Source organism: Rothia kristinae NBRC 15354 (assembly GCF_001570865.1).
In the GTDB taxonomy this organism is placed as follows: Bacteria; Actinomycetota; Actinomycetes; order Actinomycetales; family Micrococcaceae; genus Rothia; species Rothia kristinae.
In genome coordinates this window covers 54235-110874 of sequence record NZ_BCSM01000002.1, presented here as the reverse complement: position 1 = coordinate 110874, position 56640 = coordinate 54235, and the positions used below count along the sequence as shown (strand labels likewise).

Below are 56640 nucleotides of genomic sequence, written 5' to 3'. Positions count from 1 at the left end.
CGGAGATCCGCACCGACCGCGGGATCATCGCTTCCAGGGTCTGCTGCGGGAAGTGGTCTCGCACCTCCTGGGCCACCTGAGAGGACAGATTGGTGCGGCCGTCGTACATGGTCAGCAGGATCGTGCTGACCTCGAGTCCGGGGTTGAGGTGCTTCTTCACCATGTCGATGTTCTTGAGCAGCTGGCTCAGCCCCTCCAAGGCGTAGTACTCGCACTGGATGGGGATCAGGACCTCACGCGCGGCCACGAAGGCGTTGATGGTCAGCAGCCCGAGGGACGGCGGGCAATCGATGAACACGTAATCCAACCGCTGGAGGTCGTTGACGGCAAGATACTTGGCGTAATCGCCGAGAGCCCGGCTCAGCCGCTGCTCCCGAGCCACCAGAGAGACCAGTTCGATCTCGGCCCCGGCCAGGTCGATGTTCGAGGGCAAGCAGTACAGATTCTCCACATCCGGGCAGGGGCGCACGGCCTCCTGCATCGGGGTGTCCTCGATGAGCACATCGTAGGTGGAGACGATGTCCGTCCCGTGCTCGATATTCAGCGCTGTGGAGGCATTGCCCTGCGGATCGATGTCGATCACCAGCGTCTGCAGGCCGCGCTCGGCCAGGGCGGCCGCGAGGTTCACGGCCGTGCTGGTCTTCCCGACCCCGCCCTTCTGGTTGCTGATCGTGAAGATCCGCGTCTCCGCAGGGGGCTGCACCTGCTGTTGGTTGAGCTTCTTCCAGCGCTTCTTCTCGTTCATGAGCTCTCTCGCTACAGGCGACTGTACGGCCTCCGCCATCGCGGCGGACTCCACGGACGATGTTTCACGTGAAACACGACGGCCGACGTCGGGGTGGATCGGGGTCGGGAGGTCCCGGGGTTGCGGCGGCAGTGCATCCCCGAAGACACCCTTCAGACGGTGGGAAGGTGGGGGAGAGGTCATGGCGTCCGCAGACCTCCTCCTCGTCCAGAGTCGCACCGCGGCCGTTCCGGGTGATCACGTCTCGTCCCAGCGTACCCGGCTGATGGATGCCCCGGCGGCGGAGTCCACAGGCATACGCAGTCTCCGGCACCGCCGCCCCTGGCGACCCCGCTCCACACGGACAACACCCACGCGGAGTACCCACGCCGACTGAACCCACACACAGCCTCCACCACCGCCTGCGGACACCGCAGACACTGGCAGACGCTGCGTCGGGGAAGACCGAAAACAACCTGTCGCGGATGTGCGAGACGGCGTGAGGCGAGGCGCAGACGCCCGCACCGCGCAGCCTCACAGAGCCACAGCCTCACAGCCTCGCGAACCCACAAGCCTCAGCGACTCAGCACAGCACAATGCCAGAGGCGCATCACAGCGCCCCAGCCTCACCACCCCGGAGACCCACAGCCCGGGAGACACGGAGCCTCAGAGGCTGACGCGCACCACCGTCGTCGGCTCGCTGAGCAGCCGATCCCCGACGGTGAGGATCTCGGTCTCGCGGGCGCCGTACTTGGAGAGCTTCTTGCGCGCCTTGCGCACCTCTTCCTCGGCGGAGCGGCCCTTCAGGGCCAGCAGCTGCCCCGTGCCCCGCAGGATCGGCAGGGTGATGTCCAGGAGACCACCCAAGGCCGAGACGGCGCGCGCGGTGACGATGTCCGCCTCGACCTCGCCGACGATCTGCTCGCCCCGGCCGCGCAGGATGCGCACCGAATCCCCCAGCTCCAGGTCCCGCACCACCTCGTCCAACCAGATCACGCGCCGCTCCAGCGGCTCCACGAGAGTCAGGGACAGATCCGGTCGGGCCAGAGCCAGGCACAGCCCCGGGAGGCCCGCTCCGGAGCCCACATCCACCACGGAGGCGCCCTGGGGGATCAGCTCCTGGACCACCGCGCAGTTCAGAACGTGACGGACCCACAGCCGCGGAACCTCCCGGGGGCCGATCAGGCCTCGCTCGATCCCGCTGTCCGACAGATGACCCACGTAGCGGCGGGCGAGATCCAGGCGTTCACCGAAGACCTCCTCGGCCGCCCGCAGCTCCTCGCCCACAGGCTCCGGAGCCTGCGCCGGCGACGCGGCGGTCCCGGCACCCCGAGAGCCGGCGTCGGCGTGGGAACCCCGCGTCCCAGCGCCGCCACCCTGAGGCGCGACGTCAGCGCCCCGGGAATCCGAGGCAGCATCACGCGCGGCGGATCCGGTGTGCGGGCGGCTCATGCCGGCTCCTCACCCGGTGCCGTGAAGTCCACGGTCACCTCCGCCGGATCCGGGTGCTGGGGCACAGCCCCCGGCGCACCAGGCACACCGCCAGTCGCACCGCCAGCGGCGTCGGCGGCATCAGCACCGGCGACCGACGCCGCATCCTCGGCGGCCTCCCGGGGGTCGGTCACCACGATGTGGCGCTTCGGCCCCTCGCCCTCCGAGGCAGAGAGGAAGCCCAGCTCGGCGACGAAGTCGTGCACCAGTTTGCGCTCATAGGGGCTCAGGGGCTGCAGGTGGCGGTCCTTCCCGGACTCGCGCACCGAAGCCACGGCCTCCTCGGCGAGGCGGCGCAGCTCGCCCTTGCGCCGCTCCCGATGCCCCGCGATGTCCAGGATCAGCCGAGACCGGTTGCCGGTGGCCGCCAGCACCGACAGCCGCACCAGCTCCTGCAGGGAGTCCAGCACCTCGCCGTGCTTGCCCACCAGCATCTTCAGGTCCTCGGCCTGCTCGCCCTCGGCCACCACCGAGAGGAAAGTGCGGTTCTGGTGCACCTCGATCTCGATGTCGCCGTCCAGGTCCGCGATGTCCAGCAGCTCCTCGAGGTAGTCGGCGGCGATCTCGCTCTCCTCCTCGCGCAGCGCCGCCTCCTCAGTGCTGGATTCTGAGGCCGCGGCCTCCGCGGCGCTGGCGTGTGCGGTTTCCGCGGCGTCGTCGTCGCGGCGCTGGTCGGTGGGCTGCTGTGCTGACATCAGATGCTCCTTGCTCCATCCGTGCGGTCGGTGCGCTCGAGGGCCGCGGGAGGGCGCTCCGAACCCGTGGTCGCGCCCATCCCGCCGCGGATCACTTCCGCTTCTTCTTCTGGCGCTGCTTGCTCACGGGCTGACGGCGCTGCCCGGCCTGGGCCTTCGCCCGCTGGGCCTCCAGCTCGGCTTCGTGCTCCTCCTTGGTCTTGCCCACGGGGGGAAGGCCCTTGGCGGCCCGGCGCTCGTTGAGCTCGCGCTCGGCCTGAGAGCCCGGCGTCGGGTTGTTGCGGATGACCCACCACTGCTGGCCCATGGACCAGAAGTTGGAGACGGTCCAGTACACGAGCACACCGAGAGGGAAGTTGATGCCGCCGACGGCGAAGATGATCGGGAACAGGTACAGCATCATCTGCTGCTGCCGATACATGGGCGATTCCTTGGCCTGGTCGCTCATGTTCCGGGAGGTCAGCTGACGCTGGGTGAAGAACTGGGTCGCGCTCATCAGCACGATCATGAGGATCGCGAGCACGACGGTGGCCGTGTGGTTGCCATGGCCGGGCTGCATGAGCGTGGAGAACAGCGGCGCCCCGAGGATCGTGGCGTCGTTGAACTGGTGCACCATATCCGCGGGCAGCACCAGCAGATTGGATCCCGACGACGCCGCCGCCGGCACCCCGCGCAGCACCTGCAGGAGGCCGAAGAAGATCGGCATCTGCACGAGGATCGGCAGACAGGAGGACAGCGGGTTGGAGCCGGTCTTCTTGTACAGCGCCATCTGCTCCTGCGCCATCGCCTGGCGGGAGAGCTGATCCTTCTTGCCCTTGTACTTGGCCTGGATCTTGGCCATCTCCGGCTGCAGCTCCTGCATGCCGCGCATGGACTTGATCTGCTTGACGAACAGCGGGATGGTCAGGGTCCGCATCACCAGGGTCATGAAGACGATGGCGAGCACCCACGTCCACCCGGAGGCGGCGTCCATGCCGATCGCGGTGAAAACCGTGTGGAAGAACCACAGGATCGCGGAGACGATCCACTTGAAGGGCCACAGGATGAGGTCGAAGAGGTTCATCGGGGATTGACTCCTAGCCCCGCGGTTCCACGGGGGTGTCATGTGCGTGCGCGCAGCGCGGATGGTTCAGCAGCAGGATCTGGGGGGCGCGTCCCGGCGCGAAGGTCCGGGGGCCGACGGGCACCGGGTCCAGGCCGCCGGAGGCCCAGGGATGGCACCGCAGCAATCGTCTCACGGTCAGGCCCAGTCCCCGCACCGCGCCGTGCACAGTGAAGGCCTCCAGCGCGTACGCCGAGCACGTCGGGAAGTACCGGCACACCTCCCCGTACAGGGGCGAGATGATCCTGCGGTACAGGCGCAGCAGGCCGATGGCGAGGTTCTGCGGCAGCGTCCACAGCGCCTGCCCGACGCCGCGGACGCGCACGTACTCCGTCGGCGCCCGCTCCAGCAGCTGCTGGGGCTCCATCGCGGCCTCGAGGGTTCTTCCGGCGTCCTGGTCGGGGCTCATGCGGCGAGCTTCCGCCGGGCGGCGATCAGGGCCGCCCGGTAGTCCGCGCCGAGGCGGCTCCAATCCGCCTCGGCCGAGGCCGGCAGGGCGCGGACCACCAGGTGCAGTCCGCGAGGGGTCTCGGCGATCGACTCGGCGGCGAGCTCGCGCAGCCGCCGCTTGACCCGGTTGCGCACGACGGCGTTGCCCACCGCCTTGGACACGATGAAGCCGACGAGGGTCGGCTCCTGCGGTGCGCAGGGGTGGGCGTAGACGACGACGTTCCGGCGCCCGCTACGGGCGCCGGAACGCGTGGCTGCTGAGAATTGGACCGACGTCCGCATCCGGTGCTGCTGGGCCAGCACTGAGCGGCTCCTTCGAAGACGTGCCGGGGTGCGGGTGCCTCCGCGCGGGATCATCTCCCGGGCGCGGCGGGACAGCGCCTCAGTCCCCGACGACGGGGGTGCGGCTCAGGCGGAGAGGTTCGCGCGGCCCTTGGACCGGCGGTGGGCCAGGATGGCGCGGCCGGCGCGGGTGCGCATCCGCAGACGGAAGCCGTGCTTCTTGGCACGACGGCGGTTATTCGGCTGAAAAGTCCGCTTGCTCACGGTGGGTACTCCATTGACGTCGATTCGGGCGCTGCCCGCGCTGGTGGATCCGACGGGGATCCGCAGGGGCGACGCGTGGGGCGATGCGATCCGCGCGGCGTGCAGGGCCGCGCACCGGGTCTCCTCGAACCGCCGATGGGCTGCGGGGCAGCCCGGGTTGGAGGGTCGGTGGGCACACTGACGGCACACGGACGACTGATCGAGTCTAAGAGGGAGGCGGTGGGGCGGTCAAGCCCTGCGCGGCGCACCGATATCGTCAGACGAGGTGCATCCCGCTTCCCCAGGGTGTGCATCCACCGACCATCCCAGTCTGTGGATAAACCCCAGAGAAGTTCCCACCATCCCCAGCCCCGAGAAGACGCGGAACTACAGTCCTGTGATTACCGGAAGCGGCCGACTGCGGCGGATTCCCGCGGTCGGGATGCTCTAGGCTGGCAGGAGCCGCCTCTCGTTATCCACAGAGCAGGCGGGTGTGTACAACCTTGTGGACAGACCGGGGAGAACCGGTGGAGGACCGCGCCCGACCCGCCGGCGCGAACGCCTCCAGCGCCCTCGATCCGTCCCGTCGCCGACTTCGAGGAGCACCGTGAGCGTTCAGGGCAACGAGCAGATCCAGACGCGCTGGGAGGCGTGCATCGCGGACCTGCAGAACAACCCCGACCTGACCCGCCGGGTCAAGGGCTCCCTGGACAAGGCGCAGCCGCAGGGGCTGTTCGGCACCACCCTGATCATCGCGGTGCCCAACGAGTACACCCGCGACGTCTTCCAGCGGGAGCTGAACATCGCCTTCAAGGAGGCGCTGAACCGCGCCTTCCCCGAGGACATGGGCATCACCGAGGCCTTCGTCATCGACCCGGAGCTGGAGACGCCGGTGCCCGGCCGGGCCCAGGCCACCGCCTCGCCCCAGCAGCTGCGCAGCCCCCGCGCCGACGCCGCCCCGACGCGGACGTCCGGAGAGTCCGGGCACTCCACCGCCGAGGGAGGGCTTCCCACCGATCACCCGCGGGCGGATCAGGCCCGGCACGCGAGCTCGGAGCAGGGGCCCGGCCTGCCGCCCATCAGCGAGCTGGAAGCCGAGCGCGGCCACGTGGGCACCGTCCCCTCTCCGCTGCACGTGCCCGGGGCCGGACAGGAGCCGGCCTCCCTCACCGGTTCCCGCCCGACGTCGGCCCCGGCCGGCTCCCCGGAGTCCGAGGCCCCGCGCCCCGAGGTGGTCACCCCCGGCCAGGACATTCCCCAGATGGCATCCAACACCGCGCCGAACGACGCGGAGTGGGAGTCCAGCGCCCGGCTGAACAGCAAGTACGTCTTCGACACCTTCGTCATCGGGCAGTCCAACCGCTTCGCCCACGCCGCGGCCCTGGCCGTCTCCGAGATGCCGGCTAAGTCATATAACCCGCTGTTCATCTACGGGGATTCCGGGCTGGGCAAGACCCACCTGCTGCACGCCATCGGGCACTACACCAAGCGGATGTTCCCGCACATGCGGGTGCGGTATGTGAACTCGGAGGAGTTCACCAACGACTTCATCAACTCCATCCGCGACGACGAGGGCTCCAGCTTCAAGCAGATCTACCGCAACGTGGACCTGCTGCTGATCGACGACATCCAGTTCCTCGCGGGCAAGGAGCACACGCAGGAGGAGTTCTTCCACACCTTCAACGCCCTGCACAACCACCAGAAGCAGGTGGTCATCACCTCGGATCTGCCGCCCAAGCAGCTGACCGGCTTCGCCGAGCGGATGCGCTCCCGGTTCGAGTGGGGCCTGATCACGGATGTGCAGCCGCCGGAGCTGGAGACGCGGATCGCGATCCTGCGCAAGAAGTCTCAGAGCGAGAACCTGGACGCCCCGGACGAGGTCATGGAGTACATCGCCTCCAACATCACCACCAACATCCGGGAGCTGGAGGGCGCGCTGATCCGGGTGACGGCCTACGCCTCCCTGAACAAACAGGCCGTGGACCTGCCGCTGGCGGAGCTGGTGCTCAAGGACCTCATCACGGATGAAGGCGTCTCCGAGATCACCGCCTCCACGATCCTCGGGCAGACCGCGGCGTACTTCGAGGTGTCGCTGGAGGAGCTGCGCAGCAAGTCCCGCAACCGCACACTGGTCACCGCGCGGCAGATCGCCATGTACCTGCTGCGCGAGCTCACGGACATGTCCCTGCCCAAGATCGGCCAGGAGCTGGGGGGCCGGGACCACACCACCGTGATGCATGCGGAGCGGAAGATCCGCAAGCTCATGGCCGAGCGGCGCAACATCTTCAACCAGGTCACCGAGCTGACCAACCGCATCAAGCAGCAGCACCGCGAGGGCTGAGGCCCGGTCCGGGGCCCGCCCGAGCTCATCCACCGTTTCCACAGGGTGATCCGGGCCCTGTTATTAACAGCTGTGGACAGAACTGTGGACAACCCCGCTCGGACTGTGGAGCTTAAGGGGATGCACCGCCCGCAGGCTGTGGATCCCGCATCAGGCCGGTCTCGCGGCTCCACATGCCGGCAGGATCCGTCCCCGACGACGACCACAGGTTGCCCACACCCGCGATCCGCGAGCCGGCAGGGATCCGGGCGTTTTTCCACAGAATCCACACGGGTTGTTAATACTCCCGATCCTTTAAGAGATCATCCCCGACAACGAACCTCCCGGACCCTCGAGCCTGCCGGCAGGGCCGGGATCCGGCCGTGACCGGCCGCCCGGCCTGTGGAATTCCAAGAATCCCCGAGGTCCGGCTCCGGTAAGCTGGCCCCAGATCCGATCCCCTCGTACCCCGCGCGCTGCGCGCGGAAGAAGGACAGCGCCACCGTGAGATTCTCAGTCGACCGCGACGTACTGGCCGAGGCCGTCACCTGGACGGCCCGCTCCCTGTCCCCCCGCCCCCCGGTGCCGGTGCTCTCCGGGCTGCTGATCACCGCCCAGGGCGGGGAGGTCTCCATCGCGAGCTTCGACTACGAGACCTCCGCCAAGCTGTCCATCGCCGCCGAGGTCATCGAGGAGGGTCAGACCCTCGTCTCCGGGCGGCTGCTGGCGGACATCTGCCGCTCCCTGCCCTCCGCCCCGGTCGCCGTCGAGACGCGGGATTCCAAGGTGTACCTGACCTGCCGCTCCGCGAAGTTCAACCTCGCGTCCATGCCCGTCTCGGACTACCCCGAGCTGCCCGGACTGCCGGAGGTCTCCGGCACCGTGGACGGCGCGGCCTTCGCCCACGCGGTCTCCCAGGTGATCATCGCCGCCAGCAAGGACGACACCCTGCCCATCCTCACCGGGGTGCGCATGGAGATCGACGGACCGAACATGACGCTGCTGGCCACGGACCGCTACCGGCTGGCCATGCGCGAGCTGATCTGGGAGCCCGCGGACCAGGGGCTGCAGACCGCCGCCCTGATCAAGGCCCGCACCCTCAACGAGGTCGCCAAGACTCTGGGTGGGGCCGGGCAGCTGTCCATCGCCCTGTCCGGATCCCACGAGCTCATCGGCTTCGAATCCGGCGGGCGGCGCACCACCAGCCTCCTGGTGGACGGAGAGTACCCCAAGATCCGCTCGCTCTTCCCGGATCAGACCCCCATCCACGCCGTCGTGCGCACCGGGGAGCTGGTGGAGGCCGTGCGGCGCGTCTCCCTGGTGGCCGAGCGCAACACCCCTGTGCGCCTGGCGTTCGTGCAGGGCCAGCTGACCCTGGACGCCGGGACCGGGGAGGACGCCCAGGCCAACGAGGTCATCGAGGCCCAACTGGAGGGCGAGGACATCACCGTGGCCTTCAACCCCGTGTACCTGTCCGAGGGGCTGGGCGCGATCGGCGGGGACTACGTCCGCTTCTCCTTCACCACCCCGCCCAAGCCGGCGGTGCTCTCCCCGCAGGAGAGCCCGGAGGCGGAGGAGGATCGACGCTACCGGTACCTGCTGATGCCGGTGCGCCTGCCGCAGCAGTAGCGCCCGCGCGCAGCGGATCAGAGCAGGAAAGGAGGAGCCGGCCCGGTGCACATCGACCACCTCTCGCTGATGGACTTCCGCACCTACCGGTTCCTGGATCTGGCCCTGACGCCGGGGCTCACCGTGCTGGTGGGGCGCAACGGCGTCGGGAAGACCAACATCGTCGAGGCCGTGGACTACTGCGCCGAGCTGGCCTCCCACCGGGTCAGCGCCGATGCCCCGCTGGTGCGGGTGGGTGCCGAGCGCGCTTACATCCGGGCCCGGGTGGTGCGCGGCGGCCAGCAGACCGTCATGGAGCTGGAGATCACCCCCGGCAAGGCCAACCGGGTACGGCTGAACCGCGCCGCGCCCGTGCGGGTGCGCGAGGCCCTGGGGATCTGCCGCACCGTCCTGTTCTCCCCGGAGGACCTGGCCCTGATCAAGGGCGAACCCGCGCTGCGTCGTCGCTTCCTGGACGATCTGGCGGTCTCCCTGCGCCCGGTGGTCGCCGGATACCGGGCGGACTATGAGAAGGTGCTGCGCCAGCGCAACGCCCTGCTGAAGTCCCTGCGCCGCTCGGGACGCACCGGACCGGAGGAGCGGGCCACGCTGGAGGTGTGGAACGGGCAGCTGGTCAACCTCGGCGCCCGGATCCTGCACGCCCGCTTCCAGGTCCTGGCGGCCCTGTTGCCGGAGGCCGACCGGGCGTACGGGCAGCTGACCGACGGCGGCAAGGAGCTGGCCTTCCGCTACGAGTCCCTCACCCTGGGCGCCCGGCCGCGGGAGGACGTCGCCGCCCTGGCCGCGCTGAGCCCGGCCCGGCTCGGGCAGATGCTGGCCAGCGCGCTGGAGGAGAAGGCCCAGGATGAGATCGAGCGGGGGATGAGCCTGGTGGGGCCGCACCGGGACGAGGTGCAGCTGATGCTCGGCGGGATCCCGGCGCGCGGCTACGCCTCCCACGGGGAGACGTGGTCCTACGCCCTGGCCCTGCGCCTGGGCTCCTGGTACGTGCACCGGGCCGACGACGACGCCCCCGGCGCCTCCCCGATCCTCATCCTGGACGACGTCTTCGCGGAGCTGGACGCGGTGCGCCGTTCCCGGCTGGCGCGGATCGTCTCCGCGGCGGAGCAGGTGCTGGTGACCTGTGCGGTCGAGGAGGATCTGCCGCGGGAGCTGCCCGGGCGGCGTCGGGTGCTGCAGGTCAGCCCCGGCGAGGTGCACCCGGTGGACTCCGACGCCGGCGCCCCTGACGCCGCGCCGGAGGAGCCGGAGGGCCCGGGGGCGCCGGGTGCCTGAGCGGGGCGAGGAGGTGCGCCGGGAGCTGGAGCGGGACGAGATCGACGCCCCGGCCTCCCTGCTGCAGCGCCTGCGCGAGGCGGCCGTGGCCCGGGGCGAGGGGAGGGTCACCGGGGGTGCCGCGCGCCGGATCATCAAGGACTTCGGCGCCGTCGTCTCCGCGGCGCCGGGGCAGTCCCGCAGGCGGCGCTGGCGCGAGGAGGGCTGGGATCCGCGCGTGCTCGGCGGGTACACCGGGCCGGGGAAGTCCTCGCGGGACCCGCAGGGGGTCGGCCCCGTGATGGCGCACATGATCGCCGCGCGCGGGTGGAAGGAGCCGGTGGCGGTGGGCAGCGTGCTCTCCCGCTGGGAGGAGCTGGTGGGTCCTTCGATCGCCGCGCACACCAGCCCGGAGAGCTATGAGAACAGCGAGGTCACGGTCCGCTGCGACTCCACCAACTACGCGACCTACCTGCGCACCATGCAGGGGCAGCTGCTGAGCACCTTCGAACGGGAGCTGGGCCCGGGCATCGTCACCCGGGTCACCGTGCGGGGGCCCGCCGCGCCCTCCTGGCGGAAGGGCCGTCGAGTGGCCCCGGGTGGTCGGGGCCCGCGGGACACCTACGGCTGAGCGCCCGCTGCCGTCCCGAACCCCCGGTCACGGGGGATCCCCCAGCCAGACGGGGTCAGGACGACTCAGCCGCCTTCTGTGCCCGATGACGGGGCAGATGCCACCTCGAGAAGCTCCTCAGTGGGCGGAATCGGCGGTGCGCCCGGGGCTCGGTCCGCTAGAATCGAGGGAAGACTGAATGATGGGCGTCCGCACCCGCGACGCCCGGACCCAAGGAGCTTGATTCCCCCAGTGGCATCCGCAGAGCAGCACGAATACGGCGCGAACGAGATCACGGTCCTGGAAGGGCTGGAGGCGGTCCGCAAGCGCCCGGGCATGTACATCGGCTCCACCGGTGAGCGCGGCCTGCACCACCTGGTCTACGAGGTCGTGGACAACTCCGTGGACGAGGCCCTGGCCGGGTACGCGGACCACATCGAGATCACGATCCTCGCCGACGGCGGGGTGAAGGTCGTGGACAACGGCCGCGGCATCCCGGTGGACATCCACCCCACCGAGGGCCGGCCCACCGTCGAGGTGGTCATGACCGTGCTGCACGCCGGCGGCAAGTTCGGCGGCGGCGGGTACGCGGTCTCCGGCGGTCTGCACGGCGTCGGCATCTCCGTGGTCAACGCCCTGTCCACCCGCGTGGAGACCACCGTGCGCCGCCAGGGCTACGAGTGGACCATGGCCTTCGCCGACGGCGGGGTGCCCCAGGGGGAGCTGGTCCGGGGCCGGGAGACCACCGCGACCGGCACCACCCAGGTCTTCCACCCGGACCCGGAGATCTTCGAGACGGTGGAGTTCGACTACGAGACCCTGCGCGCCCGCTTCCAGCAGATGGCCTTCCTGAACAAGGGACTGCGCATCACGCTCACGGATGAGCGCACCGCGGTGGACTTCGAGGACCATGTGGCGGAGGAGAAGAAGCCCAAGGAGCTCAAGCTCAACACGGAGACCACCACCGCGGAGGGCCACCGCACCGTGGTCTACCAGTACGACCGCGGGCTGCTGGACTACGTGCAGTTCCTCAACGCCAGCCAGAAGTCCCCGGTGATCCACGAGGACGTCATCGCCTTCGACGTCGAGGACACCGAGCGGATGCTCTCCCTGGAGCTGGCGATGCAGTGGACGGAGGCCTACCGGGAGTCCGTGCACACCTACGCCAACACCATCAACACCCACGAGGGCGGCACCCACGAGGAGGGCTTCCGCGCGGCCCTGACCACGCTGGTCAACCGCTACGCCCGGGACAACCGGCTGCTGCGGGACAAGGACGACAACCTCACCGGCGATGACATCCGCGAGGGCCTGACCGCGGTGATCTCGGTGAAGATCGCCGAGCCGCAGTTCGAGGGCCAGACCAAGACCAAGCTGGGCAACTCCGAGGTCAAGGCCTTCGTGCAGCGGGAGGTCTCGGATCAGCTGGGCGACTGGTTCGAGCGCAACCCCAACGAGGCCAAGGCCATCGTGCGCCGGGCCATCACGGCCGCGCAGGCGCGGGTGGCCGCGCGCAAGGCCCGGGAGACCACCCGGCGCAAGGGCCTGCTGGAGTCCGGCGGGATGCCGGGCAAGCTGAAGGACTGCTCCTCCAAGGATCCGACGATCTCGGAGATCTACATCGTGGAGGGCGACTCCGCGGGCGGCTCGGCCGTGCAGGGCCGGGATCCGGAGCGCCAGGCGATCCTGCCGCTGCGGGGGAAGATCCTCAACGTGGAGCGGGCCCGCCTAGATCGGGCGCTGTCCAACGCCGAGGTCCAGTCCATGATCACCGCCTTCGGCGCCGGCATCGGCGAGGAGTTCAAGGTGGAGAAGGCCCGGTACCACAAGATCGTGCTGATGGCCGACGCCGACGTGGACGGCCAGCACATCACCACCCTGCTGCTGACCCTGCTGTTCCGGTTCATGCGCCCGCTGATCGAGGCCGGGTACGTGTACCTGGCGCAGCCGCCGCTGTACCGGATCAAGTGGTCCAACGCTGCGGACGACTACGTCTACTCGGATGCTGAGCGGGACGAGGTGGTGGCCCGGGGCCTGGCCAACAACCAGCGCCTGCCCAAGGAGAACGGGATCCAGCGGTACAAGGGCCTGGGGGAGATGTCCTACACCGAGCTGTGGGAGACCACCATGGACCCCGAGCACCGCACCCTGCTGCAGGTCACGATGGATGACGCCGCCGCGGCGGACCAGGTGTTCTCGGTGCTGATGGGCGAGGACGTGGAGTCCCGCCGCGAGTTCATCCAGAAGAACGCGAAGGACATCCGCTTCCTCGACATCTGATCGCATGCCGCCCGGATCATATTCCCCACGCGGAATGAGCCGGGCGGCGATGCGGCGAGACAGCGCAGAGCACACCCCAGAACGGAAAGCACACAGCCATGAGCGACGAGAACGCCACGCCGGAGAACGGCGCAGAGAACGAGGAGCGCGAGGTCCACGAGGGCGAGGTCGTGGACCCGGCCGTGCCCGGTCCGGAGATCCGTCTGACCGATCGGGTCGAGGCCGTGGACCTGCAGACCGAGATGCAGCGCTCCTACCTGGACTACGCGATGGCCGTGATCATCGGCCGCGCCCTGCCGGATGTGCGCGACGGCCTGAAGCCCGTGCACCGGCGCGTCATCTACGCGATGTACGACGGCGGGTACCGCCCGGACCGCTCCTTCAACAAGTGCGCGCGCGTCGTCGGCGACGTCATGGGCCAGTACCACCCGCACGGCGACTCCGCGATCTACGACACCCTGGTGCGCCTGATCCAGGACTGGATCATGCGCTACCCGCTGGCCCTGGGCCAGGGGAACTTCGGCTCCCCGGGCAACGACGGCGCGGCCGCACCCCGGTACACCGAGTGCAAGATGGCGCCGCTGGCCATGGAGATGGTCCGGGACATCCAGGAAGACACCGTGGACTTCCAGGACAACTACGACGGGAAGAACCAGGAGCCCACGGTCCTGCCCGCCCGCTTCCCGAACCTGCTGGTCAACGGCTCCTCCGGCATCGCCGTCGGCATGGCCACCAACATCCCGCCGCACAACCTGCGCGAGGTCGCCGACGGCGTGCAGTGGTTCCTGGACAACCCCGAGGCCTCCGACGAGCAGCTGCTGGAGGCCCTGATCCAGCGGATCAAGGGCCCGGACTTCCCGACCGGCGCGCAGATCCTCGGGCACAAGGGCATCGAGGACGCCTACCGCACCGGGCGCGGGTCCATCACGATGCGCGCGGTGGTCAACGTGGAGGAGATCCACGGGCGCACCTGCCTGGTGGTCACCGAGCTGCCGTACCAGGCCAACCCGGACAACCTGGCCATCAAGATCGCCGAGCTGATCAAGGACGGGAAGATCTCCGGGGTCGCGGACATCCGCGACGAGACCTCCGGGCGCACCGGGCAGCGCCTGGTCATCGTGCTCAAGCGCGACGCCGTGGCCAAGGTGGTGCTGAACAACCTCTACAAGCACACCCAGCTGCAGGAGAACTTCTCCGCGAACATGCTGGCGATCGTCGACGGCGTGCCGCGCACCCTCTCCCTGGACGCGTTCATCCGCCACTGGGTCACCCACCAGATGGACGTCATCGTGCGCCGGACCCGGTTCCGGCTGCGCCAGGCCGAGGAGGAGGCGCACATCCTGCGCGGCCTGCTCAAGGCCCTGGACGCCCTGGACGAGGTCATCCGGCTGATCCGCAGCTCCCCCACCGTGGAGGAGGCGCGCACCGGGCTGATGCAGCTGCTGGACATCGACGAGGCCCAGGCCCAGGCGATCCTGAACATGCAGCTGCGCCGCCTGGCGGCTCTGGAGCGGCAGAAGATCCAGGATCGCCATGCCGAGCTGATGCGCCAGATCGAGGAGTACCGGGGGATCATCGCCTCCGAGCAGCGCCAGCGGGAGCTGATCTCCGAGGAGCTGGCGGAGATCGTCGGCCGGTACGGGGACGAGCGGCGCACCCAGATCCTCATGGGCTACGACGGGGACATGTCCGTGGAGGACCTCATCCCCGAGGAGGACATGGTCGTCACGATCACCCGCGGCGGCTACGTCAAGCGCACCCGCATCGACCAGTACCGCTCCCAGCACCGCGGCGGCAAGGGCATCCGGGGCGCGCAGCTGCGCGGGGACGACGTCGTCGAGCACCTGGTGGTCACCACCACGCACCACTGGATCCTGTTCTTCACCAATCTCGGCCGGGTCTACCGCACCAAGGCGTACGAGCTGATCGAGGCCGGCCGGGACGCCAAGGGCCAGCACGTGGCCAACGTCCTGGCCTTCCAGCCGGGGGAGACGATCGCGCGGGTCATGGCCCTGCGCTCCTACGAGGACGCGCCGTACCTGATCCTGGCGACCAAGCACGGGCTGGTGAAGAAGTCGCGCCTGTCCGACTACGACACCAACCGCACCTCCGGGGTCATCGCGATCAACCTGCGCGAGGAGGACGAGCTGATCTCCGCGCAGCTGGCCGGGGCGGAGGATGACCTGATGCTCATCTCCCGCAAGGGCCAGTCCCTGCGCTTCACCGCCACGGACGAGGCGCTGCGCCCGATGGGCCGGGCCACCTCCGGGGTGACCGGGATGAAGTTCCGCGACGGCGACGAGCTGCTGGCCGCCTCCGTGGTCACCGACGACGCGTACGTCTTCGTGGTCACCGAGGGCGGCTGGGCCAAGCGCACCCGGGTGGATGAGTACCGGGTGCAGGGCCGCGGGGGCCTGGGCATCAAGGTCGCCAAGCTCGCGGAGGACCGCGGGGACCTGGTGGGCGGGCTGATCGTCGGCGCGGACGACGAGGTGCTGGTGGTCATGGAGTCCGGCAAGGTGGCGCGCTCCCACGTGGCCGAGGTGCCCGCGAAGGGCCGGGACACGATGGGCGTGATCTTCGCGAAGCCGGGCAAGAAGGACCGCATCCTGTCCATCGCCCGCAACCAGGACAAGGGCGTGGACGACGGGGAGCCCGTGGCCGAGGGCGGGGCCGTGGGGGTCCCGGGGGCGGATCATGAAGTACCGTTGGACGCAGACACTGATCGCACCGACGCACCGGCAGCAGCCGGTCCGCAGTCCCACGGAGGTAACGAGTGAGCACGAAGAATTCGGGATCCGAGGCGCGCAAGCCCTCCTCGGCGTCGGGCACCTCCGCCCGGCGGCCCGCCCCGAGCCGGGGCCGGGATTCCGTCACGGCCACCAAGTCCTCCGCCTCCTCCGCGGGACGCGCAGGCTCGGGGCGCACCTCCTCGGCGGGTGGGGTCAAGCGGCCCGCCGGCTCGGCCAACCGCCCGCTGGTGCGCCCCGCCCCGCGCTCCAAGGTGCGTCGTGCCCACCTGACGGTCGCGAAGATCGACCTGTGGTCCATCGCCAAGCTGGTGTTCCTGCTGTCCGTGGCCGTGGGCATCGTGACCGTGGTGGCCACCGTGATCCTGTGGCTGGTCTTCGAGGTCACCGGCATCTTCGACGGCATCAACTCGATCCTGTCCATGCTCTCCAGCCAGGGCAACGCCGTGCAGCTCACGGACTACCTCTCCCTGGGGCAGGTGGCCGTGTACGCCACGATCCTGTCCGTGCTGAACGTGGTGCTGCTGACCCTGCTGGGCATCATCGCCGGGTTCCTGTACAACATCGCGGCCAAGCTGGTGGGCGGCATCGGGGTGACCCTGACGGACGACTGACCCGGTGGTCCGCCGCCCGGCGGCCCCGCCTGTGCGCGAGGTCACCGGGGGCGGATTTGGCCGCCGCCGCGGGCAGCCGGTAGTGTTTCATCGTGGCCCACGGGCCGCGTGAGGGCGTATAGCTCAGACGGTTAGAGCGCTACACTGATAATGTAGAGGTCCCAGGTTCAATTCCTGGTACGCCCACCGAATCCCTCACTCGAGGAGGTCCGCTCATGCGGAAGATCCTGGCGGCGCTGGCCGCCGGTGCCGCGGCACTCGCCGTGGCCAAGAGGTACCGGGATTCCCAGGAGACCAAGTCCACGTGGCAGGCGTCCACGGATCGGGTCGACTGAAGTACCCGGGGACGTGGCGCAATTGGTAGCGCATCTGCTTTGCAAGCAGAGGGTTAGGGGTTCGAGTCCCCTCGTCTCCACCACGGACATCGGAACGAAGCCGCGGCTCCCGCATCGGGGCCGCGGCTTCGCCGCATCCGCCCCGTGTTTTCGCCCGCGCGGCGTCTCCGGTCCCCTCCGCGCAGCACCCGTGACCGCAGCTGTGACGCCGACCATGTGACTCGCTGCGGTGTCCAGCTTCGCGCCGCGAAGTTCATCTGAAGTTCACCCTGGCGGGCCTCGCGTCCGGTCCGCGCGGCGGCATAATCGATCCGTGACCCCAGAACTCATCATCCTCGCGATCGTGATCATCACGGCGCTGGTCTTCGACTTCACCAACGGCTTCCACGACACGGGCAACGCGATGGCCACCTCCATCGCCACGGGGGCGCTCAAGCCCAAGGTCGCCGTCGCCCTGTCCGCGGTGCTCAACCTCGTGGGCGCCTTCCTGTCCGTGGAGGTCGCCAAGACCGTCGGCAAGGAGGTCGTGAACCTCAAGATGGCCGAAGGGGACGGGCTGATCCTCATCGTGTTCACCGGCCTGGTCGGCGGCATCGTGTGGAACCTGCTCACCTGGCTGCTGGGGCTGCCCTCCAGCTCCTCCCACGCCCTGTTCGGCGGGCTGATCGGCGCGACCATCGCCGGTCTCGGGGTCTCCGGGGTGCTGTGGTCCGGCATCGTCGCCAAGGTCATCATCCCGGCCCTGGCCGCACCCGTCATCGCCTGCCTCATCTCCACCGTGGGCACCTCCCTCATCTACGGCTTCACCCGCCGGGTCGGGGAGCAGCAGAAGGAGCGCGGCTTCCGCTGGGGCCAGGTGGGCACCGCCTCCCTGGTCTCCCTGGCCCACGGCACCAACGACGCCCAGAAGACCATGGGCGTGATCTTCCTGGCCCTGGTGGCCTCCTCCGCGATCGATCCCTCCGCCGACATCCCGTTCTGGGTCAAGCTCTCCTGCGCCGGGGCCATCGCCCTGGGCACCTACCTGGGCGGCTGGCGGATCATCCGCACCCTGGGCAAGGGCCTGGTGGAGATCGACTCCCCGCAGGGCATGGCCGCCGAGGGCGCCTCGGCCGCGATCATCCTGACCTCCTCCCACTTCGGGATGGCCCTGTCCACCACCCACGTGGCCACCGGATCCATCCTCGGCACCGGCCTGGGCCGCAAGGGCGCGGACGTGCGCTGGGGCGTGGCCGGGCGGATGGCGGTGGCCTGGGTCATCACGCTGCCCGCGGCCGCCGCGGTCGGCGCGGTGTGCTGGCTGATCGCCCACGGCGTGTCCCTGGTCAGCAACCAGCTGGTCGGCACCGGCGTCGTCTTCCTGATCATGGCCGCCCTGGCCGGGTACATGTGGCGCCACTCCCGGAAGAACCCGGTGGACTCCGGCAACGTCAACGCCGATTGGGAGACCGAGGCCGCCCTGTCCGTGGAGAACGGCCCGGATCGCCCCATGGTCTCGGCCGCCGCCGGGGAGATCCTCGACCAGGACCACCTCACCCCCGTGGGCGCCACCGCGTCCCGCCGCCAGCAGAAGCACGGAGCCTGACCCATGGAGATGCTCTCCCTCATCGCCAACCTCCTCCCCGTGACCATCGCCGGGCTTGTGCTCGGCGCGGGGATGCCCGCCCTGTTCGCCCTCGCGATGCGGATCTCCGCCGGGAGCACCGAGACCCGCCCGGACGGGACCGTGGTGCAGACCGCGCCCGCCAGCCCCGTGCTGCGGGCGATCTCCGGGGCGATCTTCGCCCTGATCGCGGCGATCATCCTCCTCGGCATCCTGTGGATCGCCAAGGACTTCATCTACCACACCACCGGGTTCGACCTGCTGGGCGCCGCCAAGAAGTGACGCGCCCCGCGGGATCAGGAGACGCTCCCGCCGTCGACATCGGAACCCGCCGCCACGCGCGGGAGGACGGGGGACACCAGTGCCCAACTTCGTGAGCTCGCTGATCCAGTGGCTGCGTGCCGGCTACCCGCACGGGATGCCCTCCCAGGACTACATCCCGCTCATGGCGGTGCTGCGCCGCCGCCTCGGCGAGGAGGAGATCCAGGACGTCACCCGCCAGCTGGCCGCGGCCGGTCTGGTGCCCGCCGACTCCGTGGACATCGGCGTGGAGATCACCAAGGTCACCGACGAGATGCCCTCTCCCACCGACGTGCGCCGCGTGGAGGACAACCTGCGCTCCCTCGGCCGGGCGGAGGACCCGGAAGACCCGCAGGACGACGATGACGAGGGCCCGAGCCTGGGTGCCGCGGGCGAGGGCCGGCCCGGCTCCCCGGATGACGACGACCGGGAGGACGACGACGGCGCCTGAGCCCCGTCGAGCGCCCCGCTCGACGCAGCGGAGGGACACCCCGCCCTGGCGCGCCGGCCGCAGCAGCGCGTCGCCGTCGCGCTCTGGACCCCATAAGAGACGCCGCCGCCCCCTCATCTGAGGATGAGGGGGCGGCGGCGTTGTCGCGCGGCCGGGCAGGCCGTGGGATCAGGTCAGGAGGCTCAGGCCTCCTTGCCCTCCACGTTCTCGCGGCTCTTGGCGCCGGACTTCTGCGAGTCCTTGACCTCGGCGGGCTTGGCGGTGTCCGCCTTCTTGGGGTCCGGGGTGGCCGCCTTGTTCAGGGGCGCGCCCGGGCCGGGGTGGCTGGTGTCCTTGGCATCCACGTGCTCGGAGACCTCCTGGTTGGAGGGCGCCTTCGCGGAGGCCGGCTTGGTCACCTGCTGATCCTTCAGCGTGGACTTCCCGGCGGAGCCGGCCTGGGAATCCGCGGCGGTCTCCTCGGCGGGCTTGGCCGGGGCGGCCGGGCGGGAGGACTGGTCCTTGGCCGGCTGGGCGGCGTCGGCCGGGGTCTTCCACGGATCCTCCACGGGGCGGGAGGCGCGCCAGGCGGCCACGGCCGCGGCGGTGCCGGCGGCCAGCAGCCCGAAGACCAGCCAGCCCTTGTGGGACTTGCGCTGGGCCTTCTTCTGCTCCTTGGCGAAGCTCTTCGCGGACTTCACGGCCTGCTTCTGGTACTTCTTCACGGCCTTCTTGTCCCCGGTGAGCTTCTGGGCCAGGGCCTCCACGCGGTCATCGCCGGCGTCCACGGAGTCCAGCTTCTGGGCCAGGGTCGCGGCGGCCGCACCGGCCTGCGCCCGGCCCTTGGCGACGGCGTTCTCCACGGCGGGGGAGGCCTTGTCCAGGCCCTCCTGCACGCGCGGAGTCACCTCCTTCTGCACCCAGTGGTTGGCCTTGTCGGCCTGGTCCTGCAGCTTGGCGCCGAGGCCCTGGGCGAGATCCTGGGCTTTCTCTGCCTGGTCCTGGAAGCGGGAGCTGACGACCTTCTGGGCCTTCTTCGCCTTCTTGGCCGCCTGCTTCTGGGCTTCCTTGGCCTTCTTCTCAGCCTTCTTCTGGTGGCACGCCACGAGTCATCCCTCCTTGCGGACGCGGTGCGGCCGGGGCCTCTCCCCGGACGTGTCGCGCGTATCCGCCGGGGTAACACCGGCGGGACGGCACCGCGTCACTTGTCGTCCGTCACCAGCTTATGGGCTGGGACGCCGCGGTGTCGCGCGGAGGCGGCACCGGCCCGTCGTCGTTTTCACTCAAGGCGGAAAGATCTTGGGCGGCCTCGCGCGCGCGTGGGAGGATGACGAGCATGACTGCTAACCCCACCGCGCAAGCGACCATCCACACCAACCACGGGGACATCGTGGTGGATCTGTTCGGGAACCACGCGCCGAAGACCGTCAAGAACTTCATCGGCCTCTCGGACGGCTCGCAGGAGTGGACCGATCCCAAGACCGGGGAGAAGAAGAACACCCCGCTGTACGACGGCGTGATCTTCCATCGCATCATCCGGGACTTCATGATCCAGGGCGGGGACCCGCTGGGCCAGGGCATCGGCGGCCCCGGGTACCAGTTCGACGACGAGATCAGCCCCGAGCTGGACTTCAACGAGCCGTACATGCTGGCCATGGCCAACGCCGGCACCCGCGGCGGCAAGGGCACCAACGGCTCCCAGTTCTTCATCACCACCGTGCCCACCACCTGGCTGCAGGGCAAGCACACCATCTTCGGGCAGGTCGCGGACGAGGACTCCAAGAAGGTCGTCGACGAGATCGAGGGCGTGGCCACCGGCATGATGGACCGGCCGGTGGAGGACGTCGTCATCGAATCCATCGACATCAAGCAGCTGTAGCACCAGCCGCACCCGCACGACGCCGCCCGGGCGCCGCGCGCCGTCTCCCGCTTTCCGGGAGCCGCGCCGCGTGAGCCCCGGGCCCGGCGCCGCCCACGCTTCCAGGCCCATCCGCGCTCGCGGGTGGGCCTGAGCCGTATCCGCACGCTCCCCCCGCTTCCCGGCGGGGACCCATCGACCCACGAGGAGACCCCATGGACCAGGACCCGCCCCGGTACGGGCAGCGCATCGAGGATCAGCCCGGCGAGGTGCCCGTCTGCCCCCGCCACCCCGACCGGCCCGCCTACGTGCGCTGCTCCCGCTGCGGGCGCCCCGTCTGCTCCTCCTGCCAGGTGCAGGCGCCGGTGGGCGTGCAGTGCGTGGACTGCGTGCACCAGGCGCAGCAGGCCGCCGGGGGCGCTCGGCGCGGGGGCGGGGCCGGGCTGTTCCCGCGGGCCGGGGTGCTGCCGGTGACGTGGGGGATCATCGGTGTCTGCGTGGTGGTGTTCCTGCTGCAGGTGGTCACGGGGGATCGGATCACCGCGCAGCTGGCGTACCATCCCGCGCTGACCGCGGTGCAGCCGTGGCGGATGCTCACCAGCGCCTTCGTGCACGGCTCCCTCACCCACCTGCTGCTGAACATGTACAGCCTCTACATCGTGGGCCAGGCGCTGGAGCCGCGCCTCGGGTCCTGGCGCTACGCCGTCGTGTTCGCGCTGTCCGTGCTGGGCGGATCCGCCGCGGTGTACCTGCTCTCCCCGGGCACGTGGGTCGTGGGCGCCTCCGGCGGGATCTTCGGGTTGTTCGGCGCCTTCTTCGCCTGGACCCGCTTCCGGGGCGGGGAGACCGGGGGACTGGTGGTGCTGATCGCGGTGAACCTGGTCTTCGGGTTCGTGGTCCCGGGGATCTCCTGGCAGGCCCATGTGGGCGGTCTGATCGTGGGGGCGCTGACGGCCCTGCTGTTCGACGTCGCCTCCCCGCGGCTGCGGGCCCGACGGCGTCGGCTGCGCTAGCCGCTCCGGGGCGGCGGGTCCGGCCCTGAGATTCTTGTGATTACACGAATCCTGGGGGTGGGGAGGGTTCTCCACAGGGTCTGTCCACAGCTGTTAATAACTACACGGGTGTCACTCCACCGTCGCAGGCACCCCTGTGGATGGCCGAGATCCGCGGAAGATCGGGCCGGATGACCGCCTGCCGGCCGGAAACCCACAGACTTGTCCACTCCTGTGGATAACTTTTCTGCACGGGTGGGGAGAGCGGTGGACGGCCCGAGCCGGGATTCTTGTGATTCCCGCCGGCAGGCCCCGGACCCGCGTCGGGTCTTCGCCGCGCGGTGGGCGACAGCCCCCGATCCCCGGAGACGACGAAAGGCCCGCGACCGGAGCCACCCGGGGGTGGCCTCGATCGCGGGCCTTCTCGGCGGGAGCCGTCACGGTCCCGGCGTCTGCAGACGCGGGTGCCGCGACGGCGCTCCCGAACGCGGGGAGTCAGCTCACTTCTTGAACTTCTCGCCGATGTTGCGGGCGGCGTCCTTGACCTTCTCCGCGCCGTCCTTGACGGCGGCGGAGAGCTGGTCGGCCTTGCCCTCGTTCTTCAGATCGTCGTTGCCCACGGCCTCGCCGACCTTCTCCTTGGCGGTGCCGGCGAAGTCCTGGCCCTTGTTCTCGGCCTTGTCCTCGATACCCATGGTGGCTCCTTTCGTGAGGCGATGGTCCCCTCGGTATGCGGTGCGGACCACCTGTTGATTCCTCACCCTAGGCCACCGCGGGTGTGCTGTGAACCTCAGCGCTGCCGCGCGGGCCCGTGTTCACGACCGGCAGACACGAGCCCGCGCGAACCCGGCGTCGGGCCGGTGCTCGGCGGTCCCGGTGTTCAGCGGTGCTGACGTCGAACCGGTGCTCAGCGGTCCCGGTGGGCCGGCCGTCCCGGGGCCAGCGGCAGGAACACCGGGGCGGCGAAGTCCCGCGCGGCGAAGGCCTGCGCGACGGCCTGGGCCGTGGACTCCACCCGGTCGGCCTCCACCAGGGCCAGCACGGCCCCGCCGAAGCCGCCGCCCACGAGCCGAGCCCCCAGGGCGCCGTGCTCCAGGCAGGTGGCCACCGCGACGTCCAGCTCCCGGCGGGAGGCCTGCAGGTCATCGCGCATCGAGGCGTGGGAGGTGGTGAACAGCTGCCCGAACTCCTCCCACACGGCCCGCACCTGTTCGGGGTGCTGCCGCGGATCGGCCGGGAAGCGGCGGGTGAACAGGGCGCGGGCCCGCTCCACCAGCGCCATGTCCGTGAACACGTGGCGGATCCACCCGGTGAGCACCACCGGCTCCACCTGCTCCGACAGCCCCGGCACCTCCCGCAGCCGCGCCAGGGCGTCGTCCACGGCGCGCTCGCGGGCCCGCCGAGCCTCCTGCGCGTTCAGCTCGGGGAAGCCCAGCTCCTCCGGCAGCAGGTCCCGCAGATGCTCGACGCCGGCGGCGCGGGCCGCCGTCTCGCAGGCCTGCCGGCGCGCCGAGTACTGACCATCGGCCAGATCGTGCGGGGCGTTGGTGTCGATGACCAGGAAGGCCAGGCCCGCCGCGGCGGCATCCACCGGCACCGGCTGGAGGGAGAAGTCCCGGAAGTCGATGGCCACGGCCTGACCGGGCAGCGAGCGCAGGGCCGCCGTCTGGTCCAGCCCGCCGGTGCGGGCCCCGGCCACCCGGTTCTCCGCGGTGATACAGACCTGGGCCAGGCGGGCGCGCAGGGCGTCGTCGTCCGGGGAGCACCCGCCCACCGGCAGGCCCGGCAGGCCGGCGGGGGCGCGCAGCGGGCAGGACAGCTCCAGCAGGGTCAGCGCGGTGGCCGCCAGCAGGGCCGCGGAGGAGGAAAGCCCGCCGCCCACGGGCACCGTCGAGTCGATGAGCAGGTCCGCCCCGAAATCCGGGGGCAGGGCCAGATCCGCCCCGCCCTCCCGGTTCAGGGCCCAGGCGACGCCGCCGACGTAGCTGAACCACCCGGAGACCGTGCCCGGGGCGATGTCCGCGACCCGGGATTCCGGGGCCCCGGGCAGCTGCAGGGACTCGGCGTGCAGCACGCCGTCGGTGCGCAGCCGGGCGGCGATCAGCGTGCGGTACGGCAGCGGGGTGGGCAGGGCGCTGCCGCCGTTGAAGTCCACGTACTCGCCCAGCAGGTTCAGCCGCCCTGGGGCGGACCACACGCCGTCCGGGTCCTGGCCGTAGCGCTCCCGGAAGGCCCGGGTCACCGTGCGCACGTGCTGCTCGTGGTCCGGCAGCTGCGCCCACCGGGCGAGGACGTGCTGGGGGGACTGGGGCATCGAAGCGGACTCATTTCTGGATCGTGGGGGCGAGGAGATGCGGCGTCGGGACGCCGCGGTCCCCGACGATTCTAGGTGCTCGGCGGCATGGGGCCGCCGGGTGGGTGCGGCAGCAGCCCGCGCACGACGGCGCGCACCCCGAATTCCTCGGCCGCCCGGTCCGCCCGGGCCGCGGGGGAGGACTCATCGGGGCCGGCGTCGAGCATCAGGGCGCGATCCTGGGCCTGCTGGGCCAGCCCCAGCACGCTCGCCAGCAGCAGGTGCGCACCCCACTGCGCGCGGCGCGGGGTCAGGCCCGCGGCCAGCAGGAGACGGCGGACGCGCTCGCGCTGGGGTACGGAGTCGGGATGCAGGGCCAGGGCCACGGAGACCACCTCGGGGGCGTCGGTGACCTCGGTCAGGGCCGCGAGCACGCTCAGGGCGGTGGCGGTGAGCTCCTCGGCGATCTCCCGGAGGTCCTGCGGGATCTCCTCGGGCCGGGTCGTGTCGGCCAGCAGCCGGGTGGCCAGCAGGCTCAGCAGCTCCTGCTTGCTGCGCACGTGGTAGTAGAGGGCCCCGGGGGCCACGCCCAGCTCGGTCGCGAGCCGACGCATGGACAGGTCCCCCAGGCCGTAGGAGCGCAGCAGATCTCGGGCGGTCTCGAGGATGCGCTCACGGGTCAGGGCCACCCGTGCAGTCTATCCGGGCCGCCGGGGCGACTCGGCCGATCCCGCGAGGATGGCTCGGTCGGCCCTGCGGGGATGGCGGCCGGGACGCGAGTCGGGCAGGGCCGACCTCGGTCAGCCCTGCCCTCGCTCAGTCCCGTCGGATCAGCCTCGGATCAGGAGAGGGCGTCGATGATCGCGGCGGAGAAGGCCTCGAGGTCGCCGGGGTTGCGGCTGGTGATGAGGTTGCCGTCCACGACCACCTGGGAGTCCTCCCACTGCGCCCCGGCGTTCTTCAGATCCGCGGCGATGGACTCGAAGGAGGTCAGCCGGTGGCCGCGGGCGACGTCGGCCTGGGCCAGCAGCCACGGGGCGTGGCAGATCGCGGCCACGGGCTTATCCGCATCCAGGAAGGCGGTGAGGAAGTCCGTGGCGCCGTCCTGGATGCGCAGGGTGTCCGCGTTGATGGTGCCGCCGGGCAGCACGAGGGCGTCGTAGTCCTCGGCCTTCGCCTCGGCCAGCGGCTGGTCCACGGGGAAGGTGTCCGCGTGGTCCCAGTCCCCCTTCATCGCGGTGAGGGTGCCTTCGGCGGGGGAGACGATGACGGTCTGCGCCCCCGCCTCGTCCAGGGCCTTGCGGGGCTCGGTCAGCTCCACCTGCTCGACGCCGTCGGTGAGCAGGAAGGCGATCTTCTTTCCGGTGAGGTCAGCCATGACGTCCTCTCGTGGTCGGTGAGGTGCGGCGCTCGCCGGCTCCCGGACTCGCTGGGCCCGCGGGCGGGGCGGCGCCGCCTGTTCCGCTTCCAAACTAGGCCCTGCCAGGGGCTCGGGGAACGGGGGTCCGCTCTGCGCTGAGGACGCCGCCCTCCGGCGTCGAGACCGTACATCGCTGCCGAGACCGTACGAAGGTGCCGAAGCCGTACCCGACGGGTGCGGTCTCGGCACCTATGTACGGTTTCGGCGAGACAGTGCGGTCTCGGCGTCGAGGGGATTCCGGCGCCCCGGGGCATGGACCCACCCCGACCGACTTCCCTAGGCTGAGCGGATGGAGTACACCTCAGACCCGAACCGAGGGAAGAAAACCCGCTCCGCGACGTCCCCGGCGGCGGGCACCCGGCCGATCACGCGGCGTCGGGCCCTGGGAATGGGCTCGGCCGCCGTGCTCGGTCTCGCCCTGAGCGCCTGCGGGGCGTCCACGGCAGAGCGGCAGGCCGCCGAGAGCACCGTGTCCGATGCCGCCCAGGCCCCGCGGGATGAGGCCTCGGACGCCGTGACCGCCGTGCTGGACGAGGTCAGCGGGAAGTACGACGGCGCGCGGCTGAGCCTCGCCGCCTACGACGTCGCCGCCGGCCGCACCTACGCCTACCACCCGGATACGTGGAGCTACGAGGCCAGCGTCGTGAAGATCCCCATCGCCCTGTCCGTGCTGCGCCAAGCCAAGGAGGCGGGTGGCCGGCTGGGGGAGCACCAGAAGGACCTGATGACCCAGTCCGTCGTCTACTCAGACAACGCCGCGACCCAGCAGCTGTTCCTCGGGCTCGGTGACACCCAGCGCAGCATCACCGGGGACCTGCCCGGCTCCGCCGCAGACACCTCCGGCATCGTCGACTACCGGGACCCGCAGGCCGCGGAGGTTCTGAACACCACCTACGAGAAGCTGGGCGTGCGGCGCACCCGCTCGCAGGGCTCCTGGGGAGATGACCGCACGTGGGCGCAGGACCAGGTGCAGATCATGCGCGGCATCGCCGAGGGCGTGGACTGGGTGGAGGCCGATGACCTGGACTACCTGCGCTCGCTGATGACCCCGGATAACTCCTCCCAGAACTGGGGCGGGGGCGTGATGTCCGGGAAGGAGGTGGCTGGGCGGAAGGTCACGGACGTCTCGGTGAAGAACGGATGGCTGCCGGAGGACACCGGGGCCTGGCACATCACCTCCTCCGCCGTGGTGACCGTGGGGGAGGACGCCTACGCCGTCGCGGTCGTCTCCCAGGGGTTCGCGGACCAGCAGACGGGTCAGCAGGCGGCCTCCGACGCCGTGCAGGCCTACTTCAGCGCCAAGGCCGCCTGACGCACCAGGACAGGATCAGGACACACAGAGCCCCAGGGCAAGGATGAACGAGGAGTGGGAGATGCTGAACAGAATCAGGGAGATTATTCACTCCTGGAGGGTCAGGAAAATCGATGACGATGAGCTGATCATGGCTCCCGTATGGGATGAGTACCCGTTCACCGGTATCTCCTGGGTTGAGGAGCGCGAGGATGCTGAGTGGTTCATCGCCCTTCCTGATGACCTGAAGAGGGATCTGCGCACCTGGGCGAGTCTGTGGTTCGAACTGCACGGGATGATGAATTCAACAGCTCTGATGGTGAGCTGGCGATGGCGCTCTGGTTCCGGGGGCTCGCCGAGAGGGTCAGCAAGGAGATTCATCCCCCGATCCATCTCACCGTCGCCTACAACTGGACCGACATCGACTTCTCCCGGTACCCGTAGGCGGCATCACCCCGACGCCGCCACGCGCCTCAGCGCTGCAGGAAGGCGAGGACCGCGCGCACGCGTCGGTTGCCGGTATCCGGGTCCAGCCCCAGCTTGTCGAAGATGTTGCCGATGTGCTTGGCCACCGTCGCCGAGGAGACGAACAGCTGCGCCTCGATCTCCTGGTTGGACTTCCCCTCCGCCATCAGCTGCAGGATCTCCCGCTCCCGCGGGGTCAGCCGCTCCAGAGCACCCGAACGCTGATCCTGCCGTGCCGAACCCATCAGGTGCTGGACCACGTCCGGGTCGATCACACTCCCGCCGCCGGCCACCGTCTCCAGGGCACGAGAGAAATCCTCGATCCGCCCCACCCGGTCCTTCAGCAGATACCCCAACCCGGCGGAGTCCGCGGAGAACAGCTCCCGGGCGTAGGCCGCCGCGATGTACTGGGACAGCACCAGCACCGGCAGCCCCGGGTAGCGCTGACGCAGCTGCTGGGCGGCCTGCAGCCCGTCCGAGGCGTTGCCCGGGGGCATCCGCACGTCCGTGATCACCACGTCCAGGCCCTCCCGGCCCTGCTCCTCGGCCACCGCCGCCAGCAGCCCCGGGGCGTCGCCCACCTGCCGGATCACCTCGTGGCCCATGCGGGTCAGCACCATCACCAAGCCCTCGCGCAGCAGGGTCGAGTCTTCGGCGAGGACGATGCGCACGGTACGGGGCCTTTCCCACGGGGACGACGGCGAGCGCGGGCCGACCGCCGGAACCGGTCAGATCCGGGTGACCCGCGGGGCGCCCCACGGCAGGCTGTGCCCGGGACGCTCCGCAACCAAGGGTAGCCACAGCCGCAGCACCGTGGGCCCGCCCACCGGAGAGTCCACGGTGACCGAGCCGCCGAGGGCTTGGGCGCGCTCGTCCAGTCCGCTGATCCCGGAGCCGCGGGCGGCGTCCGCCCCGCCCTGCCCATCGTCGTGCACCTGCACCGTCAGCGCCCCCTGCGCGGTGTGCGCGGTGATGCGCAGCCGGGTGGCCGCGGAGTGCTTCAGCGCGTTGGTCATGGCCTCGCTGACCGCGTAGTAGGCGGTGCGCTCGACGTCGGGCGGCAGCTTCGCGCACGCCGCCCACGTCAGCTCCGTGGGCAGCAGCGCGTTGTTGGCCAGCTCCTCCAGGGCCGCCCGCAGCCCGTGATCCTCCAGGACGGCCGGGTAGATCCCGCGGACCGTGTTGCGCAGGGTCTGCAGGGCGTGGGTGGTCTGCTCCTGCGCCTGGGCCAGCTGCCGCTGCGCCGGCCCGGTCCGGGCGCCCTCGGCGCTCAGGGTTCCCAGCTCCATCTGCACCATGCCCAGGCGCAGGCTGAGGTTGACCAGCTCCTGCTGCACGCCGTCGTGCAGGTCCCGTTCGATCCGGCGCCGCTCCGCCTCGAAGGACTCCATGATGGCGGCGCGGGAGAAGGTCAGCCGGTCCACCTGCCGCTGGATCTCCTCCGGGCGCGGGGCCAGCAGCGCCTTGGTCAGGGAGGCCCACGCGGCGGCCACCAGACCGTTGAGGTACCCGAAGATCAGCAGCGCCACCAGCCCGGCGGCGGCGAAGCGCCACCAGTCCTCCGGGGTGTAGGAGGCGGAGCTGCCCGTCAGCTCCCCGTCCACGATGCGCAGCCGCCACGGGGCGCCGGTCATGTCCTCCAGGGGCGCCCGGTAGATCCCCAGGTACCCGGCGCAGAAGGCGCACACCCCCAGCACGAAGGCCTCCGCGCCCAGCAGGAGGGTGAACAGCACGGCGGCGACGGCGTCGATGACGCTGGCCAGCACCTCCCGCCACGTGGCCGGCTCCCGGTACCGCACGGAGAACCACCGCTTCACGGGCCGCACCGGCAGCGGCACGTGCGCGTTGGACACCCCGCGGAAGCCGAGCATGCGCAGCAGCCACCGCTGCACGTGCCCGTACCAGACGGCGCCGGCCGGGGCGAGGGCCAGCAGCAGCAGGGGACTGACCAGGATGAGCAGGCCGAAGATGGCGGTGACCACCGGGGGCACCGCCGTCTCCCCGCCCAGCACCAGGATGGGCACGAACACCACGATCCCGGTGCACAGGAGCAGCGTTACCGGCGGGGTGATCAGGGCGAGCAGCGCCGCCCACGGGGCGGCGGAGAAGAGGTACGCGGGCCGGGCCAGGCACCGCCACAGGCTGGTTCTCATCGTGGTCCATTCTCCCCGCGGTGCAGGGGGTCGGTGGTCGGCATCGGGATCACGGGGCGAGCAGGACGACGAGCGTGGCCCCGGCGAGCGGGGCGGTCAGGGCCGCGTGCAGGATCCACGGGGCCCACAGGCTGGCGTGCCAGCGGTAGGACAGCGCACAGGCGAGTCCGCCCACCGCGGCCGGGAGCATCAGCACCGGCACCGGATGCAGCAGAGCCGTGGCCGCAGCACTCAGGGCGACAGCCCCCGGCGCCCCCGTGCGCGGGAGCAGCCAGTCCAGGAGGCCGCGGCGCAGCAGCAGCTCCTGCAGCAGCGGAACCGCCACCACGGTCAGCACCACCCCGAGGACGAACACCCCGCAGGGCATCTCCCGGTACGCCGGACCCGCGGGATCCCGGGCGGGCACGCCTTCCGTCAGCAGCACCGACGCGGAGACGGCCAGCACGAGACCCTGCGCCAGCAGGGCCAGCGGGACCTCCCACCACAGGTGGTGCAGCGAGCGCTGCGGGGCCACCAGACCCAGCCACGCCGCGAGACCGCCCGTGGTGCGCCCGCCGGCCGCGGCGTCGTCGTGGGGGAGGGTACCCAGGACGTGCTCGGTCATGGCGGGTCCCCCTCGTCAGCGCACCGGGGCGGCGGAGCGGTCGAGGCCCGTGGTGCGCCCGGCGATGAACCAGGCCAGCGGCCCCAGCACCGGGAAGGCGAAGACCGCGAGGATCCACAGGGCCTTGCCGCCCGCCGCGTAGCGCGGGGAGGCGACGATGGAGACCAGGGTCGCGAACAGCAGGGCCAGCAGACCCAGGGAGACCGCCGCGATCACTCCCAGGGTCCCCCAGGTCAGGGCGGACTCCTGGAGGGTCATGGCGGCCAGGGTGGCGGAGAAGATGTCGGTGATCATGGCATCCAGTCTTCTCGCGCCGCCCCGGCCGCACAGTGGGGGAGGGTGTGAACCGGGGTAGAGCTGGGTCTACTTCCCGGCCCGGGCCCCGCCCGAGGAGGACGACGGCGCCTGGTCCCCCAGCAGCTGATCGAACGGGGTCAGCTTCAGCGCGGAGAGTCCCGAGGCCGGGCGGAAGCTCTCACCCTGGCCCGCGTTCAGCTCCGAGTCCACCGCCCGGGCCGCCCGCGCGTCCGGGATCGGGCCGTCCGCCGCCGAACTCGCAGATCCTGCGCCGTCGGGCCGGTGCGCGCCGCCCTCGTGCCCAGCCTCCTCGTGTTCGGCGGGTACGGCGTCCTCGTCCGGGACCGACGCCGGGATCGGCACGTCCTCGGCGTCGTCCCGGGCGCCCAGCGCGGTCCCGGCGCGCCAGGCCACCCGCTGGGCCAGCTCCGCCCCGGCCCGATCGATGCGCTGCTGCAGGGCGGCATCCGCGCCGAAGTCCTCCGTGGCCGCGAAGACCCCGGTGGGCACCAGGTCCGCGCGCAGATAGGAGAACAGGGGGCGCAGGGCCGTGTCGATCATCAGCGAATGCCGGGCCGAGCCGCCGGTGGCCGCCAGCAGCACCGGGGTCCCCGCGATGTCCCCGTCCTCGGTGAGGTCCCAGAAGGACTTGAACAGCCCCGTGTACCCCGCCTTGAAGGTCGGCGTCACCGCGATCGCCGCGTCCGCCGCGCGCACCGCGTCCAGCGCCTGAGCCAGCTTCCCCGAGGGGAGGAAGCCCATGGTCAGGTGATCCGCGATCCCGTGGGCCAGGCCCCGCAGGCCGATCTGCTCGATGCGCACCGCCAGCCCGGAGGCCTCCAGGGCGGCCCGGGAGGCCTCGGCCAGCCGCTCGCCCAGCAGGCTCGTGGAGGAGGGCTCCCCCATCCCGGCGGAGACCACCACCAGGCGGATCCTCTCCGATGCTCTCGTCATCACCGTCAACTCCTCGCTGCCGTCTGCTCGTGCGGACTCTACCGCTGCGTCGTGTCCTGCCGAGTGGCGTCGACGTCGCCCCCGGCCTGCTCGGCCTGCCGCTCCTGCTGGGCGGCGCGCTCCCGGCCCGCCGGGAAATCCGGACGACCCCCGGGCACCGGGTCCATGCCGTCCTCGTGGCGGCGCACCAGCCACTCGTGGGTCGGGGCCTCGGGGACGTGGGCCGGGCGCCCGGCGTCGAACTCCCTGCGCAGGGTCGGCAGGATCTCACCCAGCTGGTCCAGCTGCTCCAGCACCGTCTTCTGCGGCAGGCCCGCGTGGTCGATGAGGAACAGCTGCCGCTGATAGTCCCCCGCGTACTCGCGGAAGCTCAGCGTCTTCTCGATGACCTCCTGCGGGGAGCCCACGGTCAGCGGGGTCTGATCCATGAAGTCCTCCATGGAGGGCCCGTGGCCGTAGACCGGGGCGTTGTCGAAGTACGGGCGGAACTCCCGGCGGGCGTCCTGCGAGTTGGGCCGCATGAACACGTGCCCGCCCAGGCCCACGAAGGCCTGATCCGCCGCGCCGTGGCCGTAGTGCTCGTAGCGCTGCCGGTACAGCTCGATCATCTGCTGGGTGAACTCCTTGTTCCAGAAGATGTTGTTGTGCAGGAAGCCGTCGCCGTAGTACGCCGCCTGCTCCGCGATCTCCGGGGAGCGGATCGACCCGTGCCACACGAACGGCGCGACGCCGTCCAGCGGCTGCGGGGTGAGCGTGAAGGACTGCAGCGGGGTGCGGAACTTGCCCTGCCAGTTCACGGTCTGCTCGTGCCACAGCCGGTACAGCAGGTTGTAGTTCTCCACCGCCAGCGGGATGCCCTGCCGGATGTCCTTGCCGAACCACGGGTACACCGGGCCGGTGTTGCCGCGGCCCATGATCAGGTCCACCCGGCCCTCCGCCAGGTGCTGCAGGTAGCTGTAGTCCTCCGCCAGGCGCACCGGGTCATTGGTGGTGATCAGGGTGGTGGAGGTGGACAGGATGATCTTCTCGGTCTGCGCGGCGATGTTGGCCAGCAGCACCGGCGGGTTGGCCGGGGCCACGAACGGCGGGTTGTGGTGCTCGCCGGTCGCGAAGACGTCCATGCCGATCTCCTCGGCCTTCTTCGCGATCTCCACGGTGTTGCGGATGCGCTCGTGCTCGGTGGGGGTGGTGCCGGTGGTGGGGTCCTGGGTGACGTCCCCGATGGTCATGATCCCGAACTGCATGGTCTCGGCTCCTTCGCCTCGTGCTCCGCCTCCCGGCGGTGCTGCTTCGTGGTCTGACCGGTCCAACCTCGGGTGTGTGGGCTTTATTCCCGGGTAAAAAAAGTTGATGCGTCAAATGATTCGGCGGTGGTCGCAAGTGCCGACGACGGGCCCGCGGCGTCCGATGACGGGTCCGCGGCGCCCCGGGGAGGGGGAGGGCCGCTCAGGCCGAGCGGGCGTAGCGGCGGCGGAAGTTCGCCAGGATCCGCTGGGGCTGGGTCACCTCGGCCGCGCGCACGGCGTCGAAGCGCTCCTGGGCGTTCTCCGGGTCGTAGTAGCCGTGGTTCGCGTACACGCGCAGCCGGTGCAGCAGGCCCCGCTGATCCAGCTCCGGGTGGAACTGCGTGGCGTACATGTTCGCCCCGATGCGGAACATCTGCACCGGGCAGGCCTCGCCCCCGGCCAGCAGCACCGCCCCCGGCGGCAGGGTGCGCACCGCCTCCTTGTGGCCCACGAAGGCCTGGAACACCGGCTCGACGTCGGCCAGCAGCGGATCCTGCCGACCCTGCGGGGTCACCGTCACCCGGATCGGCCCGGCCTCCTCGGAGAAGGTCCGATCCACCACCGCCCCCTGGTGCAGGCCCAGAGTGCCCACCCCGTAGCAGGCGCCGAAGAAGGGGTAGTCCCGGCGCACCACCTCATCCAGCATCCGCCGCAGCTCCGCCTCCACCCGCCGCTGCAGCGCGGACTTGGACTCCTCCGGGTCCGAGGAGTTGAACGGGCTGCCGCACAGGATCACCCCGGAATGCGCCTGCAGGATCGCCGGCCAGTCCAGGGCCGGGGGCGCCTGCTGCTCCGAGGACGCCAGCGGGCTGTCCGCCTCATCGCCCGGCTCCGGCTCTCCGGTGGCCGGGCGCGGATCCTCCGCGAAGATCCGATCCAGCTGCAGCTGCACCAGCTCACCGGGACCGAAGCCGCCCAGCTCGGCGGTGGAGCGCAGCTCGTCGGCCACCACGGCGTCATCGTCGCGGGTCTGGATCAGCAGGAAGGGCAGCATGGCCCCAGCTTAGCCAGCCGGCGGGAAGAGCGGATTGAGCACCCGACGATGCCGGGCCACCCACCCGTACACCCGGCGGGCCGCCGGGGCGACGGGGCGGGCCAGGATCACCCGGCCGGCCAGCCGATCCGCCCGGTGCGGGGAGGCCAGCAGCGCCCGGGCGATCGCCGCGTGCCCCCAGGCCGCGCGGCCCGGCAGCTCCCACCCCGCGGGCATCGCGCGCACCGCTGCCGCCGGGCGATCCCCCGGAGAATCATCCACCGGGAGGGAGCACGTCGGCAGGGTTTCCGTCGGAGGAGCGGCCGACGGCGTCGGGCCCTGCGCGTACAGGGCCTCGCGGGCGAAGCGCTCGCGGGCGGCGTCATCCAGCTCCTCGCGCACCCGCGAGAAGGGCAGCACGATCAGCCCCGCGCCCGCGCCGTCGCCCACGGCCACGGCTCCCGCACCGTCGCCCACGGCCCCCGCACCGTCGCTCGCGCCCGCGGCATCCGTTCCGGCGGCGCCCGCCCCGGCGCGCCGGCGCAGGAAGGCCGCCGCCCGGGTGCACGGGCCGCAGGCGTCGTCGAAGACGAAGACTCGCATGCGGCCCACGATAGCCGGGGCGGGCCTCACCTGCTCCGCGCGGTCTCGGTCTGCTCGGGGTCCGCGGCCACGACGGGCAGGGCGCCGGTGCCCACCCCCACCACGACCTCCTCCGGCGGGATGAGCCCGGCCGGCTCATCCTCGGCCTGTCGCGCCACCCGGCGCCGGGTACGCCGCGCCCCCAGGGAGGCGGAGACCGTGGTGCCCATCGAGGCGAGGACCACCAGGGCGATCGCCAGCAGCCGCAGCCCCTCGATGCGCTGGGACAGCAGCAGCCAGCCGAACAGCGCCGCGAACGCCGGCTCCAGGCTCAGCAGGATGCTGAACACCTGGCCGAGCACCCGCCGCAGCGCCGCCAGCTCCAGGGAGTACGGGATCACCGAGGCCAGCAGGGCGGTCAGCAGCGCCAGGCCCAGCAGATGCGGCTCCTGCCCTGCCCGCACCACGCTGCCCGCCCCACCGGCAGCAGGAGCAGACCCGCCACCGTCATCGACGCCGCCAGTCTGCCCGTGCCCGGCACCAGCCGACCCACGTGCCCGCTGGCCAGCACGTACCCGGCCCAGAACAGCCCGGCGATCAGCGCGAAGACCGCCCCGAGGGGATCCAGACCCGCCCCGCCCAGCACGGACTGCACCCCCAGCAGGGCCATCCCGCCCAGGGCCAGACCCACCCATGCGAAGTCCAGTCCCCGCCGGGAGGTCACCGCGGAGAGCACCAGCGGCCCCAGGAACTCCAGGGCCACCGTCACCCCCAGCGGGATGCGGGCGATCGCGGCGTAGAAGAAGCCGTTCATCAGCGCCATCGTCGCCCCGAACAGCACCACGGCCCGCCACTGCCGCCGGTCCCACGCGCGCACGGCCGGGCGGGTGAGCACCAGGAGCACGACGGCGCCGAGCACCAGGCGCAGCGTCGTCACCCCCCAGGAGCCCAGCGGGGCGAACAGCTGGGTGGCCATGGCCGCGCCGAACTGCAGGGAGATGCACGAGCCGATGACCAGCAGGACGCCGGATCCGGCCCGCGTCTGCTGGGCGGGGTGTGCGGTGGTGCTCATCGGCCCGGTCTCCTCTCCTCGGGGGCCCGACGCCGCGGGGCCGGGCACCCCGCGTGGACGCTCGGGTGAGCGTCGTCGGAACCGGGGGCGTCAGCGCGATCGGCGATGTCAGCGGGTGCTGTGCGGGTACGTCGTCTCCGGCTGGCGCAGGGTCTGGGCGGTGCGCAGGGCGGCGCGGATGCGCCCGCGCCGCTCCGGGTAGGTGCCATCGCCCAGATCCGGATCCGGCAGCACCCCGTCCGTGTCGATCAGCCCCACCCGGGCACCATCCTGCTTCAGCCGCAGCATCCCCTCCAGGAGCATCCGCCGCCCGACGTCGTTCAGGCTCGTCACCCGCGTGAGATCGAAGATCACGGCGCCGTGCTCCGGGGGCTGCACGTACTCCAGCTGGGAGAGCACGGATTCCGCACCGGTGAACCCGATGTTCCCCTGCAGCTTGATGATCAGATCCCGGCCCACCTGGCGCACCGAGCGCACCGCGTCGTGCCCATAGGCGTGGACGTTGATCAGGTGCAGGCCCATGTCGTCGGAGAGCTTCCGGAACACCTGCACCCCGCGCACCGAATTGCCCTGCGCATCCAGGCGCGGGGAGAGCACGCCGATGCCCAGCTGCCCCGGCAGCACCCCCAGCACACCCCCGGCCACCCCGGACTTCGCCGGGATCCCGACGTCGGCGAACCACGTCCCCGAGGCGTCGTACATCCCCGCGGAGACCATCACCGCCAGCACCTGCCGGGCCACCTCCGGGGAGCAGACCCGCTCCCCGGTGCTCGGCTGCACCCCGCCGTTGGCCAGCGTGGCACCCATGATCGCCAGGTCCCGGACCGTGACCCGGATGGCGCACTGGGCCACGTACCCGGCCACCACGTTGTGCGCGTGCTCCTCGAACATCCCGTAGTTGCGCAGCATGTGCGCGAGGGCCATGTTGCGGTCCGTGGTCTCCAGCTCGGAGCGGAACACCTCCTCGTCCATCTGCAGCTCCCGCCCGGCCAGCCGGGAGAAGAACTCCACCGTGTGCGCGGCGCGCTCCTCCAGGGAGGCCTCCGGGTTCATCAGCAGACTGTGCACCGCGATCGCCCCGGCGTTGATCATGGGGTTCTTGGGGCGGTTGGTGCCCCGCTCCAGGGACAGCTCGTTGAACGCCTCCCCGGAGGGCTCCACGGAGACCTTGGACATGATCTCCTCCACCCCGCGGTCCGTCAGCGCCGCGGCGTAGGCGAAGGGCTTGGAGATGGACTGGATGGAGAACTCGTGCTCGTCGTCCCCGGCGGAGTAGGTGCGCCCGTCCACGGTGGTCAGGGCGACGCCGAACAGCCCCGGGTCCGCTTTGGCCAGCTCGGGGATGTAGTCCGCGACGGCACCTCCGTCCTTCTCGCGCACGGCATCCAGCAGCTCGGACAGGTACTCGGGCACGGGGGTTCTCATGGGAATCCAGCGTAGTGGGTGCGGCCGCGCCGTCCTCGGCGCGGGTCGTCACGCTGGGTGCAGGATGTCGCGGACCGTCCGCGACATCCTGCACCCAGCGTGCCATCGGGCCTGGACCGGAGCCGGGGCCCGACTGAGCCGGCCCGGCGTCAGCGGGTGGGGTCCAGGACCACCTTGATGCAGCCGTCCCGCTTATCCCGGAACATGTCATAGGCTTCCGGGGCATCGGAGAGGGCCAGGTGGTGGGTGGCCAGCTGCTCCACCCCCAGCACGTCCTCGTCCTGGAAGAGGATCTCGGACAGCTCCTCGGTCCACTGCCGCACGTGGCACTGACCCATCGCCAGGCGGATCCCCTTGTCGAACATCGTCATCATCGGCAGCGGATCGGCGGTGCCGCCGTACACCCCGCTGATGGACACGGTGCCGGAGCGGCGCACGCCGTCGATCGCGCTGAGCAGCGCCGCGGTGCGGTCGATCCCGGCGGTCTCCATGACCTTCTGCCCGACGCCGCCGGGCAGCTTCCCCACGGCCTTCACCACCTGCTCGGCCACCGGGTTCCCGTGGGCCTCCATGCCCACGGCATCCAGCACCGAATCCGCTCCGCGTCCGCCGGTCAGATCCCGGATCGCATCCCCGACCGAATCCACCTCGCGCAGGTCGATGGTCTGCGCGCCCCAGGCCCGGGCCAGCTCCAGCCGCTCATCCACCAGATCCACGGCGATGATCCGCTCCGCGTGGCCCTGCTGGCGTGCCGAGCGCACGGCCAGCTGACCGATCGGCCCGGCGCCGATCACCGCCAGCGTGCCGCCGTCGGGGACGTTCGCCCACGCCACGCCCTGCCACGCGGTGGGCAGGATGTCGGAGAGGTACAGGGCCCGCTCGTCGACGAAGCCGTGGGGGACCTTCACCGGTCCGAAGTCCGCATGCGGCACCCGCACGTACTCGGCCTGCCCGCCCGGAACCTCCCCGTAGAGCTTGCTGAAGCCGAACAGCGACGCGCCGGTGCCACGTTCGGTGTTCTGGGTGGTCTCGCACTGGGCGTAGAAGCCTCGCGAGCACATCCAGCAGCGCCCGCAGGAGATGTTGAAGGGCACGACGACGCGGTCCCCGACCTGCAGGCCGGTCACCTCCGCGCCGACCTCCTCCACGACGCCCATGAACTCGTGGCCCAGGACGTCTCCGCGGCCCATGTACGGCCCGAGCACCCCGTACAGGTGCAGGTCCGAGCCGCAGATCGCCGTCGAGGTGACCCGAACGATCGCATCGGTGGGATCCCGCAGCTCGGGCATGGGGACCTCGGCGATCTCGACCGATCCGGGACCCTGCCAGGTCAGTGCGCGCATGGTGTTCTCCTCCGTGTGGTTCGGTGGCTCCAGCGGCCTGCGGCGCGGATCCGTGTCCCTCCATTATGCGACCTTCTGAGCCGACGTGTCACCAGGTCAGCGGCCGATTCGACGGGTTCGGCCGCCTCCTCGGACCGCGCTCAGGCCAGCTGGGCTGCGGCCCGACCCATCCGCTCCACGGCCTCGCGCAGCACCGGGCGGGGCATCCCGAAGTTCAGGCGCACGTGCCCGCCCAGGCCCTGCCCGCACTGGGCGCCGTCGGTCAGGCTCACCGCGGCCCGCTCCAGGAAGAACTCCTGCGGACACCCCGGGATGCCCAGCGCGGAGACATCCAGCCAGGCCAGGAAGGTCGCCTGCGGCGGGATCCACCCCACCCCCGGCAGGTGCTGGGTCAGCAGATCCCCCAGCTCATCCCGATTGCCCTCCAGGTAGTCCCGGGTCTCCCGGGCCCAGACGCGGGCCTCGCGGTAGGCCGCCGTCGTCGCCAGCATCCCCGGGTTCGACGCCGACTTGGAGACGAACTCCCCGCGCTCGGCCCAGCGGGCGGCGTCGGCCTCGTCGGAGAAGAGCAGCTGGGCGCAGCGCAGCCCCGGGATGTTGAAGGCCTTCGACGCCGCGGTGGCCGTGACCGTGTGGCCCGCGGCCGCGGCCCCCGTGGAGGCGTAGGGAACGTGGCGGGCACCGGAGTAGACCACGGGGGCGTGGATCTCATCGGAGAAGACCCACCCGTCATGGGCCTGCACGACCCGGGCGATCTGGGCCATCTCCTCCCGGGTGTGGACCTTGCCCGTCGGGTTGTGCGGATTGCACAGGATCAGCACCGGCCCCCGATGGCGCGGTCCCTCCCCGGCCGCGGACCGCGAGGCCGCGTCCCCGGGTGCCGCGGCCGCAGCGAGCTCGGCGTCGGCCGCCGCGAAGGCCGTCTCCAGATCCGCCGGATCCAGCCGCCAGGGGGTGCTCGCCTCGGGATCCCGGCGCATCGGCACCTCGATGATCCGGCGCTCGTGCAGCCCAGGGACCCGCAGGAACGGCATGTACGCCGGGGTCGGCAGGATCACCGGGGCCCCGGGGGCGGTGAACACGTCCAGGAAGGCCGCGAACCCCGCGATCACATCCGGCAGGGGCGCGACCTGCCGGGCGGGGACGCGCCAGCCGTGCTCCTGCGCGTACAGCTCGGCCGTGGCCTCCTGCAGCTCCCGCACCATCCACGCGGGGGCGTAGCCGAACAGGTCCCGCTCATCCAGGTCCCGCAGGGCCGCGCGGATCGGCTCGGCCACCCCGAAGTCCGTCTCCGCGATGAACGCCCCGATCACCCCCTCGCCCTGGGACCACTTGATCCCGGACTTGCCCACCAGGGATTCCACGGTGATCTGGTCATAGGGGTGCACACAGGTCTCCTGGTCTCTCGCTCGTCCTCGCCTCGAGGGCTCATGCTCCCCTCAGACAACTGCGCCCACCCGCGGAATGCAACCGGTGACCCCGCCCGGCACCGCGCGGCGTCATACGGGGACTTCGAGGGGTGGGAATAGCCGGGCATGCGGGGTGGTTCCACGGCACAGTCCGCATCCCCGAGGGAAGAAGCACGCCCGTGACCACCCTGTTCGATCCGCTGCAGGCCGGTGCCCTGCACCTGCGCAACCGCATCACCATGGCCGCCCTGACCCGCCAGCGTGCCGGGGAGGACGGCGTGCCCACGGACCTGCACGCGCGCTACTACGCCCAGCGCGCCTCCGCCGGCCTGGTGGTCACCGAGGGCACCTTCACCGCCTTCACCAACCGGGCCTTCCCCGGCCAGGCCGGCATCGCCGACGACGCCCAGACCACCGGCTGGGCGAAGGTCGCCGAGGCGGTGCACGCCGAGGGCGGCACCCTGGTGCTGCAGCTGATGCACGGCGGGCGCATGTCCCACCCGGATCTGCTGCGCGGCGCCCAGCCCGAGGCGCCGAGCGCCATCGCCTCCGGCACCGGCGTGCACACCTTCGCCGGCAAGGCCGAGGCCCCCGTGCCCCGCGCCCTGGGCACCGAGGAGGTCCCCCGCATCGTCGAGGAGTTCCGGGCTGCCGCCCGCCGGGCCGTGGACGCCGGGGCGGACGGCGTCGAGCTGCACGGGGCCAACGGGTACCTCCTGCACGAGTTCCTCAGCCCCTCGGCCAACCACCGCGAGGACGCCTGGGGAGGCTCCCCGGCCGCCCGGGCGCGCCTGACGGTGGAGGCGGTGCGCGGCGTCGCCGAGGAGATCGGCGGGGATCGGGTGGGTCTGCGCATCTCCCCGGAGCACAACGTGCAGGGCACCCTGGAGCGGGATCGGCAGGATGTGCTGGCCACCTACGATGCGCTGCTGGACGGCATCGCCGAGGCCCACCCGGCCTATCTCTCGGTGCTGCACCGGGAGATCGACGGGGACCTGGTGGCGCACCTGCGCGGGCGCTTCCCCGGCGCGTTCCTGCTGAACTCCGGGTTCGCAGAAGTCACCGAGCTGCCCGAGGCGCGGCGCATCGTGGCCGAGGATCTCGCCGATGCCGCGGTGGTGGGGCGGGAGCTGATCGCCAATCCGGATCTGGTGCGCCGCTGGCGGGAGGGACTGGAGCTGAACACCCCGGACCCGTCCACCTTCTACGCCCCCGGCCCGCACGGGTACACGGACTACCCCTTCGCCGGCGAGGGGGCTCAGGCCGGCTGAACCTCCGTCGCCGATGACGCGCTGGGTGCAGGATGTCTACGGACCGTCCGCGACATCCTGCACCCAGCGTGACGAGGGCGGTGCGCCGGCCGGCGCGTGCTGGGTCAGAGGGTGGCCACGGACCCGGAGTCCACGCGGTAGTTGGACCCGTTGACGAAGGACGCCAGGTCCGAGCACAGGAACGCGATCACGGGGGCCACCTCCTCCGGGGTGCCGCGGCGCTTGAGCTCCATGTGCGGGCGCTGCTCGTCCAGGAAGGATTCGATCGCCTCGTCGAAGGAGACGCCCAGCTGCTCCGAGCGCCGCCGCATCATCGCGTCCGTCATCGGCGTGCGGATGAAGGCCGGGGAGACGGCGTTGACCAGCAGCCCCTCCCGCGCATACGTGCGGGACAGGCCCTTGGCCAGCGCCAGGATCCCGGCCTTCGCCGCGCAGTAGGGCAGCTCGTCGTCGTAGGGCTGCACGGCGTCCTCCGAGGCCAGCAGCACCAGCCGGCCCCAGCCGCCCTCGCGCAGATCCGGCAGGAACTCCCGGATCAGGCGCACCGGGCCCAGCAGATCCGCCTCGAGGGTGTCGGTCCACCCGGCGTCGTCGATCTCGTGGAAGTACCCCTGGGCGCCGGTGATCCCGGCGGACTGCACCAGGATGTCGATGCTCCCGGCGGCCTCGCGCACCTGCTCGTGCAGACGGCGCAGGTCCTGCTGGCTGGCGATGTCCGCGGGGAAGGCGTGCAGGCGGCCCTCCGGGGCCTCCAGCCGCTGGGCGGCCTCGGCCAGCTTCTCCTCATCCCGATCCGAGATGACGACGACGGCCCCCTCCGCCAGCAGCCGCTGGGCGGTGTGCCAGCCGATCCCGGAGTCCCCTCCGGTGATCAGCGCGATCTTGCCCTCGATGCCCAGGTCCATGGTCTCAAAGCCTTCCGATGACGGTGGTGTACCCCACCAGTCTCTCCCGGGCAGTGGGTGCTGACCAGGGGTTTCGCTCTCAGAGGCGGTCTCCTCCCCGGGGGGTGGCGCCGGCTGCGACGGTTCAGTCCCGGGTGGTCTCCAGCTTCTCGTCCGCACCACCCAGGGTGCGCCAGGCCATCACCGCGGCGGCGAGCATCAGCACCACCCCGATCAGGCTGGTGATCAGCACCCCCGAGTCGAAGGCGCGCCGGGCCGAGTCCAGCAGGGCCTCCCCGAGCTGTCCGGGCAGGGTCCCGGCGGTGTCCACCGCCCCGCCGAGGGTCTCCCGGGAAGCCTCCCGGGCGTCGTCGGGAATCCCGGCCGGGATCTCCAGGTGCGCCCGGTATGCGAAGTTCAGCACCGAGCCCAGCACGGCCGTGCCCAGCACGGAGCCGGTCTCGTACGCGGTCTCCGAGATCGCCGAGGCCGCCCCGGCCTTCTGCGCCGGCACCGCGGCCAGGATCATGTCATTGGCGATGGTCTCCGCGAAGCCGATGCCCGCGCCCAGCACCGCGAAGGCCGCGATCAGCCCGACGTCGGAGCCCTGCGGACCCGCCCAGGCCGCCAGCGCGAAGCCCGCCGCGTTGAGCAGCAGTCCGCCGGTGACCACCCGGGAGGGCCGCCACCGCTTCACCAGGCGCACCACCACCAGGCCCGCGACGATCGTGATCGCCAGACCCGGCAGCAGCAGGAAGCCGGCCTGCATGGGGGAGTAGCCGCTGACCAGCTGCAGGTGCTGGGAGATGTAGTACAGGAACCCCACCAGGGAGAACACGCTGAACAGGTTGGACAGGATGGCCCCGGTGAATACGGGGTTGCGGAACAGCCGCACGTCCAGCATCGGCTCGGGACGGCGCAGCTGGCGCCGGACGAAGGCGAAGCCGGCCGCGAGCGCCACCGCCGCCGGAACCAGGGCCTGCCAACCCGGACCCTCGGTGGCGAAGGTCTTGATGCCGTAGATCAGCGGCGTCATGGTGGCTAGGGCCAGCAGGATGCTCCACGGATCCACCGGGCCGGGGTGGGGATCCCGGGACTCCGGGACGAGGATCGGGCCCAGGGCCAGCAGCGGCAGCATCACCGGCACCGCGAGCAGGAACACCGAGCCCCACGTGAAGTGCTCCAGCAGGAAGCCGCCGACGATGGGTCCCAGGGCCGCCCCGCCGGAGAAGCCGGCCGCCCAGATGGCGATGGCCAGGCGACGCTCGTGGGGGTTGGGGAAGATGTTGCGGATCAGGGAGAGGGTGGCCGGCATGAGCATGGCCCCGAAGAAGCCCATCGCGGCCCGCGCGGCGACCAGCCAGCCCGCTGACGGCGCGAAGGCGGCCGCCGCGGAGAGCGCGGTGAACCCGGTGGCCCCGATCAGCAGGAGCCGACGCCGACCGATCCGGTCCCCCAGGGAGCCCATCGGCACCAGCACCCCCGCCAGGACCAGCGGGTAGACGTCCACGATCCACAGCAGCTGGTTGCCGCTGGGGCGCAGCGCCTCGGAGATCGCGGGCAGGGCGAAGGAGAGCACGGTGTTGTCCACCGCGACCAGCAGCACCGGGAGCATGAGCACGCTCAGCGCGGCCCAGCGGCGTCGCGCGCTGGCGGGGTGCGGGGGCTGGGCGGCGGTGGGGTGCGTTCCGGTGGTCGGGGTGATGCGGGGCAGGGGCGCGGTGTACACGGGTCCTCCTCACGGTGCTGCTCGGGTCTTCCCCGCCGAGCCGTCAGGGGCGTGGCTTCTGGGCGGTCCAGAGGCCACGGGAGTGACGGTTCGCGGCAGGGGGATGCGGTCGATCGTCCGCTACTGTACCGTCTGGACGGTTCAGCGCGCCAGGGGCTAGGGTCGGGATCATGAGCTCACGGGACCGCATCCTCGACGCCTACGAATCCCTCCTCATCGAAGGGGGAGAGCGCGCGGCCACGCTGAACGCCGTCGTCGAGCGCGCAGGTCTGTCCAAGGGCGGCCTGCTCTACCACTTCAAGGACAAGGACGCCCTGGTGCAGGGGCAGCTGGATCGGCTGCGGGAGATGATCCGGGAGGACCTGCACACCATGCGCACCTGCCCCGAGGGCGCCTCCGTGCACTACGTGCGCTCCTCCGCCTACGAGGACGCCCCCCTGGATCGGTCCATGGTCGCCGCCGCCCAGCTGAGCCAGGACTCCCACCCCGCGGTGCGCGAGCTGCTGGAATCCATCCACCGGGACTGGTACGCGCTGATCCTCGAGGAGGTGGGGGATCCGGGCAGGGCCCGGGCGATCCTGCTGATCGGGGACGGGCTGTACTACGACGCCGGACTGTCCGTGGCCGTGCAGACCACCGGGGAGGACCTCGAGCGGGTGCTCGAGGTGGTCCGGGGTCTCGTCAGGGGGTGAGCGGCGTCGTCATTAGGATGGGCGGCATGAGTCTGCCGCCGGATCTGGGTCACCTGGTGTGGAGGGAGCTGGGGATCGAACCCTGGCGGATCCCCGTGGTCATCGCCGCAGCCGTGGGCATCTACCTGTGCTTCGTGCTGCTGGTGCGGGTCTTCGGAGTGCGGCTGCTGTCCAGCTGGAACGGCCTGGACGCGCTGATCATCATCATGTTCGGGGCGGTGGCCGGGCGCGTGATCCTCGGCAACCACCCGACCCTCGGCGCCGGCATCGTCGGGCTGGGGACCCTGATCTTCCTGGAGATCCTCTTCGGCACCCTGCAGCGGGTGAGCGCCACCCGGCGGCTGCGCCACCAGCCCCTGGCCCTCATGGCCCACGGCGAATTCCTGGAGCGATCGCTGCGCCGCGCCCACCTGACGCACCGGGAGATCTGCGCGGCCCTGCGGGCGGCCGGCATCACCCGGCTGGACCAGGTGCGCGGGGTCATCCTGGAGGACACCGGGCACCTGAGCATCCTGCGCACCGGGACGGAGCCGGACCCCGCGCTGCTGGACGGCGTGCGCGGCGCGGAGCTGATCCTCGCACCCGCCGCCCGGGACCGGGACGACGACGGCGCCTCGCGCTGACAGCGGAACCGGGCCGGGCGGCGTCGTGCCCGGCCCGAGACCGGGCCTAGTGTGGAGCTCGACCACCGGAAACGTCCCGAGGAGGACCCCATGGAACCGAAGTACACCACCGAAGCGCTGTCCACCGGCGAGGCCCGCAACGGCCACGTCTCCGTCAAGGACGCCGACCTCGAGCTGGACCTGGCCACCCCGAAGTCCATGGGCGGGTCCGGGAACGGGTACAACCCCGAGCAGCTGTTCGCCGCCGGGTACGCCGCCTGCTTCCACTCCGCCCTGAAGATGGTCGCCCGCCAGGCGAAGGCGGACACCTCCGACTCCGCCGTCGGCGCCAAGGTCAGCATCGGGGACAACGGGAAGGGCGGATTCGGCCTGGCCGTGGCCCTGGAGGTCGTGCTGCCGCACCTGGAGCACGACGTCGCCCAGCAGCTGGCGGACCAGGCCCACCAGGTCTGCCCCTACTCCAACGCGACCCGCGGCAACATCGAGGTCACCGTCAGCGTCGTCGAGGACTGACCCCGGCCCGACGCCCGCGCCCGGGACTCACCCCCGGTGGGTCCCGGGCGCGGCGTCCTGCGAGCCCTCCCCGCTCTCCTCCGTCAGGCGGCGCTGGCGCTCGCGCTGCCCGTGGGTCAGGCGCCGCAGATCCGTCTGCGAGTCGAAGCTGGAGCCCAGAGCCCCGGCCACCACCCCCATGGCCGCGCTCATCCACGCGATGTCCAGGTAGTTGGTGAACCCGACCTCCCCGGTGCCGAGGGTCGCGGCCATGAACTCCGGGTCGATCACCACCAGCCCCGCCAGCAGGATCAGCACCACCAGCCCCGCGTAGAGCACCAGCACGCACAGCAGCAGCGTCAGCACGGTGGAGGCGTTGTAGAGGCCGACGACGGTGCCCAGCCGCTCCTTCGCCGGGCGATCCCACAGGCGGTTGCTCACCAGCAGCCATCCCGTCATCAGCACCACCGCCAGCACCCCGATGCTCAGCAGCCGGGCCGTGCTCAGCGCGTCGGACATCTGCCAGATGGAGCTGTAGAACACCCCGAACGCCCCCACACCGGCCGCCGCCGCCATCGCGCTGGACAGCTTCGGGGCGGTGCTCCAGGGGTCGTTGGCCGCGACCATCCCCAACACGGTGCGCGGCACCCCCGTGATCGTGTGGGCGAACAGGCTCAGGTGCCCCGTGGCAGGGTGGCGCTTCCACCGGTTCCAGTGCTGGCTTCCCCGGTCCTCCTTCGCATCCAGCAGCCGGGCCGCGCAGGCGAGGATGGTGCGCACCAGGCGGCGTCGGGGGAAGAGCACCCCCAGGGTGGGGCAGGAGACGACGGCGACGCGCTGGTCCGCGAAGGTCTCCGCGACCAGCGGGTGCCCGCCGGCGTGCCGCGGCATCTCCGTGAGCAGGATGGTCGCATCCACGGTGCGGTCATCCGGGGCCAGATCCGCGGCGACGCCGAGGTCGATGGTGTCATCCGGGCGCACCCGCACGGTTCCGGTGCGGGTCAGCAGGCGGGCCCCACCCGGCGTCGTCGTCTCCAGCCGCCGGACCAGATCATCCTGGATCCGGCGCAGCCGGCGGGTGGGCAGACCGGGGTCGGCGATGATCAGCAGCGTCGCGGGGGAGTCTGCGGTGCGGCGGGAGGAGGTCATCGGGAGAGTCTACGGGAGGACCCGCGCCGTCCCATCCTCCCGCGACGCTTAGGATGGTGGTCCATGCTCCCCATGATCGCGCGGCTGCTCGCGCTCGGTGCGGCCGTGCTCGTGCTGATCTCCCTGGCCCAGGGCTGGGCCCCCACCCGCTGGATGCGCACCTTCTGGCAGCGGCACGGCGGATACCTGCGGTGGTACGTGGCCAGTGCCCCCGGAACCTGCATCTACGTGGGGATCCTTGCGGTGACCACCTGGGTGCTGCTGGGGATGCCGGAGCATGCCAAGGAGCTGTTCCTCGCCGCGCAGTCCACCAACCTGGAGCACCTCACCCGCGACCCCCTGCGGGTCCTGGTGCGCAGCGCGTTCTTCGTCTCCGGGACGGAGCTGCTGCTGTGGGGCGCGCTGTTCCTGGTGTTCCTCGCTCCGGCGGAGCGGTGGCTGGGCACAGGGCGGGCCGTCGTCGTCTTCGCGACCGGGCACATCGTGGCCACCCTGCTCACCGCGTGGGGCGTCTACGTGCGGATCCGCTGGTTCCACGGGCCGGAGTCCCTGTGGAACGTGCAGGACACCGGCGCCAGCTACGGGTTCATGGCCCTGGCCGGGATCATGGTCTACCGGCTGCGCGGATGGAACCGGGCGGCGCTGCTGACGGTGCTGCTCGGCGTCGTGGTCTACGGGTTCCTGCCGGGCACCGGATTCACGGCCACCGGTCACTCCTTCGCGGTGATGGTGGGGCTGAGCCTGTACCCGCTGACCCGCCGCCCAGAGGTCCGCACCCGCGTGCACGACGGCGAGGACTTCGCGGACCTGTGCCGACGCTCCACCGCCGACGGCCGCACCTTCGTCCTGGAGCCCTACCCGCGCCGCTGACCCCCCTGTGTGGGGCGCTGCGGATCAGGCGAGCAGGCGGCGGATCCACTCCGCTGCGGTGGGCACCACGGTCTCGGTGGCCTCCTGCACGGCCTGCGGGGAGTACGGGAAGGACGCCGAGTGGTCCGCCCAGGCGTGCATGCCCAGGTCATTCCACGAATCCCCGATCGAGTACGTCTCGTAGCGACCACCCAGGTGGTGCTCGTCCAGCCACGCCAGACCCGTGCCCTTGTGCGTATCCGGCGGCACCAGGTCCAGGAAGGTCTGGTTGCGGTGGCAGTCCATGACCCCGACGTAGCGGGCGGACAGCTCCTCGTGCAGCGGGTCGATCTTCTCCGGGTCCGTCACCCACAGCGGCACCCCGACGAACTCGTGCTCCGGGATCTGCGCGGCGTCCATCTCCACGAAGTGCGGCAGGATCTCCGTGCTGGCCCGGCCGGTGCGGTTGGAGAAGCGCACGTCGTCGGTGTCCAGGGTGGTGCCGTACACGGCGACGCCGGATTCCCCCGACATCCGCTGCACCACCTCCTGGACCACCTCACCCGGCAGCGTCCTGGCGCGCAGCACCCGGAAGCCCGCGTCCGTGATGACGGCGCCCGTGTACGTCACGCAGTAGTCGAAGCGCAGGCCCGTGCCCTCCAGGGCGTGGCGGGTGGAGGCGATGGACTTGCCCGTGGCGCACACCGCGAGGTTCCCGGCCTCCTGCCAGGCGCGGATCGCGTCGATGCTCTCCTGTGCGATCCGCAGATCGAAGATCAGGGTGCCGTCCAGATCGAAGGCCATCAGCTGGGGTGCCACGAAGCCGTCCTTTGCGCGCGGGGAGGATGTCCGTTTCCAGGCTAGCCGCCGCCCACGCGGGGGTCCCGCCGCGCCACCCGGGCAGCGGAGCGGGTTCGGCCGAAGCGCTTTGGGAGCCGCGCGGTGTCTCGGGAGCACTGCGGGGGCTCCTGAAATACCGCACGGCTCCCGAAATCATCCGGCGGAGCGACGGGGTGGGCAGCGAGAGCTGGGCGAGAGGGAGGGCGTCGGTGGTGCCCCGGCGTCATCCTCGGGGGCGCTCGTCCTCGGCGAGACGGCGGGCCAGGGTGCGACCGGCCAGCCGCCCGGCCCGGTTGGCGCCGATCGTCGACGCCGTGGAGCCGTACCCCACCAGCAGGATCCGTCGGTCGCGGGCGGGGCTGACCTCATCCAGCATCCGGATCCCGCCGCCGGGTTCGCGCAGCCTCAGGGGCGCCAGGTGATTCATGGCCGGGCGGAAGCCGGTGTTCCAGAAGACCACCTCCACCGGCTCCTCATGCCCCGCAGGGAACGGATCCCAGCTCGCGGGCATCACCAGCTCCTCCGATGCCGAGGGTCCCAGGCCTCCGGAGGCGGCGGCTTCCGGTTCCCGATCCGCGGGCAGCTGCTTTCCGGAGGGATCCGGGCCCCACACGGCCCCGGTGGGGGTGAGCCGCTCCGGCATCCCGCGGCTGACCAGCACCCCCTGCTCGACCCCGCGCGCGTACTCCTCCCACAGGGGGATGCCGGTCGTGCGCACCACGCTGGCGGGGGCGCGGCCCGCGGCGGTCCGGGTCCGCACGGCCTCCTCCACCTCACGGCCCCACCCGGCGTCGAATCCGCGGTCCGTGAAGTTGGGAGGGCGCCGGGTGGCCCAGATGGTCTCGGTGACCGGGGCCAGCTCCAGCAGGAACTGCACGGCGCTGAGGCCGCCGCCGACCACCAGGGTGCGCCGGCCCGCGAAGTCCTCGCGGCGCACGTAGTCCCGGGTGTGCAGCTGAGCCCCGCGGAACTCCCCGATGCCCGGGATCGTGGGGAGGTAGGGGCTCGTCCAGGTGCCCGCCGCACTCAGCACATACCTGGCCAGGTATATGCGATCTTCGGAATCCTCGCGGACGGTGAGGCGCAGCAGGTCCGGCCGATCGGGGTCCTCCTCGACCCGCAGCACCCGCGCCGGCCTGCGCACCGCCAGCCCGAACTCCTCCTCGTAGCGGCCGTAGTATTCGGCGACCACCCGGGAAGCCGGCACCTCCCGCGGCGGCTGTCCCAGGGGCAGCCCGGGAAGGTCCGCGATGCCGTGGGCCCGCCCGAACACCAGGGAATCCCACCGATGCCGCCACGCGCCGCCGGGACCGTCATCCGCGTCCAGCACCAGGAAGTCGGCACCGGGTGCCAGTCCGCGGCGCACGAGCTCATGGGCCGCGGCCAGACCGGCTTGGCCGGCCCCGATGATGATCGCGGTGTAGGTCTGCACATCCGCTGCAACCGCGGCCGACGTCGGTCTATGCCCGGGTGGTGCGGGTCAGTAGCCGCAGGCGGTGATCCTCAGCAGCTGCGCCTGCCCGTCCTGGTACACCGGCTCCGCCACGCCATCCTGCACCAGATCCTCCAGCCCGGGGTACGTGTGTCCCGGATTCCTCACCAGGGCGGGTGCGGAGAAGTCCGCGACGTACCAGTACCCGGAGCTCTCCACGGCCTCGCACACGGAGGGATCCGAGTAGGCCTGGTTCAGCTTCTCCCCCAGCACGGCGGCATCGGGGTCATCCCGGTAGGCCAGGTGGGTCGCGGAGACCTCACGATCCGCCAGCGCGTAGATCAGCGACCCACCTCTGGACGGATCCACCAGCACCTTCTGGCCCGCCGGCACGTACTGGTCCACATGCTCGATCACGTCCATCTCCTGCGCATCCACCAGGGCGGAGTCGGCGGAGACGGTGAAGCGCTCCCGGACATCCTGCTCCATGGTGCGCATCGGCTGGCCCAGCTGGGTGCTCAGCACGATCGCCAGCAGCAGCAGAGACGTGGACGGTCCCGGCGCGCTCAGGGCGTGCAGCAGGCGACGTCGTCCGCGCCCGCTGCGCGACGCGGCGGATCCCCCCTCGGCGGGGACCTCGACCCACGGGGGCAGCTCCCCCGACGGGTTCTCCTGACCCCGGATGGTCTCCGGCGCGGCTTCGGTGCCGCCGTGTGCCCTCCGGGTCTCGTGCCACGTGCGCTCCTCCCAGCCGTGGCGCACCACCCGGAGCACGGCATCCGCGCCCACCACGGCCAGCGGCACCGCGACCACCGGCAGCAGCGCGGCCAGCCGGTAGGCGTCGTTGTACCAGACCCCGGTGATGAAGATCCGCCCGTGCGCCTCGTCCAGTAAGCGCACGGCGATGTAGAACCAGGCGCCGGTCAGGTACGTCAGCAGCACCCAGACGTACCGGCGGCGGCGCACGACGGAGACCGCGCCGATCAGCACCAGGGCGGCGACCATCCACTCCGGGTGGTACGCGCCCATCGGGGACATGGACACGGCCTCCCAGATGGCCTGCGGGCCGGTGGCCTCGGGCTTCCAGATGTGCAGCACCCGATCCGCCGGGCGCACCACGCCCCACAGGATCCACAGCACCCCCAGGCACGCCGCGATCAGACCGAGCTGCAGGAGGAACCTCCCCCAGCCGATCCGCCCGGCGGCCACGGCGCGCACCTGTCGTGCGCCGCGCACCAGCAGGATCGGCACGGAGAGCACCAGCAGGGACATCAGCGCATTCGGGTGGGACAGGGCGATTCCGGCCAGGAACGGCAGCACCAGCAGCCCCGCCTGCCCGGTGCTCAGGATCCGGTGGGTGCTCACCCGCAGCAGCTGCACCGCGATCGCCAGACCCGCCGGCAGCACGGACAGCCCGAGCAGGTTGGGGTAGAGGATCCCGAACCACAGCAGCAGCAGCGGGAATGCGGTGCACCCGGCCGACAGGACGCCGGCGGCCAGGACGGTACCGCGGCGGAACCGGCCCATCGAGCGGACCAGCAGCACCACGGACAGGGGCCACACGACCCCGCCGACGGCCAGCGTCATGGCGTTGGTGGCGGCCGGCACGCTGCCGCCGGCCACCGGCAGGGCCAGGGCGGTGACCGCGTGCCATGCCGTGGGATAGAACCCGGCCGACTGTCCGCCGGAGGTCATCTGCTGCACGGTCAGCGAGGAGGCGTCTCCGGTCTCGGAGATCCAGCGCACGGCGTTGAGATGGAAGTTGTTGTCGTAGGTCTGGGAGAAGCCCTGCGGATCGCCGATCGCGCTCACCAGGTCGAGCAGACACAGCGCCGTCCCCAGGAGCAGTGCGAGCCAGGCGGTGCCCTGCGCCCGCGAGCGCCACGACGCGGCGACCGGCGGCGCCGAGCCGCGGGGAGGCCGGGGCCAGTCCAGCAGGTCCCGGCGGGCGAGCAGACGGCGCAGCCCCAGCAGGGCCGCACCGACCAGCAGCCCCCCGACCAGGGGGATCCACAGGGCCCAGCGCAGCCCCAGCCACGACGCGAGGATCGCGGTGAGCGCGGTGACGCCGAGGGAGAGCCCGGGGGCCAGGGCGACGGCGTCGAAGCCCCGCACCCGGGTGCCCAGGGTGATGAGCAGGCCGGGGGTGATGAGGACCAGCAGGCACACTCCGACGGCGGGGGCCAGGCTCAGCCACTCCACGATCATCGGCTCCGTTCTGCGGGAAAGGGACCCGATCGGGGGAGGCGGGCCATGACCAGTGTAGTGAACACCCCCGGTGAGCCCGGGAGACGGCGGGACTACAGGCCGTAGGTGCGGCGCACGTACGACCCGTAGATGAGGCGGTACAGGGCGGGGGAGAGCTTCAGCAGCACCCCGGCCGCCGCGTACAGCGGGGCCGCGGAGGCGGTGCCGGCCAGCTGTCTCCAGGTGATCCGGCGTCGGGAATCCCGGATCACCGCGAGAGCCTGGGCGCTCTCCTCCTGCCGGGCCTCGGCGGAGAGGCTGTCCGACAGTCGGGGCAGCAGCATCCGCCGCATCAGGGACTGCTGGGCGGCGTTGAGGAAGATCAGCACCCAGGTGACGGTGTACGCCCGGCGCCCCTCGGGGGCGTCCAGGAGGTCCCCGACGGCCCGGGCCAGCCCGTGCATGAGACGCAGGGACTCCTCGGGCGGGGTGACGCGCCCCCACGTCAGGGAGCCCGCACCCACCCCGTATTCGTAGAGGGAGCTGGGCACGACGACGACGCGTCGGGCCGCGGTGAGCACGGCGGCGCAGAACACGGTGTCCTCCCCGCGGTGCACATCCGGGAGGAAGCGGATGTCCCCGACGGTGTCGCGGCGCAGGAGTTTGTCCCACACGAAGGAGGTCATCTCATCGCGCAGCAGCTTCACGGCGGCCTGGCGCCCGGTGAGCACCCCGGCGGGGGTGCGGAAGCGGTCCTGCTCCTCCCCGGTGGTGCGCACCAGGGTGTGCCCGCAGGCGGCGACGTCGGCGCCCTGGTCCGCGGCGAAGGCGTGCAGGGTCGCCAGGTAGTGCGGGCGGAAGCGGTCATCGGCGTCGAGGAAGCAGATCCATTCCCCGCGGGCCTCGTCCAGGCCGCGGTTGCGCACCGCGGAGACGCCGCGGTTCTGCTCGTCGTCGAAGACCCGCACCCGCTCATCCGGGTGCTCGGCGAGGAAGGCGCGGACCTGCCGGGAGTCCTCCGGGGAGCCGTCGATGAGCACGAGCAGCTCGAAGTCCGGGTCCGTCTGGGCCAGGGCGGAGCGGATGGCCCCGATGACGCGCCCGCCGGTGCGGTGCACGGGCATGATGATGGAGGTTCTGGGGGTCACGGGGTGTCCTTCGGTGAGGGCGGCTGAGCTGGCTGAGTTCCGGCGTCGCCCGGGGGCGGGGTCTCGTCCGGGCGGTCGGGGTGGCGCGCGGTGCCCTCACCCCACATGTCCGCGGCGAGGCGGGCGATGTGGATGGTCAGGTAGGTGTGCTCGTCCTCGCCGAGGGTGGTGTCCAGGTGCATGTTCAGCAGCAGCATCACCTTGTCCGCGCAGGCGTAGGCCTCCGGGTAGCCGGTGCGCACGGCGTCGTGGATCGCGGGCAGGGTGGGGTCCGCGACGGCCGGCCGGCGCCCCTGCTCCGCGCGCACGAAGAGGTAGCGCAGGTGGGTGACGAAGCGGGCCACGGACAGCTGCGTCTGATCCACGGGGCGGCCGTAGTAGGAGGAGATGACGTCGAAGATCTGCGCGAAGATCTCCGTCATCCGGTAGGTGCGGCTCAGGTCCGTCCCGGAGAACTGGGCGTTGACCAGGTGCAGGGCGATCGGCGTCGCCTCCTCCGGGGGCAGGCGCACGCCCAGGCGCTCGTTGGTCAGCTCGACGGCGCGGCGCCCGAAGGCCGCCTCCCGGGGGTACAGCTGCTCGACCTCGATGGCCAGCGGGTACTCGATGTGCATCCCGTCCCGGGCGCGCACCACCGCGAAGTTCAGGTGATCCGCCAGCGGCAGGACGAAGGAATGCGGCAGGTCCCGACCGAACTCGGCGCGGGCCTGCTGCTCCAGCTCGGTGGCCAGGGTAAGGATCCCCGGCGGCAGCTCGGAGAGCAGGGCGCCGATCTGGTCCGGTCCGCCCGCGCCCTCCGGGACGAAGGTCTGCTCGACCTTCTCCGGGTCCAGGCGCTGACCCTTCTTCTTCCCGAAGCCCAGGCCGCGGCCGATCATCACGGCCTCGTCGCCGGCGTCGGTGGAGGCCAGCACCACGTTGTTGTTGTAGATCCGCAGGATCCGCACGGGCGCACCTCCTTCCACGCTGCTCGACCGCGCGCAGTCCCCTCCAGTCTACGGGCGGGGGTCGGCGGATGCCCGGGAAAAGGCGGCGCCTGCTCCCACGGGTCCGGACCTGTTCGCCGATCCGGCGTTCTCGTTCCCACTCGCCCCACCCCGTGCGCCGAGACGGCGCTCTCGTTCCCAGATTTGCGGATTTTGGGAACGAAAGCGCCGTCTCGCGGGGGAAGCCGAGCTAGATGGGAACGAATGCGCCGGGTCGCGCACCCCGCGCACCCCCGCGCCCCTCAGGCCAGGTGCTCGCCGAAGAAGGCGCGCAGCTGCTCGACGGCGTCGTCCACGTACTCCGGCACCCAGTAGGTCTGGATGTGGGAGGCGCCCTCGATCACGTGGAAGCGCTTGTCCTGGGTTCCCGTGGCGCGGGCGAACACGTCGTCGCTCATGTACTTGGTGTCCGCCGCGGAGCCGGCCATCATCAGCAGCGGCTGGTCGATGAGCTCCACCTGGTCCCGGGCGTCGAAGGCCATCAGGTCGATCATGCTCGAGGCGGTGTACCGGGAGCTGGAGCGCGGGTGGTGGTGGGTCTGCAGGTAGTACTCGAAGCCCTCCCGGTACAGGCTGCCCTCCGGCAGGGCCTCGATCTGCTCCTGCGTGGGGGTGCCGTCCGCCAGGTACTGCACCACCCCGCCCATCGCCTCGATCCGCCGTGCCTCGGCGGCCTGCGCGAGACGCTGCCCGATGGTGTCCACCGCGGAGTCGTTCATCCCGTTGCGCCGGATCAGCCCCGAGTTGAACATGCTCAGCGTGGCCACCGCCGTGAACCGCTTGTCCGTCTGGGCGGCCTTGATGGCGTACCCGCCGCCCCCGCACACCCCGAGCAGGCCGATCCGGGCGGCGTCGACCCCCGGGAAGGTCCCCAGGAAGTCCGCCATCCCCCGGATGTCCTCCACGCGGTGCGCGGGCTTGTCGGTCTGCCGGGGTTGACCCTCGCTGGCGCCCTGGAAGGCGGCGTCCGCGGCGATCGCCACGTATCCCAGGTCCGCCAGGCGCTGGGCGAACAGCCCGGAGACCTGCTCCTTGGTGCCGCCGTTGGGGTGGGCGACGGCGATCCCAGGGTATCGCCCGTCCGGCCGGTACCCCGCCGGGGTGTACATATTCGCCGCGATCCGGCGGCCGTCCAGCAGGTAGCTCACCGGGTGGATGTTCACCGCTCCCGGCTCATTGGCGGTGATCGCGCCCTGATACACCAGGGTCCACGGGTTGGCCTGCCAGTCGCCGACGTACTCGGGGGTCTGCTCGCTCATGGGGTCCTCTTCCTGTGCTTGTCCTGGGGACGACGCCGACGCCGCCCCTCTGATCCCCCACCCTGCGCCCCGCTGCGCCGCCCTGGCAGTCCCGGCCCATGAGGGGGCACAGCACACACCCCCTCTGGCCGGGGCTGATCGGGACCCGCGGAGGGGACCCGGGTGCGATGCTGGTGCCCGGACATCCGCGTCCCCACCCGGGATCTGCGGAGGCATCGGATGAGGCACGAGGATGAGGACGAGGAGCGGAGGCGGCGCGTGGACGGCAGCGCACTGGGCGATTTCCTGCGGGCACGGCGGGAGGGGCTGACCCCTCACGACGTCGGGCTCACCCCGGGACCGGGAGTGCGGCGCACCCCGGGGCTGCGTCGTGAGGAGGTCGCGGTGCTGGCCGGGGTCAGCGAGAACTACTACACCCGGTTGGAACGCGGCCGCGAGACCCGCCCCAGCCCCGCCGTCATCGACTCCCTGGCCCGCACGCTGCGCCTGGCCCCGGATGAGCACGCGCACCTGCGCTCCCTGGCCGCCCGTGTGGCCGGGGTCCGGCCCATCGCCGACGACGCACCGGCGCACCGACTGCCGGGTTCCGTCCCGCAGATCCTGGAGGCCCTGCGGCCCTTCCCCGCGTACGTGCTCACCCGCACCGGGGACCTGCTGGCCGCCAATCCGCCCGCCGAGGCGCTGTTCCCGGGCATGGATGAGTGGCCCCCGCACCGACGCAACATCATCCGCTATCTCTTCCTGGCCCCGGCGGCGCGGACGCTGTACCCGGAGGACTGGGAGGTGCACGCCCGGCACTGCATCGCGGGGCTGCGCTCGCTGGCCGGCACGGATCCGCAGGACGCCGCACTGGCTGAGCTGGTGGAGGAGCTGCGCCGGGACAGCGAGGAGTTCGCCGCGCTGTGGCAGGCGTACGACGTGCGCACCCATGCGCAGGCGGTGAAGGTGCTGCACCACCCCGTGGTCGGCCGGGTGGCGCTGGACTTCCAGGCGATGAGCATCGAGGGTGCACCGGGGCAGCGGCTGAGCGTGTACTCGGCGGCGCCGGGGACACCGGAGCACGAGGCCCTGGTGGCACTGGATGCTCTCGGGACGGAGGGAGGCTCCCCCGCGGGCGCATGAGGTTGTCTTCGGTACCGGGTGGGTCTGGGCGCCTTCTCTCGCTGAGACGGCGCATCCGTTCCCACTCACCCCGCCAGGTGCGCCGACCCGGCGCATCCGTTCCCGGATTCGCGGATTTTGGGAACGGATGCGCCGTCTCGCGGGGGTGGTTGGGTCGGGTGGGAACGGATGCGCCGGGTCGCTGTCGGCACAGGAGCACCAGGCCTGCGGGACCCTGGATGCCCTCGGGGCGGGGGGAGTAGGGTCGCGGGCATGGATGCCATCGATGTTCTCCAGGACCTGGCCGCCCGCCCCCTGCAGGCCGCCGAGGGATTCGCGGATCGGCTCAGCGCCGAGAAGCTCAACGCCCACCCGGGTGGGCAGGACAATTCGATCGCGTGGCTGCTGTGGCACGCCGCCCGGGAGATCGACGCGCAGGTCGCCCAGCTGGCCGACGCCGAGCAGGTGT

54 protein-coding genes, 2 tRNA genes and 1 pseudogene (2 of these 57 cut by a window edge) are annotated in these 56640 nt (G+C 71.3%); 23 read left to right on the top strand and 34 right to left on the bottom strand.

Annotation, left to right across the window (positions count from 1 at the left end):
* The 7 genes and pseudogenes from KKR01S_RS01780 to rpmH all read right to left on the bottom strand — a co-directional run.
* Window positions 1-784, bottom strand: partial view of a ParA family protein gene (locus tag KKR01S_RS01780; RefSeq protein WP_081101458.1) — the 5' portion only. It extends 143 nt beyond the left edge of the window; 784 of the gene's 927 nt are visible here — the first part of the coding sequence; the start codon lies at window positions 782-784; the stop codon falls past the left edge of the window.
* 606 nt (window positions 785-1390) lie between these two features.
* Window positions 1391-2011 carry a 16S rRNA (guanine(527)-N(7))-methyltransferase RsmG gene (gene rsmG, locus KKR01S_RS01775; RefSeq protein WP_058730478.1) on the bottom strand — a complete coding sequence of 207 codons (621 nt, stop codon included), beginning with the start codon at window positions 2009-2011 and terminating at the stop codon, window positions 1391-1393.
* 332 nt (window positions 2012-2343) lie between these two features.
* Window positions 2344-2910, bottom strand: a pseudogene (locus KKR01S_RS01770) (Jag family protein); the annotation flags it as partial.
* A 91-nt stretch (window positions 2911-3001) separates the two neighbouring features.
* A complete protein-coding gene (gene yidC, locus KKR01S_RS01765) occupies window positions 3002-3973 on the bottom strand; it encodes a membrane protein insertase YidC (protein ID WP_061225138.1) in 972 nt (323 codons plus the stop codon).
* Window positions 3974-3986: 13 nt separating this feature from the next.
* A complete protein-coding gene (gene yidD, locus KKR01S_RS01760) occupies window positions 3987-4421 on the bottom strand; it encodes a membrane protein insertion efficiency factor YidD (protein ID WP_224799966.1) in 435 nt (144 codons plus the stop codon).
* Complete coding sequence (gene rnpA, locus KKR01S_RS01755) at window positions 4418-4765, bottom strand: ribonuclease P protein component (RefSeq protein WP_058730476.1); 348 nt, start codon at window positions 4763-4765, stop codon at window positions 4418-4420. The genes yidD and rnpA overlap by 4 nt, the downstream gene beginning before the upstream one ends.
* 105 nt (window positions 4766-4870) lie before the next feature.
* Window positions 4871-5008 carry a 50S ribosomal protein L34 gene (gene rpmH, locus KKR01S_RS10480; protein WP_081046273.1) on the bottom strand — a complete coding sequence of 46 codons (138 nt, stop codon included), beginning with the start codon at window positions 5006-5008 and terminating at the stop codon, window positions 4871-4873.
* A gap of 586 nt (window positions 5009-5594) precedes the next feature.
* On the opposite strand from rpmH, the gene dnaA reads away from it, so the two are divergent.
* The 13 genes from dnaA to KKR01S_RS01695 all read left to right on the top strand — a co-directional run bounded on the left by dnaA (window position 5595) and on the right by KKR01S_RS01695 (window position 19133).
* A complete protein-coding gene (gene dnaA, locus KKR01S_RS01750; RefSeq protein ID WP_061225137.1) occupies window positions 5595-7328 on the top strand; it encodes a chromosomal replication initiator protein DnaA in 1734 nt (577 codons plus the stop codon).
* Between the two features lie 483 nt (window positions 7329-7811).
* The gene (dnaN, locus tag KKR01S_RS01745; protein ID WP_058730474.1) at window positions 7812-8936 is read left to right on the top strand and encodes a DNA polymerase III subunit beta; all 1125 of its coding nucleotides are present in this window, start codon (window positions 7812-7814) and stop codon (window positions 8934-8936) included.
* A gap of 45 nt (window positions 8937-8981) precedes the next feature.
* Window positions 8982-10211: a DNA replication/repair protein RecF gene (recF, locus tag KKR01S_RS01740; RefSeq protein WP_058730473.1), complete on the top strand. Its 1230-nt coding sequence runs from the start codon at window positions 8982-8984 to the stop codon at window positions 10209-10211.
* Entirely contained in the window at window positions 10204-10821 is a 618-nt protein-coding gene (locus KKR01S_RS01735) for a DciA family protein (protein WP_244884078.1), read from the top strand. Before recF ends, KKR01S_RS01735 begins: the two co-directional genes overlap by 8 nt.
* Window positions 10822-11052: 231 nt before the next feature.
* Complete coding sequence (gyrB, locus tag KKR01S_RS01730) at window positions 11053-13080, top strand: DNA topoisomerase (ATP-hydrolyzing) subunit B (RefSeq protein WP_061225136.1); 2028 nt, start codon at window positions 11053-11055, stop codon at window positions 13078-13080.
* Between the two features lie 98 nt (window positions 13081-13178).
* On the top strand, window positions 13179-15860 hold the full coding sequence (gene gyrA, locus KKR01S_RS01725; RefSeq protein ID WP_058748372.1) for a DNA gyrase subunit A: 2682 nt from the start codon (window positions 13179-13181) through the stop codon (window positions 15858-15860).
* On the top strand, window positions 15857-16444 hold the full coding sequence (locus KKR01S_RS01720; RefSeq protein ID WP_064725056.1) for a DUF3566 domain-containing protein: 588 nt from the start codon (window positions 15857-15859) through the stop codon (window positions 16442-16444). Before gyrA ends, KKR01S_RS01720 begins: the two co-directional genes overlap by 4 nt.
* Before the next feature lie 112 nt (window positions 16445-16556).
* Window positions 16557-16630: transfer RNA gene (locus KKR01S_RS01715), tRNA-Ile, on the top strand.
* Between the two features lie 29 nt (window positions 16631-16659).
* Complete coding sequence (locus KKR01S_RS11100; protein ID WP_217265758.1) at window positions 16660-16779, top strand: DLW-39 family protein; 120 nt, start codon at window positions 16660-16662, stop codon at window positions 16777-16779.
* 7 nt (window positions 16780-16786) lie between these two features.
* Window positions 16787-16862: transfer RNA gene (locus KKR01S_RS01710), tRNA-Ala, on the top strand.
* 230 nt (window positions 16863-17092) lie between these two features.
* Window positions 17093-18364 (top strand): inorganic phosphate transporter, encoded by a 1272-nt coding sequence (locus tag KKR01S_RS01705; RefSeq protein WP_081046266.1) that lies wholly within the window; start codon window positions 17093-17095, stop codon window positions 18362-18364.
* 3 nt (window positions 18365-18367) lie between these two features.
* Window positions 18368-18664: a hypothetical protein gene (locus KKR01S_RS01700; protein WP_058731389.1), complete on the top strand. Its 297-nt coding sequence runs from the start codon at window positions 18368-18370 to the stop codon at window positions 18662-18664.
* Window positions 18665-18743: 79 nt separating this feature from the next.
* On the top strand, window positions 18744-19133 hold the full coding sequence (locus KKR01S_RS01695) for a DUF3349 domain-containing protein (protein WP_081046267.1): 390 nt from the start codon (window positions 18744-18746) through the stop codon (window positions 19131-19133).
* Between the two features lie 182 nt (window positions 19134-19315).
* Here the strand turns inward: KKR01S_RS01695 and KKR01S_RS11440 are convergent, their stop codons facing one another.
* Window positions 19316-20218: a hypothetical protein gene (locus KKR01S_RS11440; RefSeq protein WP_058731390.1), complete on the bottom strand. Its 903-nt coding sequence runs from the start codon at window positions 20216-20218 to the stop codon at window positions 19316-19318.
* A 230-nt stretch (window positions 20219-20448) separates the two neighbouring features.
* On the opposite strand from KKR01S_RS11440, the gene KKR01S_RS01685 reads away from it, so the two are divergent.
* Both KKR01S_RS01685 and KKR01S_RS01680 read left to right on the top strand, forming a co-directional pair.
* Window positions 20449-20991, top strand: a complete 543-nt coding sequence (locus tag KKR01S_RS01685) for a peptidylprolyl isomerase (protein ID WP_058731391.1) — start codon at window positions 20449-20451, stop codon at window positions 20989-20991.
* A gap of 194 nt (window positions 20992-21185) precedes the next feature.
* Window positions 21186-21983: a rhomboid family intramembrane serine protease gene (locus tag KKR01S_RS01680; protein WP_058731392.1), complete on the top strand. Its 798-nt coding sequence runs from the start codon at window positions 21186-21188 to the stop codon at window positions 21981-21983.
* A gap of 479 nt (window positions 21984-22462) precedes the next feature.
* Here the strand turns inward: KKR01S_RS01680 and KKR01S_RS01675 are convergent, their stop codons facing one another.
* The 4 genes from KKR01S_RS01675 to KKR01S_RS01660 all read right to left on the bottom strand — a co-directional run bounded on the left by KKR01S_RS01675 (window position 22463) and on the right by KKR01S_RS01660 (window position 25633).
* On the bottom strand, window positions 22463-22657 hold the full coding sequence (locus KKR01S_RS01675) for a CsbD family protein (protein ID WP_058731393.1): 195 nt from the start codon (window positions 22655-22657) through the stop codon (window positions 22463-22465).
* A gap of 212 nt (window positions 22658-22869) precedes the next feature.
* A complete protein-coding gene (locus tag KKR01S_RS01670) occupies window positions 22870-24276 on the bottom strand; it encodes a galactokinase (RefSeq protein ID WP_061225135.1) in 1407 nt (468 codons plus the stop codon).
* A gap of 71 nt (window positions 24277-24347) precedes the next feature.
* Window positions 24348-24944 carry a TetR/AcrR family transcriptional regulator gene (locus KKR01S_RS11435; RefSeq protein ID WP_058731395.1) on the bottom strand — a complete coding sequence of 199 codons (597 nt, stop codon included), beginning with the start codon at window positions 24942-24944 and terminating at the stop codon, window positions 24348-24350.
* 152 nt (window positions 24945-25096) lie between these two features.
* Window positions 25097-25633 carry a type 1 glutamine amidotransferase domain-containing protein gene (locus tag KKR01S_RS01660; protein WP_058731396.1) on the bottom strand — a complete coding sequence of 179 codons (537 nt, stop codon included), beginning with the start codon at window positions 25631-25633 and terminating at the stop codon, window positions 25097-25099.
* A gap of 331 nt (window positions 25634-25964) precedes the next feature.
* Between KKR01S_RS01660 and KKR01S_RS01655 the strand changes: the two genes are divergently transcribed.
* Window positions 25965-26987 (top strand): serine hydrolase, encoded by a 1023-nt coding sequence (locus tag KKR01S_RS01655; RefSeq protein WP_061225134.1) that lies wholly within the window; start codon window positions 25965-25967, stop codon window positions 26985-26987.
* Window positions 26988-27439: 452 nt separating this feature from the next.
* Here the strand turns inward: KKR01S_RS01655 and KKR01S_RS01650 are convergent, their stop codons facing one another.
* The 13 genes from KKR01S_RS01650 to KKR01S_RS01595 all read right to left on the bottom strand — a co-directional run bounded on the left by KKR01S_RS01650 (window position 27440) and on the right by KKR01S_RS01595 (window position 39508).
* Window positions 27440-28102 carry a LuxR C-terminal-related transcriptional regulator gene (locus tag KKR01S_RS01650; protein ID WP_081046298.1) on the bottom strand — a complete coding sequence of 221 codons (663 nt, stop codon included), beginning with the start codon at window positions 28100-28102 and terminating at the stop codon, window positions 27440-27442.
* A gap of 57 nt (window positions 28103-28159) precedes the next feature.
* Window positions 28160-29584 (bottom strand): sensor histidine kinase, encoded by a 1425-nt coding sequence (locus KKR01S_RS01645; protein ID WP_058731398.1) that lies wholly within the window; start codon window positions 29582-29584, stop codon window positions 28160-28162.
* A 49-nt stretch (window positions 29585-29633) separates the two neighbouring features.
* Window positions 29634-30188: a CPBP family intramembrane glutamic endopeptidase gene (locus KKR01S_RS01640; RefSeq protein WP_058731399.1), complete on the bottom strand. Its 555-nt coding sequence runs from the start codon at window positions 30186-30188 to the stop codon at window positions 29634-29636.
* 15 nt (window positions 30189-30203) lie between these two features.
* On the bottom strand, window positions 30204-30482 hold the full coding sequence (locus tag KKR01S_RS01635; RefSeq protein ID WP_064725048.1) for a PLD nuclease N-terminal domain-containing protein: 279 nt from the start codon (window positions 30480-30482) through the stop codon (window positions 30204-30206).
* Between the two features lie 69 nt (window positions 30483-30551).
* Window positions 30552-31439, bottom strand: a complete 888-nt coding sequence (locus tag KKR01S_RS01630; protein WP_099049700.1) for a CE1759 family FMN reductase — start codon at window positions 31437-31439, stop codon at window positions 30552-30554.
* 38 nt (window positions 31440-31477) lie between these two features.
* Entirely contained in the window at window positions 31478-32683 is a 1206-nt protein-coding gene (locus KKR01S_RS01625) for an LLM class flavin-dependent oxidoreductase (protein WP_061225133.1), read from the bottom strand.
* 202 nt (window positions 32684-32885) lie between these two features.
* Window positions 32886-33719, bottom strand: a complete 834-nt coding sequence (locus KKR01S_RS01620) for a glutamine amidotransferase (RefSeq protein WP_061225132.1) — start codon at window positions 33717-33719, stop codon at window positions 32886-32888.
* A 9-nt stretch (window positions 33720-33728) separates the two neighbouring features.
* A complete protein-coding gene (locus KKR01S_RS01615; protein ID WP_061225131.1) occupies window positions 33729-34301 on the bottom strand; it encodes a thiol-disulfide oxidoreductase DCC family protein in 573 nt (190 codons plus the stop codon).
* Window positions 34302-34327: 26 nt separating this feature from the next.
* Window positions 34328-34747, bottom strand: a complete 420-nt coding sequence (locus tag KKR01S_RS11220; protein ID WP_244884077.1) for an EamA family transporter — start codon at window positions 34745-34747, stop codon at window positions 34328-34330.
* A complete protein-coding gene (locus KKR01S_RS11215) occupies window positions 34699-35352 on the bottom strand; it encodes an EamA family transporter (RefSeq protein WP_064725044.1) in 654 nt (217 codons plus the stop codon). Before KKR01S_RS11215 ends, KKR01S_RS11220 begins: the two co-directional genes overlap by 49 nt.
* Window positions 35353-35460: 108 nt before the next feature.
* Window positions 35461-36777, bottom strand: coding sequence for a glutaminase (locus tag KKR01S_RS01605; RefSeq protein WP_081101456.1), 1317 nt, complete (start codon window positions 36775-36777; stop codon window positions 35461-35463).
* A gap of 149 nt (window positions 36778-36926) precedes the next feature.
* Window positions 36927-38120, bottom strand: a complete 1194-nt coding sequence (locus KKR01S_RS01600; RefSeq protein ID WP_061225130.1) for a zinc-dependent alcohol dehydrogenase — start codon at window positions 38118-38120, stop codon at window positions 36927-36929.
* Between the two features lie 140 nt (window positions 38121-38260).
* Window positions 38261-39508 carry a MalY/PatB family protein gene (locus KKR01S_RS01595; protein WP_061225129.1) on the bottom strand — a complete coding sequence of 416 codons (1248 nt, stop codon included), beginning with the start codon at window positions 39506-39508 and terminating at the stop codon, window positions 38261-38263.
* A 200-nt stretch (window positions 39509-39708) separates the two neighbouring features.
* Between KKR01S_RS01595 and KKR01S_RS01590 the strand changes: the two genes are divergently transcribed.
* Entirely contained in the window at window positions 39709-40800 is a 1092-nt protein-coding gene (locus KKR01S_RS01590; protein ID WP_058731501.1) for an alkene reductase, read from the top strand.
* A gap of 104 nt (window positions 40801-40904) precedes the next feature.
* Here KKR01S_RS01590 and KKR01S_RS01585 read toward each other — a convergent pair whose 3' ends face one another.
* The gene (locus KKR01S_RS01585) at window positions 40905-41705 is read right to left on the bottom strand and encodes an SDR family NAD(P)-dependent oxidoreductase (protein ID WP_058731502.1); all 801 of its coding nucleotides are present in this window, start codon (window positions 41703-41705) and stop codon (window positions 40905-40907) included.
* Window positions 41706-41829: 124 nt separating this feature from the next.
* Window positions 41830-43413, bottom strand: a complete 1584-nt coding sequence (locus KKR01S_RS01580; protein ID WP_439709790.1) for an MFS transporter — start codon at window positions 43411-43413, stop codon at window positions 41830-41832.
* A 170-nt stretch (window positions 43414-43583) separates the two neighbouring features.
* Between KKR01S_RS01580 and KKR01S_RS01575 the strand changes: the two genes are divergently transcribed.
* The 3 genes from KKR01S_RS01575 to KKR01S_RS01565 all read left to right on the top strand — a co-directional run bounded on the left by KKR01S_RS01575 (window position 43584) and on the right by KKR01S_RS01565 (window position 45241).
* On the top strand, window positions 43584-44105 hold the full coding sequence (locus tag KKR01S_RS01575; RefSeq protein WP_061225128.1) for a TetR/AcrR family transcriptional regulator: 522 nt from the start codon (window positions 43584-43586) through the stop codon (window positions 44103-44105).
* A gap of 26 nt (window positions 44106-44131) precedes the next feature.
* The gene (locus KKR01S_RS01570) at window positions 44132-44728 is read left to right on the top strand and encodes a DUF421 domain-containing protein (protein ID WP_061225127.1); all 597 of its coding nucleotides are present in this window, start codon (window positions 44132-44134) and stop codon (window positions 44726-44728) included.
* Window positions 44729-44818: 90 nt separating this feature from the next.
* The gene (locus KKR01S_RS01565; protein ID WP_058730410.1) at window positions 44819-45241 is read left to right on the top strand and encodes an organic hydroperoxide resistance protein; all 423 of its coding nucleotides are present in this window, start codon (window positions 44819-44821) and stop codon (window positions 45239-45241) included.
* Between the two features lie 27 nt (window positions 45242-45268).
* Here KKR01S_RS01565 and KKR01S_RS01560 read toward each other — a convergent pair whose 3' ends face one another.
* Entirely contained in the window at window positions 45269-46369 is a 1101-nt protein-coding gene (locus KKR01S_RS01560; RefSeq protein WP_061225126.1) for a hypothetical protein, read from the bottom strand.
* 63 nt (window positions 46370-46432) lie between these two features.
* Between KKR01S_RS01560 and KKR01S_RS01555 the strand changes: the two genes are divergently transcribed.
* A complete protein-coding gene (locus tag KKR01S_RS01555; RefSeq protein ID WP_058730412.1) occupies window positions 46433-47239 on the top strand; it encodes a rhomboid-like protein in 807 nt (268 codons plus the stop codon).
* 24 nt (window positions 47240-47263) lie between these two features.
* Here KKR01S_RS01555 and KKR01S_RS01550 read toward each other — a convergent pair whose 3' ends face one another.
* The 6 genes from KKR01S_RS01550 to KKR01S_RS01525 form a co-directional block, all read right to left on the bottom strand.
* Window positions 47264-48037 carry an HAD-IIB family hydrolase gene (locus KKR01S_RS01550; RefSeq protein ID WP_244884076.1) on the bottom strand — a complete coding sequence of 258 codons (774 nt, stop codon included), beginning with the start codon at window positions 48035-48037 and terminating at the stop codon, window positions 47264-47266.
* A 244-nt stretch (window positions 48038-48281) separates the two neighbouring features.
* The gene (locus tag KKR01S_RS01545) at window positions 48282-49490 is read right to left on the bottom strand and encodes an NAD(P)-binding domain-containing protein (RefSeq protein ID WP_061225125.1); all 1209 of its coding nucleotides are present in this window, start codon (window positions 49488-49490) and stop codon (window positions 48282-48284) included.
* Between the two features lie 48 nt (window positions 49491-49538).
* A complete protein-coding gene (locus KKR01S_RS01540; RefSeq protein WP_061225124.1) occupies window positions 49539-51698 on the bottom strand; it encodes a DUF6541 family protein in 2160 nt (719 codons plus the stop codon).
* Window positions 51699-51790: 92 nt separating this feature from the next.
* Window positions 51791-52825: a glycosyltransferase family 2 protein gene (locus KKR01S_RS11430; RefSeq protein ID WP_061225123.1), complete on the bottom strand. Its 1035-nt coding sequence runs from the start codon at window positions 52823-52825 to the stop codon at window positions 51791-51793.
* Window positions 52822-53772, bottom strand: a complete 951-nt coding sequence (locus KKR01S_RS01530; RefSeq protein ID WP_081101455.1) for a PRD domain-containing protein — start codon at window positions 53770-53772, stop codon at window positions 52822-52824. Before KKR01S_RS01530 ends, KKR01S_RS11430 begins: the two co-directional genes overlap by 4 nt.
* Window positions 53773-54053: 281 nt before the next feature.
* Window positions 54054-55070, bottom strand: coding sequence for an alpha/beta hydrolase (locus KKR01S_RS01525; RefSeq protein ID WP_061225122.1), 1017 nt, complete (start codon window positions 55068-55070; stop codon window positions 54054-54056).
* Window positions 55071-55289: 219 nt separating this feature from the next.
* Between KKR01S_RS01525 and KKR01S_RS01520 the strand changes: the two genes are divergently transcribed.
* Together KKR01S_RS01520 and KKR01S_RS01515 are read left to right on the top strand one after the other, a co-directional pair.
* A complete protein-coding gene (locus KKR01S_RS01520; RefSeq protein WP_061225121.1) occupies window positions 55290-56192 on the top strand; it encodes a helix-turn-helix transcriptional regulator in 903 nt (300 codons plus the stop codon).
* A 252-nt stretch (window positions 56193-56444) separates the two neighbouring features.
* Window positions 56445-56640, top strand: the 5' end (the start) of a protein-coding gene (locus tag KKR01S_RS01515) for a mycothiol transferase (RefSeq protein WP_061225120.1). The gene runs 308 nt beyond the window's last position; 196 of the gene's 504 nt are visible here — the first part of the coding sequence; the start codon lies at window positions 56445-56447; its stop codon lies off the right edge, out of view.

What these genes read in the sequence shown, in the direction of transcription:
- KKR01S_RS01620 (WP_061225132.1), bottom strand. Translation starts at nt 33,719, where the DNA reads ATGCTGCCCTTCCTGCTGATCCAGACCCGCGACGATGACGCCGTGGTG.
- KKR01S_RS01540 (WP_061225124.1), bottom strand. Translation starts at nt 51,698, where the DNA reads ATGATCGTGGAGTGGCTGAGCCTGGCCCCCGCCGTCGGAGTGTGCCTG.
- KKR01S_RS11215 (WP_064725044.1), bottom strand. Translation starts at nt 35,352, where the DNA reads ATGAGCACCACCGCACACCCCGCCCAGCAGACGCGGGCCGGATCCGGC.
- KKR01S_RS01630 (WP_099049700.1), bottom strand. Translation starts at nt 31,439, where the DNA reads ATGACGAGAGCATCGGAGAGGATCCGCCTGGTGGTGGTCTCCGCCGGG.
- KKR01S_RS01685 (WP_058731391.1), top strand. Translation starts at nt 20,449, where the DNA reads ATGACTGCTAACCCCACCGCGCAAGCGACCATCCACACCAACCACGGG.
- KKR01S_RS01670 (WP_061225135.1), bottom strand. Translation starts at nt 24,276, where the DNA reads ATGCCCCAGTCCCCCCAGCACGTCCTCGCCCGGTGGGCGCAGCTGCCG.
- yidC (WP_061225138.1), bottom strand. Translation starts at nt 3,973, where the DNA reads ATGAACCTCTTCGACCTCATCCTGTGGCCCTTCAAGTGGATCGTCTCC.
- KKR01S_RS01660 (WP_058731396.1), bottom strand. Translation starts at nt 25,633, where the DNA reads ATGGCTGACCTCACCGGAAAGAAGATCGCCTTCCTGCTCACCGACGGC.
- KKR01S_RS01525 (WP_061225122.1), bottom strand. Translation starts at nt 55,070, where the DNA reads ATGAGCGAGCAGACCCCCGAGTACGTCGGCGACTGGCAGGCCAACCCG.
- yidD (WP_224799966.1), bottom strand. Translation starts at nt 4,421, where the DNA reads ATGAGCCCCGACCAGGACGCCGGAAGAACCCTCGAGGCCGCGATGGAG.
- KKR01S_RS01655 (WP_061225134.1), top strand. Translation starts at nt 25,965, where the DNA reads ATGGAGTACACCTCAGACCCGAACCGAGGGAAGAAAACCCGCTCCGCG.
- KKR01S_RS01555 (WP_058730412.1), top strand. Translation starts at nt 46,433, where the DNA reads ATGCTCCCCATGATCGCGCGGCTGCTCGCGCTCGGTGCGGCCGTGCTC.
- KKR01S_RS01570 (WP_061225127.1), top strand. Translation starts at nt 44,132, where the DNA reads ATGAGTCTGCCGCCGGATCTGGGTCACCTGGTGTGGAGGGAGCTGGGG.
- KKR01S_RS01560 (WP_061225126.1), bottom strand. Translation starts at nt 46,369, where the DNA reads ATGACCTCCTCCCGCCGCACCGCAGACTCCCCCGCGACGCTGCTGATC.
- KKR01S_RS01615 (WP_061225131.1), bottom strand. Translation starts at nt 34,301, where the DNA reads ATGCGAGTCTTCGTCTTCGACGACGCCTGCGGCCCGTGCACCCGGGCG.
- gyrA (WP_058748372.1), top strand. Translation starts at nt 13,179, where the DNA reads ATGAGCGACGAGAACGCCACGCCGGAGAACGGCGCAGAGAACGAGGAG.
- KKR01S_RS01640 (WP_058731399.1), bottom strand. Translation starts at nt 30,188, where the DNA reads ATGACCGAGCACGTCCTGGGTACCCTCCCCCACGACGACGCCGCGGCC.
- KKR01S_RS01635 (WP_064725048.1), bottom strand. Translation starts at nt 30,482, where the DNA reads ATGATCACCGACATCTTCTCCGCCACCCTGGCCGCCATGACCCTCCAG.
- KKR01S_RS01625 (WP_061225133.1), bottom strand. Translation starts at nt 32,683, where the DNA reads ATGCAGTTCGGGATCATGACCATCGGGGACGTCACCCAGGACCCCACC.
- KKR01S_RS01520 (WP_061225121.1), top strand. Translation starts at nt 55,290, where the DNA reads ATGAGGCACGAGGATGAGGACGAGGAGCGGAGGCGGCGCGTGGACGGC.
- KKR01S_RS01575 (WP_061225128.1), top strand. Translation starts at nt 43,584, where the DNA reads ATGAGCTCACGGGACCGCATCCTCGACGCCTACGAATCCCTCCTCATC.
- KKR01S_RS01565 (WP_058730410.1), top strand. Translation starts at nt 44,819, where the DNA reads ATGGAACCGAAGTACACCACCGAAGCGCTGTCCACCGGCGAGGCCCGC.
- KKR01S_RS01680 (WP_058731392.1), top strand. Translation starts at nt 21,186, where the DNA reads ATGGACCAGGACCCGCCCCGGTACGGGCAGCGCATCGAGGATCAGCCC.
- KKR01S_RS01675 (WP_058731393.1), bottom strand. Translation starts at nt 22,657, where the DNA reads ATGGGTATCGAGGACAAGGCCGAGAACAAGGGCCAGGACTTCGCCGGC.
- KKR01S_RS01600 (WP_061225130.1), bottom strand. Translation starts at nt 38,120, where the DNA reads ATGCGCGCACTGACCTGGCAGGGTCCCGGATCGGTCGAGATCGCCGAG.
- KKR01S_RS01585 (WP_058731502.1), bottom strand. Translation starts at nt 41,705, where the DNA reads ATGGACCTGGGCATCGAGGGCAAGATCGCGCTGATCACCGGAGGGGAC.
- KKR01S_RS01645 (WP_058731398.1), bottom strand. Translation starts at nt 29,584, where the DNA reads ATGAGAACCAGCCTGTGGCGGTGCCTGGCCCGGCCCGCGTACCTCTTC.
- KKR01S_RS01700 (WP_058731389.1), top strand. Translation starts at nt 18,368, where the DNA reads ATGGAGATGCTCTCCCTCATCGCCAACCTCCTCCCCGTGACCATCGCC.
- KKR01S_RS01605 (WP_081101456.1), bottom strand. Translation starts at nt 36,777, where the DNA reads ATGAGAACCCCCGTGCCCGAGTACCTGTCCGAGCTGCTGGATGCCGTG.
- KKR01S_RS11100 (WP_217265758.1), top strand. Translation starts at nt 16,660, where the DNA reads ATGCGGAAGATCCTGGCGGCGCTGGCCGCCGGTGCCGCGGCACTCGCC.